At 48.7% G+C, this 57,671-nt stretch carries 50 protein-coding genes and 2 tRNA genes (1 of these 52 running past the window's edge); 21 read left to right on the forward strand and 31 right to left on the reverse strand.

The window, feature by feature from the left end:
• The first annotated feature begins 83 nt into the window (after positions 1 to 83).
• The 10 genes from ACO9K6_RS18000 to ACO9K6_RS18045 all read left to right on the forward strand — a co-directional run bounded on the left by ACO9K6_RS18000 (position 84) and on the right by ACO9K6_RS18045 (position 9,499).
• Positions 84 to 160 (forward strand) — tRNA-Pro (locus tag ACO9K6_RS18000).
• 743 nt (positions 161 to 903) lie between these two features.
• On the forward strand, positions 904 to 1,899 hold the full coding sequence (locus tag ACO9K6_RS18005; protein ID WP_424768937.1) for a substrate-binding domain-containing protein: 996 nt from the start codon (positions 904 to 906) through the stop codon (positions 1,897 to 1,899).
• Entirely contained in the window at positions 1,896 to 3,347 is a 1,452-nt protein-coding gene (locus ACO9K6_RS18010) for a sensor histidine kinase (RefSeq protein WP_424768938.1), read from the forward strand. Before ACO9K6_RS18005 ends, ACO9K6_RS18010 begins: the two co-directional genes overlap by 4 nt.
• Positions 3,322 to 4,665: a response regulator gene (locus ACO9K6_RS18015; RefSeq protein WP_424768939.1), complete on the forward strand. Its 1,344-nt coding sequence runs from the start codon at positions 3,322 to 3,324 to the stop codon at positions 4,663 to 4,665. Before ACO9K6_RS18010 ends, ACO9K6_RS18015 begins: the two co-directional genes overlap by 26 nt.
• Positions 4,666 to 4,891: 226 nt before the next feature.
• Positions 4,892 to 6,310, forward strand: a complete 1,419-nt coding sequence (locus ACO9K6_RS18020; protein WP_424768940.1) for a sugar porter family MFS transporter — start codon at positions 4,892 to 4,894, stop codon at positions 6,308 to 6,310.
• A 57-nt stretch (positions 6,311 to 6,367) separates the two neighbouring features.
• On the forward strand, positions 6,368 to 6,574 hold the full coding sequence (locus ACO9K6_RS18025; RefSeq protein WP_424768941.1) for a YrzA family protein: 207 nt from the start codon (positions 6,368 to 6,370) through the stop codon (positions 6,572 to 6,574).
• Between the two features lie 204 nt (positions 6,575 to 6,778).
• Complete coding sequence (locus tag ACO9K6_RS18030) at positions 6,779 to 7,096, forward strand: ArsR/SmtB family transcription factor (RefSeq protein ID WP_424768942.1); 318 nt, start codon at positions 6,779 to 6,781, stop codon at positions 7,094 to 7,096.
• Between the two features lie 33 nt (positions 7,097 to 7,129).
• Positions 7,130 to 8,422: an arsenic transporter gene (locus ACO9K6_RS18035; protein WP_424768943.1), complete on the forward strand. Its 1,293-nt coding sequence runs from the start codon at positions 7,130 to 7,132 to the stop codon at positions 8,420 to 8,422.
• A gap of 25 nt (positions 8,423 to 8,447) precedes the next feature.
• Positions 8,448 to 8,870, forward strand: a complete 423-nt coding sequence (gene arsC, locus ACO9K6_RS18040) for an arsenate reductase (thioredoxin) (RefSeq protein WP_424768944.1) — start codon at positions 8,448 to 8,450, stop codon at positions 8,868 to 8,870.
• 158 nt (positions 8,871 to 9,028) lie between these two features.
• On the forward strand, positions 9,029 to 9,499 hold the full coding sequence (locus tag ACO9K6_RS18045; RefSeq protein ID WP_424768945.1) for a PCYCGC motif-containing (lipo)protein: 471 nt from the start codon (positions 9,029 to 9,031) through the stop codon (positions 9,497 to 9,499).
• A gap of 353 nt (positions 9,500 to 9,852) precedes the next feature.
• Here ACO9K6_RS18045 and ACO9K6_RS18050 read toward each other — a convergent pair whose 3' ends face one another.
• Positions 9,853 to 10,782, reverse strand: coding sequence for a sensor domain-containing diguanylate cyclase (locus tag ACO9K6_RS18050; protein ID WP_424768946.1), 930 nt, complete (start codon positions 10,780 to 10,782; stop codon positions 9,853 to 9,855).
• A 234-nt stretch (positions 10,783 to 11,016) separates the two neighbouring features.
• On the opposite strand from ACO9K6_RS18050, the gene ACO9K6_RS18055 reads away from it, so the two are divergent.
• Positions 11,017 to 11,874, forward strand: a complete 858-nt coding sequence (locus ACO9K6_RS18055; protein WP_424768947.1) for an SDR family oxidoreductase — start codon at positions 11,017 to 11,019, stop codon at positions 11,872 to 11,874.
• Here the strand turns inward: ACO9K6_RS18055 and ACO9K6_RS18060 are convergent.
• Positions 11,842 to 12,795, reverse strand: coding sequence for an LLM class flavin-dependent oxidoreductase (locus ACO9K6_RS18060; protein WP_424768948.1), 954 nt, complete (start codon positions 12,793 to 12,795; stop codon positions 11,842 to 11,844). The two genes, ACO9K6_RS18055 and ACO9K6_RS18060, sit on opposite strands and share 33 nt — an antisense overlap.
• Positions 12,796 to 12,820: 25 nt before the next feature.
• The gene (locus ACO9K6_RS18065) at positions 12,821 to 13,174 is read right to left on the reverse strand and encodes a hypothetical protein (RefSeq protein ID WP_424768949.1); all 354 of its coding nucleotides are present in this window, start codon (positions 13,172 to 13,174) and stop codon (positions 12,821 to 12,823) included.
• A gap of 362 nt (positions 13,175 to 13,536) precedes the next feature.
• Here ACO9K6_RS18065 and ACO9K6_RS18070 point away from each other — a divergent pair, with 362 nt between their 5' ends.
• Complete coding sequence (locus ACO9K6_RS18070; RefSeq protein WP_424768950.1) at positions 13,537 to 13,857, forward strand: cyclic-phosphate processing receiver domain-containing protein; 321 nt, start codon at positions 13,537 to 13,539, stop codon at positions 13,855 to 13,857.
• A 95-nt stretch (positions 13,858 to 13,952) separates the two neighbouring features.
• Here ACO9K6_RS18070 and ACO9K6_RS18075 read toward each other — a convergent pair whose 3' ends face one another.
• The 4 genes from ACO9K6_RS18075 to ACO9K6_RS18090 form a co-directional block, all read right to left on the reverse strand.
• Entirely contained in the window at positions 13,953 to 19,409 is a 5,457-nt protein-coding gene (locus ACO9K6_RS18075) for an immunoglobulin-like domain-containing protein (protein ID WP_424768951.1), read from the reverse strand.
• Positions 19,410 to 19,563: 154 nt separating this feature from the next.
• On the reverse strand, positions 19,564 to 20,670 hold the full coding sequence (locus tag ACO9K6_RS18080) for a response regulator (protein ID WP_424768952.1): 1,107 nt from the start codon (positions 20,668 to 20,670) through the stop codon (positions 19,564 to 19,566).
• Between the two features lie 7 nt (positions 20,671 to 20,677).
• The gene (locus tag ACO9K6_RS18085; RefSeq protein WP_424768953.1) at positions 20,678 to 23,725 is read right to left on the reverse strand and encodes an ATP-binding response regulator; all 3,048 of its coding nucleotides are present in this window, start codon (positions 23,723 to 23,725) and stop codon (positions 20,678 to 20,680) included.
• A gap of 285 nt (positions 23,726 to 24,010) precedes the next feature.
• Positions 24,011 to 27,742 (reverse strand): LAGLIDADG family homing endonuclease, encoded by a 3,732-nt coding sequence (locus ACO9K6_RS18090; RefSeq protein ID WP_424768954.1) that lies wholly within the window; start codon positions 27,740 to 27,742, stop codon positions 24,011 to 24,013.
• A gap of 268 nt (positions 27,743 to 28,010) precedes the next feature.
• Here ACO9K6_RS18090 and ACO9K6_RS18095 point away from each other — a divergent pair, with 268 nt between their 5' ends.
• The 3 genes from ACO9K6_RS18095 (at position 28,011) to ACO9K6_RS18105 (ending at position 31,803) form a co-directional block, all read left to right on the forward strand.
• The gene (locus tag ACO9K6_RS18095; RefSeq protein ID WP_424768955.1) at positions 28,011 to 29,834 is read left to right on the forward strand and encodes a DEAD/DEAH box helicase; all 1,824 of its coding nucleotides are present in this window, start codon (positions 28,011 to 28,013) and stop codon (positions 29,832 to 29,834) included.
• Positions 29,831 to 30,790, forward strand: coding sequence for a YqhG family protein (locus tag ACO9K6_RS18100; RefSeq protein WP_424768956.1), 960 nt, complete (start codon positions 29,831 to 29,833; stop codon positions 30,788 to 30,790). Before ACO9K6_RS18095 ends, ACO9K6_RS18100 begins: the two co-directional genes overlap by 4 nt.
• A 122-nt stretch (positions 30,791 to 30,912) precedes the next feature.
• A complete protein-coding gene (locus tag ACO9K6_RS18105; protein ID WP_424768957.1) occupies positions 30,913 to 31,803 on the forward strand; it encodes a hypothetical protein in 891 nt (296 codons plus the stop codon).
• Here the strand turns inward: ACO9K6_RS18105 and ACO9K6_RS18110 are convergent.
• A complete protein-coding gene (locus tag ACO9K6_RS18110; protein WP_424768958.1) occupies positions 31,794 to 31,991 on the reverse strand; it encodes a YqzE family protein in 198 nt (65 codons plus the stop codon). The two genes, ACO9K6_RS18105 and ACO9K6_RS18110, sit on opposite strands and share 10 nt — an antisense overlap.
• A gap of 135 nt (positions 31,992 to 32,126) precedes the next feature.
• Between ACO9K6_RS18110 and ACO9K6_RS18115 the strand changes: the two genes are divergently transcribed.
• Positions 32,127 to 32,831, forward strand: a complete 705-nt coding sequence (locus ACO9K6_RS18115; RefSeq protein ID WP_424768959.1) for an N-acetylmuramoyl-L-alanine amidase family protein — start codon at positions 32,127 to 32,129, stop codon at positions 32,829 to 32,831.
• On the opposite strand, the gene ACO9K6_RS18120 is transcribed toward ACO9K6_RS18115, so the two are convergent.
• On the reverse strand, positions 32,796 to 33,692 hold the full coding sequence (locus ACO9K6_RS18120; RefSeq protein WP_424768998.1) for a divergent polysaccharide deacetylase family protein: 897 nt from the start codon (positions 33,690 to 33,692) through the stop codon (positions 32,796 to 32,798). The genes ACO9K6_RS18115 and ACO9K6_RS18120 overlap by 36 nt on opposite strands.
• Positions 33,693 to 33,835: 143 nt before the next feature.
• Between ACO9K6_RS18120 and ACO9K6_RS18125 the strand changes: the two genes are divergently transcribed.
• Positions 33,836 to 33,922, forward strand: a tRNA-Leu gene (locus ACO9K6_RS18125).
• A 155-nt stretch (positions 33,923 to 34,077) separates the two neighbouring features.
• Here the strand turns inward: ACO9K6_RS18125 and ACO9K6_RS18130 are convergent.
• The 4 genes from ACO9K6_RS18130 to ACO9K6_RS18145 all read right to left on the reverse strand — a co-directional run bounded on the left by ACO9K6_RS18130 (position 34,078) and on the right by ACO9K6_RS18145 (position 35,863).
• The gene (locus ACO9K6_RS18130; protein ID WP_424768960.1) at positions 34,078 to 34,506 is read right to left on the reverse strand and encodes a TFIIB-type zinc ribbon-containing protein; all 429 of its coding nucleotides are present in this window, start codon (positions 34,504 to 34,506) and stop codon (positions 34,078 to 34,080) included.
• 49 nt (positions 34,507 to 34,555) lie between these two features.
• Positions 34,556 to 34,780 (reverse strand): hypothetical protein, encoded by a 225-nt coding sequence (locus tag ACO9K6_RS18135; protein WP_424768999.1) that lies wholly within the window; start codon positions 34,778 to 34,780, stop codon positions 34,556 to 34,558.
• 110 nt (positions 34,781 to 34,890) lie between these two features.
• Positions 34,891 to 35,211 (reverse strand): hypothetical protein, encoded by a 321-nt coding sequence (locus ACO9K6_RS18140; RefSeq protein WP_424768961.1) that lies wholly within the window; start codon positions 35,209 to 35,211, stop codon positions 34,891 to 34,893.
• 82 nt (positions 35,212 to 35,293) lie between these two features.
• Positions 35,294 to 35,863, reverse strand: coding sequence for a xanthine phosphoribosyltransferase (locus ACO9K6_RS18145; protein WP_424768962.1), 570 nt, complete (start codon positions 35,861 to 35,863; stop codon positions 35,294 to 35,296).
• Positions 35,864 to 36,097: 234 nt separating this feature from the next.
• Between ACO9K6_RS18145 and ACO9K6_RS18150 the strand changes: the two genes are divergently transcribed.
• A complete protein-coding gene (locus tag ACO9K6_RS18150; protein WP_424768963.1) occupies positions 36,098 to 36,811 on the forward strand; it encodes a hypothetical protein in 714 nt (237 codons plus the stop codon).
• 14 nt (positions 36,812 to 36,825) lie between these two features.
• Here the strand turns inward: ACO9K6_RS18150 and ACO9K6_RS18155 are convergent, their stop codons facing one another.
• Positions 36,826 to 38,115, reverse strand: a complete 1,290-nt coding sequence (locus tag ACO9K6_RS18155) for an ArsB/NhaD family transporter (protein WP_424768964.1) — start codon at positions 38,113 to 38,115, stop codon at positions 36,826 to 36,828.
• Between the two features lie 129 nt (positions 38,116 to 38,244).
• Here ACO9K6_RS18155 and ACO9K6_RS18160 point away from each other — a divergent pair, with 129 nt between their 5' ends.
• Positions 38,245 to 39,285 (forward strand): YkvI family membrane protein, encoded by a 1,041-nt coding sequence (locus tag ACO9K6_RS18160; RefSeq protein ID WP_424768965.1) that lies wholly within the window; start codon positions 38,245 to 38,247, stop codon positions 39,283 to 39,285.
• A 48-nt stretch (positions 39,286 to 39,333) separates the two neighbouring features.
• On the opposite strand, the gene ACO9K6_RS18165 is transcribed toward ACO9K6_RS18160, so the two are convergent.
• From ACO9K6_RS18165 to ACO9K6_RS18175, 3 genes are read right to left on the reverse strand one after another with little or no spacing between them, the layout of a single operon-like run.
• Positions 39,334 to 42,714: an AAA family ATPase gene (locus ACO9K6_RS18165; protein WP_424768966.1), complete on the reverse strand. Its 3,381-nt coding sequence runs from the start codon at positions 42,712 to 42,714 to the stop codon at positions 39,334 to 39,336.
• Positions 42,715 to 42,762: 48 nt separating this feature from the next.
• A complete protein-coding gene (locus ACO9K6_RS18170; protein ID WP_424768967.1) occupies positions 42,763 to 44,046 on the reverse strand; it encodes a metallophosphoesterase family protein in 1,284 nt (427 codons plus the stop codon).
• A 40-nt stretch (positions 44,047 to 44,086) separates the two neighbouring features.
• Positions 44,087 to 45,214 carry a glycosyltransferase family 4 protein gene (locus ACO9K6_RS18175; RefSeq protein ID WP_424768968.1) on the reverse strand — a complete coding sequence of 376 codons (1,128 nt, stop codon included), beginning with the start codon at positions 45,212 to 45,214 and terminating at the stop codon, positions 44,087 to 44,089.
• Between the two features lie 124 nt (positions 45,215 to 45,338).
• Between ACO9K6_RS18175 and ACO9K6_RS18180 the strand changes: the two genes are divergently transcribed.
• Entirely contained in the window at positions 45,339 to 46,511 is a 1,173-nt protein-coding gene (locus ACO9K6_RS18180) for a GGDEF domain-containing protein (protein ID WP_424768969.1), read from the forward strand.
• 110 nt (positions 46,512 to 46,621) lie between these two features.
• On the opposite strand, the gene ACO9K6_RS18185 is transcribed toward ACO9K6_RS18180, so the two are convergent.
• The 8 genes from ACO9K6_RS18185 to nrdI all read right to left on the reverse strand — a co-directional run bounded on the left by ACO9K6_RS18185 (position 46,622) and on the right by nrdI (position 53,439).
• The gene (locus ACO9K6_RS18185) at positions 46,622 to 47,413 is read right to left on the reverse strand and encodes a PhzF family phenazine biosynthesis protein (protein WP_424768970.1); all 792 of its coding nucleotides are present in this window, start codon (positions 47,411 to 47,413) and stop codon (positions 46,622 to 46,624) included.
• On the reverse strand, positions 47,413 to 47,892 hold the full coding sequence (locus ACO9K6_RS18190; RefSeq protein WP_424768971.1) for a hypothetical protein: 480 nt from the start codon (positions 47,890 to 47,892) through the stop codon (positions 47,413 to 47,415). The genes ACO9K6_RS18185 and ACO9K6_RS18190 overlap by 1 nt, the downstream gene beginning before the upstream one ends.
• A gap of 86 nt (positions 47,893 to 47,978) precedes the next feature.
• On the reverse strand, positions 47,979 to 48,434 hold the full coding sequence (locus ACO9K6_RS18195) for a GyrI-like domain-containing protein (RefSeq protein WP_424768972.1): 456 nt from the start codon (positions 48,432 to 48,434) through the stop codon (positions 47,979 to 47,981).
• A gap of 84 nt (positions 48,435 to 48,518) precedes the next feature.
• Positions 48,519 to 49,427: an HPr(Ser) kinase/phosphatase gene (gene hprK / locus ACO9K6_RS18200; RefSeq protein WP_424768973.1), complete on the reverse strand. Its 909-nt coding sequence runs from the start codon at positions 49,425 to 49,427 to the stop codon at positions 48,519 to 48,521.
• A gap of 128 nt (positions 49,428 to 49,555) precedes the next feature.
• Positions 49,556 to 49,894, reverse strand: a complete 339-nt coding sequence (locus tag ACO9K6_RS18205) for a hypothetical protein (protein WP_424768974.1) — start codon at positions 49,892 to 49,894, stop codon at positions 49,556 to 49,558.
• A 111-nt stretch (positions 49,895 to 50,005) separates the two neighbouring features.
• Entirely contained in the window at positions 50,006 to 50,962 is a 957-nt protein-coding gene (gene nrdF / locus ACO9K6_RS18210; protein WP_424768975.1) for a class 1b ribonucleoside-diphosphate reductase subunit beta, read from the reverse strand.
• A gap of 46 nt (positions 50,963 to 51,008) precedes the next feature.
• Positions 51,009 to 53,093: a class 1b ribonucleoside-diphosphate reductase subunit alpha gene (gene nrdE / locus ACO9K6_RS18215; RefSeq protein ID WP_424768976.1), complete on the reverse strand. Its 2,085-nt coding sequence runs from the start codon at positions 53,091 to 53,093 to the stop codon at positions 51,009 to 51,011.
• Entirely contained in the window at positions 53,080 to 53,439 is a 360-nt protein-coding gene (gene nrdI, locus ACO9K6_RS18220; protein ID WP_424768977.1) for a class Ib ribonucleoside-diphosphate reductase assembly flavoprotein NrdI, read from the reverse strand. The genes nrdE and nrdI overlap by 14 nt, the downstream gene beginning before the upstream one ends.
• Before the next feature lie 287 nt (positions 53,440 to 53,726).
• Here nrdI and ACO9K6_RS18225 point away from each other — a divergent pair, with 287 nt between their 5' ends.
• Complete coding sequence (locus tag ACO9K6_RS18225) at positions 53,727 to 53,948, forward strand: hypothetical protein (protein ID WP_424768978.1); 222 nt, start codon at positions 53,727 to 53,729, stop codon at positions 53,946 to 53,948.
• A 190-nt stretch (positions 53,949 to 54,138) separates the two neighbouring features.
• Here the strand turns inward: ACO9K6_RS18225 and ACO9K6_RS18230 are convergent, their stop codons facing one another.
• The 6 genes in view from ACO9K6_RS18230 to yhbY are tightly spaced (at most 23 nt apart) and all read right to left on the reverse strand, a layout consistent with a single transcriptional unit that may run on beyond the window.
• Positions 54,139 to 54,906, reverse strand: coding sequence for a class I SAM-dependent DNA methyltransferase (locus ACO9K6_RS18230; protein ID WP_424768979.1), 768 nt, complete (start codon positions 54,904 to 54,906; stop codon positions 54,139 to 54,141).
• A complete protein-coding gene (locus tag ACO9K6_RS18235; protein WP_424768980.1) occupies positions 54,903 to 55,862 on the reverse strand; it encodes a CvfB family protein in 960 nt (319 codons plus the stop codon). Before ACO9K6_RS18235 ends, ACO9K6_RS18230 begins: the two co-directional genes overlap by 4 nt.
• Positions 55,859 to 56,206 (reverse strand): ribosome silencing factor, encoded by a 348-nt coding sequence (rsfS, locus tag ACO9K6_RS18240; RefSeq protein WP_424768981.1) that lies wholly within the window; start codon positions 56,204 to 56,206, stop codon positions 55,859 to 55,861. The genes ACO9K6_RS18235 and rsfS overlap by 4 nt, the downstream gene beginning before the upstream one ends.
• A 21-nt stretch (positions 56,207 to 56,227) precedes the next feature.
• Entirely contained in the window at positions 56,228 to 56,782 is a 555-nt protein-coding gene (gene yqeK / locus ACO9K6_RS18245; RefSeq protein WP_424768982.1) for a bis(5'-nucleosyl)-tetraphosphatase (symmetrical) YqeK, read from the reverse strand.
• Positions 56,760 to 57,362 (reverse strand): nicotinate-nucleotide adenylyltransferase, encoded by a 603-nt coding sequence (gene nadD, locus ACO9K6_RS18250; RefSeq protein WP_424768983.1) that lies wholly within the window; start codon positions 57,360 to 57,362, stop codon positions 56,760 to 56,762. Before nadD ends, yqeK begins: the two co-directional genes overlap by 23 nt.
• 23 nt (positions 57,363 to 57,385) lie before the next feature.
• Positions 57,386 to 57,671, reverse strand: the 3' portion of a protein-coding gene (gene yhbY, locus ACO9K6_RS18255) for a ribosome assembly RNA-binding protein YhbY (protein ID WP_424768984.1). Its footprint extends 20 nt past the window's final position; 286 of the gene's 306 nt are visible here — the last part of the coding sequence; its start codon lies beyond the right edge, outside the window; it ends in the stop codon at positions 57,386 to 57,388.

Genomic DNA, 57,671 nt, shown 5'->3' on the forward strand with positions numbered 1-57,671 from the left:
GTTGTAGCTCAACTGGTAGAGCAACTGACTTGTAATCAGTAGGTTGGGGGTTCAAGTCCTCTCGACGGCACCACTTTCTTTCACGGGACGTAGCTCAGCTTGGTAGAGCACCTGGTTTGGGACCAGGGGGTCGCATGTTCAAATCGTGTCGTCCCGACCATCGTGAAATGCAATGCAGTACTCATACATACGAGAAAGAAGCTTGAGCAATCAAGCTTCTTTTTGTTTATATTTGCTGTGCGCTTACGATGCCGCTGACATTAATGGCATCCAGCCTTATCGAAAGAATATAAAACGCCTCTCAGCAGTAAGCCAAGAAGCGTGTTTTGTTTTCTATTCTCATGAATCTATAACGGAAAACAAAGAATGCTACTGATCCGGTTCATCCCATTTTTTTGAATAAGCCTTCTTTGTCACCCACAAGGTCATCCACGTGAGGAGAACGACAATAATTGCAGAAAATATCCATACACTTGCTGGAACGTCCATTGCTATCTGCCTCCCTTCATTATCTTTTTTTATTTTACAACATAATTTTCGCTTATTTTCATCAAAACGGTTAACAAATTCGTAACATTTTTAGTTGTCAATGAAAATATCAAGTAGACTGGCCGGCAATCGGCATATCATGAGCGATGGCGTTATGTACTATTATGTGCAGATCGCTATCGTATTACAAAGCATCAATAAGCAGAAAACAGGTCTCAAATGATGGATAATCAGCCAATCTAAATAACAGATAAATGCTGTTCAAAAGGGCTTCAACTCAGAATCAGCTAATGCGCCGTGCATGAAAGAAATGTCTTGCTCCCCTCTTCCCCATACTAATGTGGCAACCGCTTTTGATTCCTTATCGCTTCTTGTATAATTAGCATTTATACAGTAAATCCAAGGAGCACACACATGTCCTATCGCAAATGGAATATAGCCATTATCATCCTTTTTATCATATTTGCATACTTGCTGCTAAGCTTCATCATCTCAACGCTGCGCGTTCAAGGTCTGCTGCAGCCTGATCTTGCAGAGTACATTAAGCAGGCTCCCATCCGTCATGTCGTGCTGATCTCCCAAGAGCTTGATAATCCTTATTGGCGGGCAATCGAGCTCGGAGCAAGGGAGGCCGCAGACAGCTATGAAATTCAGCTTGAATATGACGGACCCTTTCGAATTAATCCCGATGAGCAAATCAGGCTGCTGGAAAAAGCAATTGCCGCTAAAGCTGATGCCATCATTCTGCAGGGCATTAATGACCCTCGCTATCGGGTGCTAATCCATGAAGCGGTCAGCCAAGGAATACCGGTCGTCACAGTGGATACGGATGAGCCCGACAGCGATCGCCTGACTTACGTAGGCACAAACAATTTAGAAGCCGGCAAGCAAATGGGCGAGCTTATAGCTGAAGCAGCGGACTATCAAGGCCAATTAGCCGTCCTAATCGGCAATGAGGACGCGCCGAATCAGCTGTTGCGGCTTAATGGCCTCCGATCTGTCATAGCGCGCTACCCGAACCTTACGATCGTTGATGTGCGTTCATCCAATATTTCACGTCTGCAGGCTGCCGGACAAGCAGAAGATATTCTCATTCACTTTCCTCAGGTGAAATACATGGCGGGGCTCAGCGCCTTGGATGGCGTCGGCATACTGGAGGCTGCGGAGAGATCCGGGGCGAATAAGCTTCGTATATTTGCATTTGACGATCTAGAGGATACACTGGAGGGCATTCGTGAAGGCAAGCTCGAAGCGACAATTATTCAGCAGCCGCATGAAATGGGCTATCAGGCAATGCTGCAGCTGCAGCATTATTTTCAAGGGAACGTACTCCCTGCGCAGCATTACACCGCTGCGACAATCATGAAACAAAGCACGATTAGTATTGGGACTGGAGAAGATGCCCAATGACGATTCGAACGAAGCTGCTTATCTTTATCCCCCTTCTTGTCTTGCTCGTCAACTCGGTTACGTTCTTTCTTTTTCAGAGCGGCAAAACAGTACAGCAGAGCTATTACGGCATGTTTGACCGCATTATGACCTATGGCCAAGCCGCTCAAGCGGTTGATGATAATTTGCAAATGCTGTACATCTATTTAATTAATCCCGAAGAGAGCCAAAACATTGCTTTATTATCCGCACAAGAAGCTTTGCGAAAGCAGCAAGCAGAGCTTGCCAAGGATGACGACCCTTTCCTCCCGGCAGCGTCATTCATCAGCTATTCCAAAATGATCGATTCGTTTTTGGAGCAGGAACACGCAGCACACGAAGCAATGACTCAGGAGGACTATCGCGCTGCGAATCGTCATTATGCCGAGGCTGAGAAAACTGCCGCCTTCATTCAGGAGGAAGGACAGCAGATCGTTGACAGAGGCTTAAGCTACTACCAACCGATATATGCGCAAATGCAATCCGAAAATGAACGAATGAATTCACTCGCAATCGCTTTATTTATCGTAACAACCTTGCTTAGCGTATTAATCGCCGTGTGGATTTCGCGCAGCGTGACCGGTCCCGTGAGCCTGCTTGTCGCACGGGCCAAGCAAATTTCCAAGGGGAATTTGCGCCATGATCCACCCTCTTCACACTCAAGCGATGAGCTTGGCGTATTATCTGGCGCATTCGAGCAAATGTCGAGTGATTTAGCGCTGTTTATCGAGAAGGACAAGCAGAGCCTTGAGAAGGACCGGCTGGTTAAGGCATTGGAGCTGCAGGCGCTGCAAAGCCAGATTAATCCACATTTTCTGTTTAACACGTTAAACTCTCTCTCGAAGCTGGCGCTGCTGGAGGGTGCGGAGCAGACAAGCGATCTGATTGTATCCATGTCTAATCTATTGCGGTACAACCTGCGAAATCTGGATCAGCCTGTCACGCTCCGCGAGGAGATCCAGCACGTCAAAGAATATTTTATTATTCAGCAGGCTCGCTTCCGTGACCGAATCAAGCTTGAGCTTTTCATTGATCCTGCCGCACTTGTAAAGCCAATACCCGCTTTGACGCTGCAGCCGCTTGTAGAAAATGCCTTCATTCATGGGATTGAACAAATGGAGATCGGCGCCGTCATTAAGCTGACTATTGCGCAGGAGCAAGCAGGCATTCGGATCTCCGTCTCGGACAATGGGCGCGGGATGAGCGAAGCGACCCGACAGGCGCTGCTGCAGCTGCAGTCAGGTACTGACTATAAACAATCAACAGGACTAGGAACGAAAAATGTATTCAAGCGGCTTTATTTATTTTACGGAATGGATGATCTCATAAGCATTGAAAGTGAGCTAGGTAAAGGAACGACCGTCACGATCCTCATTCCAGACATAAAGGAAGGTGAATTCAACGATGTACCGACTGTTAATCGCGGATGACGAGCCGCTTGAGCGTGAAGGGCTGGAATGGATTATTCAGCGCATGCTGCCCGGTCAATTCCAAATCATACATGCCGAGAATGGACGAATGGCAATCGAGCGAGCTGAGGAGCATCGTCCGCATATTGTAATGATGGATGTGAATATGCCTGGAATACAAGGCTTGGAGGCCATTAAGGAATTAAGAGATAAACTCCCGGATACGAAATTCGTGCTCGTAACCGCTTATGATTATTTTGCATACGCCAAGGAAGCCCTCTCGCTCGGAGTAAAGGAATATCTCGTTAAGCCAGCTAAGCGCGAGCAGATCGTCCATACATTAGAGCAGCTTATTCAAGAGCTTAACGAGGAAAAAAGAAAACGCTCCGATGAGCTCGAGCTTAAACAAAAGGTTTCACAGCTGCTGCCGCTCGCGGAGAACGAGCTCGCCATGATGCTTATGGTCGATCCCATTACAAGCACTGATATTATACAGCTCTCTGACTGGCTCAGCTTCCCGCTTGATCACGGCTGCGCGATTGTGATCGCTTTTTCTGATACCGCCAAAAAACAAGATAAACATAAATTATATGACAGGATCCGCAGCCTGACCAAAGCTTATGAAGCAACGAGCATTACCAGCTCTTTAATAGACCGTCATGTCGCCGTATTCTGGAGAAGTGCGTCAAGGCTTACGGATCAGAAGTCGAAAGCAGAGATAGATGCATACGCTGAAGAGCTTCGTACTATAGCAAATCGGCAGCTTGAGGCAAGCATCTCAATCGGCATCGGAATGATTCACAGCGGTGTCGAGGGCCTGCGCCAATCCTACTTCGAGGCGGTTTTTGCGTCTACCTGCTACGAGCAGCCCGGTAACGTATGTCATTTCGAGGAGCTGAAGCAGAAGCATGCTGATTGCCCTGACGAAACAGGCAAACTGCCGTTAAATATAGAAAGTGTTGACCAAGCCTATGTCCTCTCCGCCATGCGTAGAATTCGCGAGCAGCGTGAGCAGCAAACCGAGAGCGTATTAGACAGGGCGAGAAGCTATATTAACAGCAGATTCACCGAAGACATCTCTCTTGAGGAGGTGGCCGACTCCATTCATCTCAATCCCCATTATTTCAGTAAAGTATTTAAACAGCAGTTAGGAACCACTTTTATAGATTACGTTACCGGCCTAAGAATTGATAAAGCAAAAACATTAATGGCGGTTGGCCATCTGAGCCTGAAGGAGGTATGCTTTGAGGTCGGGTATAATGACCCGAATTATTTTAGCAGGGTGTTCAAAAAGGTCACCGGTGTTACACCATCGGAGTATCGAGAGCAAACGAAATAAACAATTCATCTCCAGTCCATGTTCTGTAAACATGGACTTTTTTGCTGTTCAGAGAACAATATAATGCTAGTTTGTCTTGTTCACCTACCCGCTAAAGATAATTGCAAAATTAGTGCGGGAAGAACACGAATAAGTGAAGGTTATTGCCCTTAGACTAAGGAGCAGCACATGCTATAATGAAAATCGCTAAAAGCAGCATAGGTATTACAGAGAGGAGAAATTAAAATTGGAAGCGACTGCACGCAACAACATTGAACAAGTGAGTATCCGCTTTGTCACGCTTGTTTCTATCGTATCCGCCTTAGGCGGTTTATTATTTGGTTTTGATACGGCTGTCGTATCGGGTGCCATCGGCTTTATGGAGCTGCGATTCGATTTGACCAAATTAGAGGTTGGCTGGGCCGTCTCAAGCTTAATTATCGGCTGTATTGTCGGTGCAGGCTTAGCTGGCCTGATAAGCGATCGGTTCGGTCGCAAAAGAGTGCTAATTGCCGCTGCGATTTTATTTATTATCAGCTCAATCGGCACGGCCATTCCGGAAACCTTCTCCGGCTTCATTGTCGCCCGAATCATTGGAGGAATAGCGATTGGCATTACCTCCACGCTTTGTCCACTGTATAACGCTGAGATTGCGCCAGCGAAGTACCGTGGCAGACTGGTTGCTCTTAATCAGCTCGCTATCGTAACCGGTATATTCCTTACTTATTTCATTAATTTGTGGATCTCAAACTCCGGCAATGAATCGTGGGGTATTGAATCCGCTTGGCGCTGGATGTTTGGAGTCGGCGTTATACCAGGCTTCCTGTTTCTTGTCCTGCTGTTCTTCGTGCCTGAAAGCCCTAGATGGCTGATCAAGCAAGGTCATTCGGCCAAAGCGCTGCCGATCCTGCTCCGCATTCACGGCGAACAGCTCGCTAAGAAAGAAGTCATTGATATTAAGCATTCGTTCGAGCAGGAAACCGGATCGATCCGGCAGCTATTTGGTCCTGGTCTGCGGATCGCCCTGCTGGTCGGTGTCGGACTAGCAATCCTTCAACAGATTACAGGCATTAACGCCGTCATGTATTATGCGCCCGAAATATTTAAAGCAACGGGTGCCGGTACCAATGCGTCACTCGTCCAAACTATACTTGTCGGCTTCATCAATTTTGTGTTTACGATCGTAGCGCTATGGCTTATTGATAAAGTAGGACGAAAAGTGCTGCTGCTCGTCGGATCTGCATCTATGGCGGTCTGCTTGCTCGTCATTGGAATCGCTTTTCAAACCGGGCATGCCGCTGGACCGCTCGTATTAATTTTCATCTTGCTTTATGTCGCATCCTTCGCGATCTCGCTTGGACCGGTCGTATGGGTCATCATGTCTGAGATTTTCCCGAACCGGATTCGCGGCAAGGCAACAGCAATTGCAGCAATGGCGTTATGGGCTGCTGATTATGTTGTTTCACAATCGTTCCCGCCACTGCTTAGCTCTGCAGGTCCTGCAAATACCTTCTGGATTTATGGCAGCATGGCCATTCTAACCTTCTTCTTCACATGGCGGGTCGTGCCTGAAACGAAGGGTAAATCGCTCGAGGAAATCGAAGCGATGTGGCCGCCAGAAAAACAAGATATCGGCAACGTTTCCTCTGAGCCTAAGCCTTTGTAACGGAACGCCAAGCAGAGTATAATAGGGTTATCATACCTTTGCTTAGGAGATTATGAAATGGACTTCCGATTAGACCTAATTGAAACGAAGATTGAATTTTTTGAAGCGTATGACTTGAAGTCGTTGGAGCTCAAAGTCAATCAGCAAATCGAAATGAACAAAGCGCTTATGCTTGACGTATTCAGTGTCAGCCATCAGACAACCTTTAATCCGAAGATGGAAAAAATGCTGTACAGTGCAGTAGTTCATTTTAAAAAGAAATGATAATCTGCAAAAGATAGGGGCTGCGGCTCAAGTAGTTTAAGCTACTTGAACTGCAGCCCCCTTTTTTGTTTTTTTCGGTCCATTATTGTGTGTGCAGGACAGGCTTAGGTGGTATTTGATTTTGATATAGTATAATCAGTTGATTATATTAATATTGACTTATATAATCAACTGATTATACTATAATTCAGAAGGAGTGATGAAATGAGTAAACCCATAGAGGCTTTAGCTGAAACCTTCAAGCTGCTGTCAGACAAAACCCGTCTCACCATTCTGGCTATGCTCAGGGAACGCGAGCTTTGCGTATGCGATATTGTTGGGCTTCTGGAGACAACTCAGCCCAATGTTAGCCAGCATTTACGCAAGCTGAAAAATGGTGGGCTTATCAACGAAACGAAACGAAGACAATGGGTTTATTATTCTCTAAACCTGGAGGACAAACCTTATTTAAACGGCGTACTTGAACAGCTGCCTTCTATGAAGGAGCAGCTAAATCAATTAAAACCTGATTGTTGTAATTAGTAGGTTTGCTCACGCAAAATTTGAGGAGGAACCATGTTAGTCATCGCATCCCTTATTTTTTTGATTACATTAGTATTTGTCATTTGGCAGCCAAAAGGCTTAAATATCGGTTATTCTGCTGTCGGAGGCGCCATTCTAGCTCTTCTATTTGGCGTCGTTAATTTCAATGATGTGTGGGATGTAACCGGGATTGTCTGGAACGCTACCCTTGCTTTTGTCGCAGTTATACTTATTTCATTGATCCTCGATGAGATCGGCTTTTTCGAATGGTCTGCTCTTCATATGGCACGTCTTGCGGGTGGAAACGGCTATCTGTTGTTTATTTATGTCATTCTGCTTGGTGCGGCTGTTGCTGCTCTCTTTGCAAATGACGGTGCGGCGCTTATACTTACGCCGATTGTGCTCGCTATGGTCAGAGCTTTGAAATTCGATGATCGCATGATTCTGCCTTTCATTATGGCAAGCGGGTTTATTTCCGATACGGCTTCCCTGCCTCTTGTGGTCAGCAACCTGGTTAATATCGTTTCCTCCGATTTCTTCGGCATCGGCTTCGCCGAATACGCAAGCCGGATGATCGTTCCGAATTTTTTTGCGGTTGGAGCAAGCCTGCTCGTTTTATTTCTGTTCTTCAGAAGAGGCATAACGAAGCAATATGATCTTAGGCAATTGAAGCAGCCCCATGAAGCAATTAAAGATAAGCGTATGTTCAAGCTTTCCTGGGTTGTATTGGCAGTTCTACTGGTTGCTTATCTTCTGAGTGAGTTCGTAAATATTCCCGTATCAATCGTTGCGGGTGCGGCTGCTATCTCCTTTATCATTGCAGCCCGTAGAAGCTCAGCCATCCAGGCAGGCGCTGTTATCAAGGGCGCTCCTTGGTCCGTGGTCGTATTTTCTATCGGGATGTATGTCGTTGTTTACGGACTTCGCAACGTTGGTCTAACCGACCAGCTTGGCAAGGTGTTTCAATGGACTGCAGATCAAGGCTTATTCATCGCAACGATTGGTACCGGCTTTATCGCGGCGATTCTCTCTTCTATTATGAATAATATGCCAACTGTCATGATTGACGCTTTGGCCATTCAAGGCACAAATACAGAGGGTGTACTGCGAGAAGCGCTTATCTATGCTAACGTCATCGGTTCGGACTTAGGTCCGAAGATTACGCCTATCGGCTCGCTTGCCACCTTGCTCTGGCTTCATGTCTTGTCCAAAAAAGGCGTGAAAATCACTTGGGGCTATTACTTCAAAGTAGGGATCGTGCTAACGGTGCCCGTTCTGTTTATTACTTTAGTCGGCCTCTACTTATGGTTAAGTATTATCCATTAAACAACGATCAAAGGAGATAGGTAAAATGGAAAAGAAATTGGTGTATTTCTTGTGTACAGGTAATTCTTGCAGAAGTCAAATGGCGGATGGGTTTCTGAACGCTCTGGGCTGTGAGCAATATGAAGTAAGAAGCGCAGGCTTAGAAGCGCATGGCTTGAATCCAAGAGCCGTTCAAGTCATGAAAGAAGCTGGCGTGGACATAAGCAGTAACTCTTCGAATGTCATCGATCCTGAGATTTTGAATCGCGCGCATTATGTGATCACGCTTTGCGGTCATGCCGATGAACACTGCCCTGTCATCTCCAATCCGAATGTGGTGAAATGGCACTGGGGCTTTGAAGATCCCGCCAAAGCAATCGGCAGCGAAGAGGAAATTATGGACCAGTTCCGAAATGTTCGTGATGCGATCAAGGCTCGTATCGCGAAATTTGTTGAAGAAGGAAAATAATAGGTCTGATATTAACTTACTAAAATAAAAAACAAATATGCGAAATTCGAATGAGCTAGTTACTTCATTTCAACGATTTTTCGAACATTTCATAATTACTCTAACTCTGTTCAGTTAATATGTTATAGTAATCGCAACAAAAGCAACGAGGTGAATCCGTGAAAACTAAAATTTTAGCGCTATTCCTGGCTGCGGCACTGACACTTTCCGCTTGCGGCGCGAACAAGGAAGATTCTCATGAATCGCATTCCCATGGTGACCTGCAGGAGAAAACAGCATCAGTCGATGTGATGCCTGACTTCTTGGATAGTCAAAATGATAAAATCCGCTTAGTCTATCAAATCGCAGGACAAGCAGCAGACTTACTGCATTGGATGCCATGTTATTGCGGCTGCGGTGAAAGCGCGGGACATCAAAGCAATTTGAACTGCTTTATTAAGGAAATCAACGAGGATGGCTCCGTTGTATGGGACGATCACGGGACTAGGTGCGGTGTATGCCTGGATATTGCAGTTACTGCTGCCAAGCTGAAATCAGAAGGTAAATCGGACAAAGAAATTCGGAATTACATTGATGAGACATACAAAGAAGGCTATGCAGATTCCACGGATACACCAATGCCTGCATAACCCCAGAGCAAAGGGGCTTCCCTACGGTCATTTTGACCTTGGGATAGCCCCTTTTTTTAAGATGGTGTAACCTTTGTCTGTCTTTCAAGATTCAGCTTCAACTGGTTCCGGTATACAAAGTTCGATGAGGGCAATGATGAGGATTAATACTAATCCTCCGATTCCTATATTGCCAAATGGCATACTAACCGAACGTTTTACGGTCGATCGTTTTGCTCAACTTTATCCACTCCTCATTATCGTGATTCTCTTCAGATACAAGCATAATGAGGATTTGTTAAGCCACTGTCACCTTAATCTGGGTATTTTGTAAACAGAGAAATGTTATTCAACCTTTATGGGGAGCTGCAATGTTATACTTCAGCATAAAATTGCGACTTGCCGTTATTTTTCACAAAATACATGGCTTTGTCGGCACGGCTTAATAAACCATTCAAATCCATGCCCTGCGAATAATAAGCGATTCCAATGCTAAGGGATACTTCAATACATGTTTCCCGAACACGAATCGGCTCTTTCATGATGTATATTAATTCTTCGGCCAAGCGCTCAACTTCATTTGTATCCTTATAATCCGGTATTAGCAAAATAAACTCATCACCGCCAAGGCGAGTAACCGCTGCTTTTTGACACACCTGCTTCTTCAGTCTGTGAGCAACCTCTTTCAGGATCAGATCCCCTATTTCATGACCATGCCGATCATTGACACTCTTAAAATCATCAATATCAATGAACAGCAGACCTAAATGCTCCTTGTTTTCTTCCTCCCAGGACGAGAAAAGCTTTGTCAAATAGTTGCGATTATACGTATTTGTTAAATGATCCATAAGCACGGCATTTTCTAATTCGGCCACATAGGAGAGGAAAGTAGCCATTGCTTCTAAAAGTCCTAATTCCTTCTCGCTAAAGTTATAGGGCTTTGGATCCAAAGCGCATATCGTGCCATAGCTTTTGTTTTCCTTTGATGTAATCGGAATACCAATGAAGGAGCATGGACCTAGCTGTTGCGTAACCTTCAAATCGCTAGTCATTGTATTTGTAGCTGTATTATCGATGAATAATGGTGCGGGGACGTCCTTATTCAGGACGAGACTGCAGTACGTTTCGGCAAACGGAGCAGTCCCTTCCGTAAGTAATACCTCCGAGCGATTAAATACCTTTAAAATATGGTTATGAACGCCATCATTTTTAGCTATGAACAATGTATTTGTACCGATAAAATTACGCATGACGTTAAGAACATAATCAGATGCTTCAACTAACGTTTGTGTCTCTTTGTTCATACACGTACACAACCTTTCTATCGGATATGCAGGACTTGGAACCTATCTTGCGAAAAGTATGACTCTAACAAAAAAAAAAAGATCATACCTAACTACTATAATACCAAATCTATTTGTCGAAAGATAGAATTCGCCTTGGTTACCGGTATATTGATGACCGCGGAGCGCATATCCTGTATTGTCATATTCGCCCTCAGCATTTCTTTTTATATTTGTCCAAAGGAGACGGAGTGGATGGGACCTTTTGCCGATGATTTATTGAAGGATAAGGTTGTTCTGGTTACGGGAGGGGCAACTGGACTCGGACGCGCTATGGGAGAGAAATTTATGGAGTTAGGAGCTAGACTGGCTATTGCAGGCCGCCGGGAGGAGGTGTTGAAGGACGCAGCCGAACACTTGAGCCGAGATAGCCGCCAAGTGTTCTACAAAAGCTGCGACGTACGAGAGCCCGCACAGGTCCAAGCTCTTATGGAGGAGGTTGAAGCTCATTTTGGAAAAATAGATGTCCTTGTGAATAACGCTTCAGGAAATTTCATCAGCCCGACCGAACTCCTTTCACACAGAGCGGTTGATGCGGTCTTGAATATCGTTCTGCACGGCACCTTTTATACAACTTTGGAGCTAGGGAAGCGATGGATCGAGCAAGGCCGGCGCGGGACGATGCTTAACATCGTCACCACTTACGCCTCTACCGGCTCGGGCTATGTCGTACCTTCCGCGGCAGCCAAAGCAGGCGTGTTAGCCTTGACAAGGTCCCTCGCCGTAGAATGGGCCCGTTACGGCATCCGCCAGGTTGCCATTGCGCCAGGTCCATTTCCTACTGAAGGGGCATGGTCTCGCTTATCTCCCACACCTGAACTGGAAGAGCAAATGATAAACCGGGTTCCGGTCAAGAGGGTCGGCAATAAAGAAGAGCTTGCTAATCTGGCAGCCTATTTAATCTCTGATTATGCTGGCTATATTAACGGCGAGGTCGTCACCATCGACGGTGGAGAATGGCTGCAAGGCGCCGGCCAATTTAACAGTCTCACAGCTGTTGCTGAAGAACAATGGGAGCAGTTAGCTCAATTGACCCGCAAGGGCAAGGGATAGCAGCTCAAAAGAGCGCAGCCGTTTCTCGTAATCCGGAATCATGGTTACAAGCATCACTTCCTCCACATCATATTGAAGAGATAGCTTCTCCAGCCTGGATAAAATATCTTTCGGAGCTCCAATCAGCAGCTTTCGATCCATTGGAGCAGCCTTCTCGTTCGCACCACCCTCGCTTTGGAATAAAGCAGTGCCGGAGGCTGCAAGCTGCTCAGCCTCTTCAGCGGACTCGGCGCATATGACGCCAACCGTGACGATTACCTTTGGAACAGCGCAATGGCTTGAGGGCGTGAAGGCTTTCCGGTAGCTTTGTACGACCTCCACCCCATCCGTGTCACTCATAAACTGGCCGAATACGTAGCCCATGCCATATTCAGCCGCGTAAGCAGCGCTTCTGCTGTTTGTTCCTAGCAGCCACAGCTCAGGCGGCACCTTGGGCGAGGGGCGGGCGTTTATCGCTTGTCCTTCGAACTCATAAGTCCCCTCCATCAGCTCGGTCAAGCCTTTGAGTGATTCCGGCAGCCGCCTTACATTCTCAAGAAAATTACCGCTTAAAGCCATGCTCACTTGAGCCGAACCGCCTGGTGCCCGGCCCAAACCCAAGTCAATGCGACCCGGATATAAACTGGCCAGCAGGTTAAAGCTCTCCGCTACCTTTAGCGGTTTATAATGGGGAAGAAGCAGCGCGCCGGAGCCGATGCGAATATGTTTCGTTCTCGCTCCAATATGGGAAAGCAGCACCTCCGGCGAGGTGCAGGCAAGTCCCTGCATATCATGATGCTCGGCCACCCAATAACGGTTATACCCCAGCCTTTCGGCTGATTGGGCTAGCTTCACCGCTTGTTCCAAAGCATCGGCGGCATCTGCATTGCCGAATACCGGAACAAGATCCAATACGCTAAGCTTCAACGAATGAGCAGTCATGCTTCCACCTGCTTTCGGTCCTGCTTCACGACTGCGTCACTCTTCCCAAGCGCGGATTTCGATAAAACTCGATCATATCGATGAAGGTAACCTTGAAGTAACGCTCGACCTCCTGCAAATCATACATCCGGCCATGCCCATCGTCTTTAACTGCGAAAACAACATCATGACGAAGTACATCCGTAATCATTTTGCCGATAAACTGGTTCTCGAATTCGGCAAATTTCTTCTTGAACTCCTCGCTAAATTGTAAAACATCAACGTAAGATCGCTCAACCATGGCGTTTACCAGTGTCAATTCCTTCTCATCTTTGCGAACAGCAGTATAGTAATTGCCTCGATCGTCCTTAATGAGGTCCGTAATTAATTCAATATTCATGGGTCAATTTTCCTTTCTTCTTGTCATATGTAGTATCATCCCCAAAAAGAGAGCCCTCAAATCTGTATCGCTCGGTTTTTTGCTGCTCAATCATCATCACTAAATAATTTTGAACCTATTTAACAACCCGGGCATCCGAGGAAACAAATACCTCTTTATCCTCTTCCATTCTTAGATAAGTAATCCTGTCCACGTTGTATTTGCTCCATAATAATCATCCATTCGCTCGTTGTAGGCTGAGGTTCTAACTATTCTATCATACGAAAGATAGATTATCAGCTTCCTATTTCTCGAGCGCCCACGCCTTCTCCGCAGCGGACTCATACGCTAAGGATAGGTATTCAATGGGGAGGAGGACGCTGGTGAACGTTTTCCTGGATGACAAGAGGCGCTGCCCTTCCGTTTATATGCCGGCGAGAAGCGCCGACGAATGTATCCGGTTGATCAAATCCGGAAGCATCGATACACTTTCTCTCGACTATAATCTTGGCCGCGGGAATCCGACCGGATATACAGTAGTCGAATACATGACGGACCACCGAACATACCCCCGGCGGATTATTATTCACAGTGCAAGTCCGTCTGGCAGAGCGCGCATGTACCGGCATTTGAAGAAGCATAAACCCAGCGGCGTCCAGCTGCTGATCCGTCCGCGTCCGTCCGCGCGCGGTGCAGCAAAATAAAAAAACGGAGCCTGCACATGCGCGCGGCTCCGTTTTTCCGTTCATCCGCTAGTGAGGAATGAACATAACTTTTTTTTCAGATACATAAGCAATTACTAATTAGAGAGCGCTTCTCCTTGCTCTTGAATAACATAATGATGATCCGTTGAAGCCTCTTCAATGTGGCCGTATGCCCAATGTTTTGCACTGACGTCTGTCCACGATGGCGTTGTTACACCTGTTAATGGTCCCCGGTTCAACAGACGATTGAATAACGTTACCGTTTCAGCGCGGGTGGTATTCGCTTTTGGACGGAACGTTCCATCCGTATAGCCGGTAATCAGGCCTGCTTGATTCGCAGCATTGATAGCATCGCGCGCCCAGCTGGTCGAAATGTCCAAGAAGCGATCAGCTCCATTACCTTCAACCTGCTTAAGACGAGCTGCAAGACTTGCCATTTCTTCCCGAGTAATCGGTTGTTTCGGCCGGAACGTACCGTCTGGGTATCCGTTCATCATATCCGCTTTCGTCACGGCGGCGATTTCATCCGCGCTCCAATTGGTGCTGCTTACATCCGTATACGCGATTTCCGAACCGGTTAGATCCGCATCAGCAAGCTGATAGATCCGGAACAGGATAGCGGCTACTTCCTCACGGGTCACATTCCGTTCAGGCATAAACACGCCGCCCGGATAACCTTCAATATACTTCATATGTTGACCTGCCGCTGTAGTAACTGTAAACGACACGCTTTCCGACTGCTTGGATTCCACGCCGTTAACGACGGCCGTAACCGTCAAGATATAGGTTTTGCCTGCAGCAAGTCCCATTACATTATAACTGGAATCTTTTACATTGGAGGCATGAAGAACACCATCAACGTAAATATTATACGATGTCGCTCCCGGTACCGGATTCCATTTCAATGTGACACCGCTTTGATCTGCCTGTTCGGCAGTTACTCCAACGGGACTAGCCGGCTGCTGCGGAGTAACGACAGATGATCGGTTATTCTCTTTAAATTGGATAATCTGAAATCTACTGAACTTTTCGATCTCAATTTCAATGCCTGTCGGCTCACCGGCTTGGTTAAATACGATATCGCCTGCAAGCAGCGCTTTCGTACCGTCGCTATGCTCAATAAATACACGCAGGCTGTTTAAGAAATCGTCACGGCTTTGAGCCGTATCGGAAGGCACTTCAATATCCTTTAACGGGAATACTACCTTCGTCTTGAACCCTTTATAATTCGTTTCAATCTTCCTCGGGTGGCTTAAGACAACAATTTCCTTACCCGCTGCAGCTTGATGTACGAGCGGATTCACATGAACTTGGGTCAATGCTTGTCTCTGTTCCGTCTCTGTCATGACAGGTATGATCCGGAAGTAAAGATCGTACCCCTGCTCGCTCAGCTCGGCAAGTACACTGCTTTGTAAACGAATGGATGCCTCTTCGGTTGCAATTTCAAGGTTTGCATTCCGTCCTGCCATCGTCGATACCGATGAACCCGGAATTTCGAATGCCATTTCATCCGATTTATCGTTTACAGGCTGATCCATTAAAATGGTTACAATGCGGTTACGGTCATCAGGATCCGTTGGATTGATTCTCTCGGTTAAAGAATTGATTTGAGCGTCATCCATAATGATGGCATCCACTTTTCGGCCGTCATCCAGTGTCGTTCTTAAAACATTCACGAGCTCCTCTTTAAAGGAAGGAGATTCCGTATTACCTGTATTTACAGCAGATGTACGGTTGGTTTGTCTTGTACTCGATGCTGCTTTGTTCACGCTTTTGTTTTTAACAACAAGCAGGAAGCTTTTGGACACCGAAGCGTCTCCAACCGTAAGGGTTGCCGTTAAGATAACAGTAGCATCCTGTGTTTGCGGACGATTGACGTCGGCGTTTAATTTTCCGCTTACATCCAAGCCGCCAAAATCTACGACATTTTCATTATTGGAGGACCAGGCAATGGCTGCGCCGTAATCGCCAGTTTGCAGCAGAAGAAAGTTGGTCGTAATGCTTTCCCATGTATCGTCCGCCCCGAAACTAAATGCATTAGCGATCGTTAAATTTCTGGCCGCAGCCTTGACTGCTTCTGAATTCGACATCTCTTTCAAGTTTACGACGAACACCTTAGTAATTCTCTCCAACGGATTAGCAGGATTTTTTAATATTGCGGTAAGGGTAATCATCTGATCGCCTTGACCGGGACCCGGACGCATGACTTTTCCTGTTAACGGATCAATCATTCCTTCCGGTGTGGCGCTCCATTCAATATCAGAGCCGCTCTCGCCCTTTCTCGGCAAAAATACATTTTTCGTTACATGATTGGCGTCATCACCGGAGCCGAAAATAACTTCCAGCTGGTCGGCATCGTTTCTTAAATTAAAAGTGCTGGTACCTTTTACAAGCAGATAAAAATCTTTATCGCGGAAAAATCCGTCCATCGAAAGCCGTGCCGTCAGCCGTACTTTCGTATCGCCGGCTTTGCGGTTCACAACGCCGGCAGCGCTAACCACATCCGTATAATTGCTTGTCCATACAATATTCGTGCCGTTCGCGCCTGCTGCGGGCAGCGTTACATGCTGCGTAACGGAATCCGCATGATCGCCTTCCGCATACCCGATGGCGAGGAGATCCGCATCTTCCGCCAGCCATGTTTTTGCATCCGCCGGCAGAGCTTTGATTGTCAGTACATATAGTTTCGTTTGAACAACGTCGCCTCTTTTGATCGTTGCCGTTAAGTTAACCGTTTGATCTCTGTCTGCGTGCGTCGGCCTGTTTACCGTACCTGTTGCGCTAATGACATCTTCATTGCTGGATGTCCAGGTAATTTCGGTATCGTTCTCTCCTGCTTGAGGAAGGTTCAATGCTGTTCTTACGGCATTAGGACGTTCATTTAATTCTCTAATGACATCCCAGGTCAAAGACGACTTGTCTTCATTTACGGCTTGCTCATCCGTATCGATCATTTTCTTTACAGTGACTACAAACTCTTTTTCTACTGTAACGTCACCGCTTGCAATGGTCGCTTTCAAGGTGATCGTTTTGTCGCCTTCCTCGTATGCCGGTCTCGTTACGATTCCCGCTGTGCTGATCACAGCTTCGTTGCTGGAAGTCCAGACAATCGCACTGCCGTATCTGCCGGCCGTAATGAGGTCAAGCTCTGTTTTTACCTCATTTGGAATCAGATTGGCTTTTCTTATAAGCTCCCATGTCAGAAGGTCTTTATCCAGTGCAGCTAATGTTGAATCTTTTGGCGTGTCCAAATTAAAGTTATTTGACGTCATCGAAGCTTCCGCTCCGTCTACAATACTATGATCTGCAGTAATCGACGCAAACGCGGAAGACATATCTTTCTTTGTAGCTTTGCCCACAAAGGATACCTTCAGCTCGGTCGCACTTATTCGTACAACCGAAATCTCCAATCCCTCCGGCAAGTTGTTTACAACGATTCCGCCGGCTACATCTTCTTTAAATGTACCGTTCTTTAAAGAAACGGTTAAGGTCTCAGAAATGCTGCCATCTTCGTTATCGCCAATCACATCCGGAGATACCTCGATAATCGGCAGCGGCTCCTGGAAAAGAATCGCAAACGTATTGGATTCGATTCCTTCCGTCAACCCTTCCGTGAGAGGAGAAATAATTTGATTACCCGCGACACTTACTTGTGCGTCATATACACTCTCCGTCACACTATGGCCCGGTACATTTCCGGCGATGGAGATAGTGATTTGCGTACTGCTGGTCCGTTCCACACTTCCAACGCTTAATCCTGAAGGGAAACCGATCAGATTCACATCGCTTGCGCTAATGCTTTCTCCGAAGATGCCATTTACCAGATTCATGATCAGCTTGTCCGACACACTTCCATCATTCAGGTCAGATTCGAACAAAACAGGCGTCTGTACCGTTAGAAGCGGCTCCGCTTCCTCAAAATTGATTTTGAACGTATTGGTCGTTAACGGTGCATGGCTGCCTGCAATTTTTTTGGAATTGATGGTAACAGTTGTATTAAAAACATCATTCAAACTGTTTGCAGTTCCCGTAAAATCAATTTTGATTTGGGAGTCCGACACTCTAGTAACCGTTGTGTCCAAGCCTTCAGGCAAATGGTTGACAAACACATCGGCAGCGGCAATGTCAGCGGCAAACTTGCCGTTGGTTAACGTAATATTCAAGGAATCCGTAATAACCCCGGAGCCGTATACGCTTTCGGACACAACACCGTTGTCAGCAACTATGCGGGCCGGATCGATAAACGTGATATTAAACGTTTCGCTGGTGAGTCCTTTCGCCGCATCCACCAGATTTTCCTTCCCAATCGAAACGGAAGCATTTTTCACCGAAAATTCACGGTTATGCCTGACGGCGTTGCCTGTGAAACTAATTTCAATTTCCGTACTGCTTTTTCTAACAAAATCAAAATCCAATCCTGGAGGAAGATTGTTGATTCGAATACCTGTTTTATCAAGCTCTTCTTTAAACTCGGCACCGCTGATTACAACCTTCTGTTTTCCGGTTAACGATCCGTCATTGTTAGACGATTCTACGATTTCTGTAGCGCTTCCGCCTTCGCCGATGATAATCTCGGCTTCTACCTCGGAAAAATCACGCTCATCCAAGCTGGTAAAGTAGACAAAGCTTTTACTTTGAGAGGGAGCCAATTTTGCGGAATCCCATGTCAATGTAATGCCAATATCATCTTGTATTGTATTTCCTTTTGCGCTTGGTGTGTCGTAAGCTGCCGCTTCATACGGATCTGTATTGATAAAGCCAAATACCGATGCGACAGCCCGCGGATCGCTGGAATAAAAGAAAAAAGGAATTCTTGAATTGAACGCTTTATACATCGGATCATTGTTATCGAAGGTTTCTGCCTTCACTACCGCTCTGCCGTCTTCGGCTACCGTGTGAGTAACGGTGTTCGCAGTACTGTAGGAGCCTCCCTGAAAGACCGAATTATCCGGATCAAGGCTTCGCATAAAACGGGCGCTTTCATAGGTTTGATCAGACAAGTTTTTGATCGTAACTTCATTCCGGTAATACTTGTCATTGACCTTAAAGCTGATGACCTGAGTGATCTCCATCTTACCCGCCCACGTCGAGACGACTGTTGCCTTCAGGAGGCCATTCTCCAGGTCAGAGTTATTCGTAAGCGTAGTAGGCATTTGCTTTGTGTTCATGAGGGATGAATTGGATTGGGCAAAGGTGCTGCCTCCAACCTTGTAGCCAACAGCAAAACGCTCTTCCGGCGTTCCGGGCAAATAATAATCGACAGGCTTATCAAGACCTTGCCCATAGCCATCGTGGTCGGCACTCATGCCTACACCCGGATTTTTATCCGTCCCCCGGAAATTGGCCGGTTTTGCGCCTTTAGTGCCGAAATCACCCCAGTTGCTGATTCCTAGCTCGATATAATTGCCGCCCAGGAACAGTTCCGTTCCTCCCTCGCCGCCAAATACAGCCCGGGCACCGCCTATAGCCGATGCCTGCGTAGTTGCCGGAAGGACTGGAAAAAGAGAAACAATCATGGCCACAATAACTAACAACGATAAGCTTCTTTTCATTTTTCTCATGTCTCCGCTTCTAAACATAGTAGTTAACATTTACGTTCTACCATTCTAGTGCAGGACGCTGAACAAATTCTGAACATTTTCAACAAATTTCGACATAAACATAAAAACTACCCTTATAATAACAGGTAGTTTTGTTCAATCTGAACTATACAACATAGCTGTGAATGAGTTCCTCTGTTTCTTTTTCAGGCGTTTCACCCATCTCTGACCAAAGCTGCTCTTTCAGTCTAAGGTAAACCTCGACCGCTTGTCTTTCTGCACCCAATTGAAGGTAAAAGCTTATCAATTCCCTGGAATATCGCTCCTCGAACGGATCCATTTCAATCAATTTATCCATCATGTCTTTAAAATAATCCGGCCTGGCCAACCTATTGTCATGCCGGAACGCTGCCCCTTCCAGTAATCGTTTAAACTTTTCCTTTATTTTTTCCTTATGCGGAATCGACCAATGATAATCCTCTCCGTCAAGGTAGTCGTTCCGATATAAATCAAGCAGCTTAACGAAGCTTTCTCTGTTTGGTTTAAAGAAATTTATTGCCTCTAGCAGTGATTCCACATCGCTTGTCTGATCGATACGAATGCAATAGCGCTCATCCTGATAGACAATCGGATTATCATTCCCTTGTATTTTCAATTCTTTCCGCAGTTTATAAATGCTCGTGTGCAGCAGAATCGATGCCTTCTGCAACGATTCCTGCGGCCATAAATCTTCAATGATTTGGCTTCTGTGCATCGGGGCTGCATGGTGCAGCAAATATGCGCACAGCTCCTTCACCTTTCTTGTCCGCCACTTCAATGGCTGACCCTGAGCGTCATACAGATCAAAATGGCCCATAAAACGCGCTCTAAACCCGCCGTTATAAGGAACAGAAGAAGTGTATGTCCTCCTTCTTTTCAATATCATCTCGATCGTCCTTCTTAATCTGTCTTGTTCAACAGGCTTTAAAATATAATCAAGAGCGTGGACATTAAAAGCATCCAGCGCATACTGGTTATACGCGGTGACAAAAACGATATCCGCATTCATGTCGTACTGGGTTAAGCGTTCGGCAATCTCAATGCCGTTTGCATTCGGCATTTCGATGTCCAGAAAAATAATGTCCGGATTCAAGTCTTTAATCTGTTCCATACTGGCATTGGGATTCGTAAATTTTCCCGCAATCTGAACCCCGCCGATATCCAGCAATAGTTTTTCCAGCAGGCTGATCGCCAGCACCTCATCATCTATTAAGACAGCTCTCAGAATAATCACTCACTCTTCAATTTGGATTATAGTATGGCATTGTAATCGTAATCGTTGTGCCCTTATCCGGTGCACTCTTCACCAGGAAGGATGCTTCCGGGTGCTGATGAATCCGCTTGGAGATGTTTAACAGCCCAACGCTTCCAAGATCGTGACTGGAAAATATTTGATGCACTTGCTCCTTGGACATACCCGCCCCGTTATCTTCAATTTCAAATACGGCCATTTTTCCAGCTCGTTGAATAGTCAGCTTCACCTTGCCGTTATTGCCTTTCTTAATCACGCCATGCCGTATCGCGTTCTCCACAATCGGCTGCAATAGCAGCGTAGGGATCAGGCAGTTGATGCCGGTCTCCTTCTCCAGCTCAAAGGTGAATTGCTCCGGATAACGCGCTTTTTCAATTTCAACGTACGTATGAACCAGGAAGAGCTCCTTCTCCAGCGTCACGAGCCGATTCGTATTGCTGAAATCGAAGTTTCCTCTTAAAAAGGCTGCGAAACTCGTAATCATGCTTCTTGTTTTATCAATATCCATATAGCTTAATGATAGAATGGAATTTAACACATTATATAGAAAGTGAGGCTTAATCTGCGCTTGTAAAAACGCCACCTCCATCGATACCGCTCTTCGCGCCGATTGTTTCAGCATAATCAAATTGCTGATTCTAGCTTTCAATTCAAGCGAATCGAACGGTTTATGCAAAAAATCGTTGGCGCCGGATTGGAAGGCTGCTACCATGTCCGCCGGCAATATAGCCGCTGTCAGCATGAGAACAGGCAGCTCCGGCAAAGTATAGGTTTCTCTTATTTTTTGGCAGGTCTCATAGCCTGACATTCCCGGCATCATAATATCAAGAAGAATTAAGTCCACATCGGCATGTTCGGTCAGCTGCTTCAGCACATCCACCCCATTGTTCACTCCGATGATATAATAACCCTCCGGTTCCAGCGTTTCGATCAGAACTTTAAGATTCGTATCGTCATCGTCCGCTATAATCACTTTTTTTCCTTCCGGATCTCCCGCTATAACAGGAAAGTCAGAATAGCCTGTCTGTTCATGGGCAGCTCCATAATGGATGTTTTCGCCCATATGCTCCACTTTTTCTCCCGCTGGCACAGAAGGAATCCGGAAGATAAAGGCAGATCCCTTGTCCGGCTCGGATTCGGCCCAAATTTCTCCGCCCTGCAGCTCGACCAGATGCTTGGAAATACTTAGTCCCAGACCAATGCCTTGCTTATTTTGCTCCAAGGTGCCTGACTGCCGGTAAGGATCAAAAATAGATTCAAGCTTATCTCTCTCAATCCCATAGCCCGAATCTTTTACGGAAACCGTGATGAAGCCGTTTTTCTCATAAGCTGTAATTTCAATAATACCCTGTTCCGTATGCTTAATCGCGTTATCGATCAAGTTATATAATATTTGCCGCAGCCGGTTTTCATCCGCTCTCACATAAGGCAGATCGCGCGAAACCCCATTTTTGATCTCAATCTTTTTTTGCAGCATGTACGAAAATACTTCTGTGACCATATATGTATTGGTAAAAAGATCGACATTTTTGATTTCGATACTCAACTCACCGTATTTCAGCTTTGAGAGGTCCAAGATATCATTGACCAGTGCGGATAACCGCTTGGCGATGTCGACAACCCAATTTACTTTCTCGATCTGCTTTTTTGTGAGAGAGCCGCTGTCCGAACGGCTAAGCATGGATTGTAAAATCGCAATCATCCCGTGGAGCGGCGTACGAAATTCATGCGACGTTTTGGCCAGAAATTCATCCTTGAACTGGTCCGCCCGAATCAGGAGTTCGGAAAGCTCCTTATTTTTATTGAATGTATCTGCAAACCGATGTGCCATAAATAAAGAAAGCATAAGCAGATAAATATACGGCACAAATGGAGGAAGCGCATTAATGTTGAGATTGGCGATCAGATTTAAAGTTCCCGTTAGAAAATACAAGATCATAGTAAAGGTGCCTAGCATTAGGTACACGCTGCCGGTCGTGCGGTTCAGGATTGCCCTGACTTGAATAAATAGAATTGTCAGGATGATCATTATCAAGTAGATAAAGCAAACGACTTCCAACATGGAGTTTATACGTATAGGCAGGAACATCGAACACACGAGCAGGATGCCGGCTATCGTTAAGCCTTTCACTGCCTTTTGGGCGGAAACCGGCTTTAAGGAAAAGTGAAAATATAACAGCAAAAAAAGCCCGATCAGCAGAGTTGATATGCCTTGAAGCCTTAAGAACAAACCATACGGCATAGCCTGAAGCATCAGGTGCAATATTTTTTCACCGTGAGTCGCGGAATAGCAGACCATTGCAAAGCAAAAAAGCGAAAAAAACAATAAATGGATATCCCTGCGAAGATGCGCGTAAAATCCGAGAAAGTATAGTCCCATGATCATGAGGGAAGCGATCATAATAAAATCATAGGCCATCGCTTTCTCTCGAAACCGGTTGATGCTGTCCGCATCCCCCAAATAGATAGACGCAACGATGCCTCCGCCGGAAGCATAATCGAAATTGGCTGCATGCACAACCAATTCCAGCTGATCATCTCCGTTATGAAAATAGGCAACATAGGGCGTATTGTGCGGTATATAAGAAGAACGGTCGCGCTTTGGCATCCCGCTATGTCCAATCAGCTCTCCGTTCGCATAGATTGCGTTGGACATGCGGATATTTGTCGTTTTAATGCCCCAAACTTGATTATTGTCCGGCAGCTTTATGCGCAATCGATAGCTGGCACTCGTGTAAAGAGGGACCTTTTGTCCTTCAAGCTTGTACTTTGACCACAGCGAAGGAACAGGCACATAGATCTTCCCCTCCCCTTCCCTATTGAAATATGCTGTATCCACCAAAAAGCCGGGCACAAACTCCCACTCGCCGTCTAATGCGATCGGGTCTTTCCCCGCAAAATGATAACCGCTTAAGTCAAGTAATCCTTGATTGGCCTTGGGAGTCTTTTCTTTTTTCTCGGTTAGTACGGATACCCCTCCCCACAGCAGAACGGGAATCAGCAGAATGCTAAATATAAATTCCAGTTTAATTTTCATAGCATTACCCCGTTGTTCGACAAACTTCTACTTTTTTATACAAGATTACCACAAAAAATTAGAAAGAAGCACCATTATTCGTAAAAAGCGAACAAGGTAGCATTCATTAGAGGCAGAACGGCGACAACTCGCATGCGGCAGAAACGTTTTCTAATCAGTTTGGGACGTGACACCCGATTCATTCTAATTAATCCTGCCAATCAGGTGAAAAAAAAGGCCGCCGGTTATGCCGGCAGCCTCGTCCTGATTGTTTATGAGCTACTATGAAAACTTCCATTTTAACACTTAGTTGCACTTGCTATAGCCGCACTGACTACACTGCTTACAGCCCTCAATATTAATCAATGCAGCGGCGCCGCAAGACGGGCAAAGATCCTTGGAGCTTAAGTCGTTAATAAGCTTTCCGTCAACCGGCTGTTCGAACATAGCGTATTGCGCATAGCCACTAGTAGCCGTTAAAGCATTAACCGCATGCTGCTCCCCTTCCCTTCCAATATGAAGCTCCAGCGACTTAGCCACTGCATCGGCAATGGACTCCACCCGATTCACGCCGAAACCTATTGCTCCGCTTCCGCCGATGCCCTTCAAGTGCTTGATCAGCAGCTTCACTTTGCTGCCGTGGTCGCCATAACGAAGAAAAAGCGAGCAGACCCTCCCAAGCGCCTCGGCCATCGCGAAAACATCCGAGCCTGCTTTGCCGACATTCAGGAAAATCTCGGCCGGCGTGCCGTTCAAATCATTAATTGTGATATAGGCCATACCGAACGGCGTATTCACCTTATATGTCGCGCCTCTTAGCACTTGCGGCCTACGCTTGTATTGCTTGTCAACCACCTGATCGGCATGAACGGCGGGAATGGCCGACTCAACCGGTTCGGAATCAAACCCGACATAATCCTCAACCTGCGAAGCCGTGTTTCCTGCATCCACAGTCTCACCGCCGGCTTCATTGCTTTCTTCCTTCTTTGTCGACAACACCTGCTCATCCCGACTGCCGTCCCGATAGATCGTTACGCCCTTGCAGCCTAGCTCGAACGCTAGCTCATACAGCCGCTCGGTTTCTTCCACGGTAAAATCAGCGGGACAATTCGCCGTCTTCGAAATTGAGCTGTCAACCCACTGCTGAATCGCGGCCTGCACCCGGATATGATCCTCCGCTGACAAGCTCATGGCGGTCACGAAATATTCCGGCAGCTCCGCGCCTGGATGCGCATCCTTCCATTCCTTCGCAATTGGCACGTACTGCGTATCGAAGCCTAGCCTGCTTTGACGGTAATATTCGAAAGCAAAATACGGCTCAATCCCGGTGGAGGTGCCAACCATGGTTCCCGTGCTGCCGGTCGGCGCCTGCGTAAGAACCGTCACATTCCGCATGCCATTTTCTACAACAGCCTCTCCAATTTCCGGAAACCCGGCTATCATGTGCTTCATAAAACCGCTTTGAACAAATTTATCGGCATCAAACGCCGGGAACGAGCCTTTCTCTGAGGCGATCTCCGTCGAGGCCAAATAAGCCTCACGGGCCATAAAGCCGTACAGCTTATCCAGAAAAGCCAGCGACTCCGGGCTTCCATATCGAATGCGGAGCTTGATCATCAGCTCGGCAAGCCCCATCGTGCCAAGTCCGATCCGGCGTTCCAGCATTTGGTTCCGCTCATTCTCCTCGAAGTGATACGGCGTCTTATCGATGACATTATCCAGAAAACGAACCGACCAGCGCGTCACCTTGGCAAGCTCATCCCAATCGACATCATGCTTTGAAGAGTCATAGAACTTAGACAGATTAACGGCGGACAAATTACAGACGCCCCAGCCGGGAAGGCCCTGTTCTCCGCAGTTATGAACAACCATGCCGTTAGCTATTAACGAATGAGTGACTGGCTCTGTCACATCATATACTTGCACGAATTCATCAACCGATACGGAAACCACTTTAGCTATAAACTTCTCATTTTTACTTGATTTATGTGAAATTCTTTCAAGAGCTTCTTGTTTTCTTAGTAAATATTTAAATCCGATTTCCTCTTTAAATGTATGAATATTGTTACCTGACAATATCAATTCGTAAAAAGGTCTAGATTCGCAAGAACGATGCTCCCCATTATGATTTAGAGAAGAAAGAGCTTGTTGCTGTCTCTTATTTCTTTTACAGATGTGACCGTGTATTCCAAAGTTCAATAATAAAAGCTGAACATCCTGCAGTAATTTTAAGGATGATGCTGCAAGGCGTACCGAACGATGCATAACATCATTTTCATATACAGTTCCATCAGCACTGAACAATGCCTGTAGATAAGCAGCAACTGTTTCCTTAGCTGCTGTAAAGATACAAGCAGGAACTTCCTTATCGTAGGCAGGTACAGCTTTCACACCTAGGTCCATTAACTTCTCACGAAATGCCCTCCGCCACCAATATATCTGGCTAGTTCCATTTTTCCTCGTGAACAGCTTTGCTTCTGCACCGCTTAAGTTTTTCCCTGCTTGGATTATATGCGGAATGATTTCAGAATCGTCTTGGCCGAAAACCATACCAATATCACCGCGACTGGAAAGCCATCCGTCACCGGTTAACCAACCTAAAAACATTCCCCATTGCTCGCCTAGCTGATCCCGTTCAACAAACAAGCCTTTACCAGATTGAATATAAACGACGTCTTTTGGCTTAAGCTGCTGCGCCTCCCTCCAGCCTTCTGCGGTATAAATCCGATGCTCAGGTGTAACTTTGAGCTCCATTCCGTTATTTAACTCAATTTTGAGCGTTTGCTTTAATCCGGTTGGAAATACCGATCCGGAACGTATACTTGTTCCCGTAACTTCATAGGAATGGCCGCCAGCGACCTTGGCTTGCTGTACCAATCGTTCATCTGTAACTACGTTAAAGGACTGGTTTCCAACTTTCTTATACAAATCCTCTATTCTAATCAGTCCGAATTGTGTAGATATACGCGTATCTGGATGAAAACAAGGATTCGTACTAATAATCGGATTAAAATACCAGCTGTTCGACATTTGGTTGTAGTATTCCATGAACACGACACCAGGTTCAGCGGATTTCCATGCCGATTTAATTACGGTATGCCATATGTCTCTCGCGCGAACGGTTTTGTAATAAATAACTTTTTTACCAAGCCGCCGCCACTCCTCGAGGTCTCCTGTCCACAGCTCGTTATAGCCCTCTTCCTTCGTATCAGGGAAAACTAACTCCCAGTCCAGGTCCTCCTTCACCGCCTGCATGAAGGCATTGCTCACGCAAACGGATAGGTTCGCGTTCGTGACCTGTCCCATCGTCTGTTTCACCGTAATAAACTCCATGACATCGGGATGCCAGTCGTTAATCATCAGCATTAGTGCACCTCTTCGGCTGCCACCCTGCTCAATCAAGCCCGTTGTATAGCTGAACAAGCCTCCCCAAGACACCGCGCCGCTGGAGGAGCCGTTCACGCCGGCAACAATGGAGCGTCTCGGTCGAAGCGAGGACAGATTCATACCGACACCGCCGCCGCGAGCCATAATTTCCGTCATTTCCGCGAGCGTCTTCATAATGCCTCCTCTGCTGTCCTTCGGTGATGGGATCACATAGCAGTTAAATAACGTCAGCTCCTCGCTCGCGCCCGCACCCGCCGCAATCCGTCCCCCGGGAACAAGCTTCCAGTCGTCCAAAATGTATCTGAATTTCTGCTCCCAATCCTTCTGCGTCTCTGCGCCGCTCTCCACAGACGCCATCGCTCCCGCCAATCGGTCCCACATCTCCTCGGGTGTTTTCTCAATCGTAAGCGAAAGCTTATCCACACTCGAATCGATAAGATCGCCGCTGCTAAGCCGCACCTGCACAGCATTACCCTCGCGGGCTATGACTTCTCCGACCTCTTTTGCCGGAAACTTCGGATCATCCTTCGTCAGAACAAGGACGACATCACCAACCTTTGTCCCGCTTGTATCCGCATTTTTCCAAGCATACCGATCCAAAAAGATTTTTTCGCTTAGTCCCTCGAGTCGTTTCCCGCGCGTAGTCTCCATCGTCTTTCATTCCTCCTTCATTTGTTTGAAGCTTCCCTGTACTACACCTATCTACCACAATATATTGTGTTTTGAATCGATTATAGCATACTATATATCGTTATCCATCCTGCTTAATGGCTAAATAGAACTGCCCATTCTCTGTAGTCTGTCTCGCTCACTCTTTGGCTTGTCAGCTCTCTTTTTTGGGCAGCTTCTTATTATTATTGAACGATAAGGAAATACTGATTACTACTTATCCCTTATACTGCGGAAGGAGCAGCATCCGATGTCAAATCCCAATACGCCGCAGGCTGGCTTAGCAGACGCTAACACATCCATAACGGTACGAAAGCTTCATCCTCTTGTAGATTTGCAGTGTGACCGCACCTGGTTCGACGAGCTTCAAAACCGCTTGACACACAATGGTCCATGGGATAATTGGACCTTATATCAGCTTACTATGGAGGCTGAGCAGGCAAAACGAATCGAAAGCTTCGAGCAATTACTATGCCTCCGCTCGCTGCCATCGTTTGAGCCGATGCCTCATCAAATCAGCACTGCACGAAAGGTCGTCCATGAAATGGGCGGGCGCGCTATTCTTGCGGATGAGGTCGGGCTCGGCAAAACGATAGAGGCCGGCCTTGTGCTTAAGGAATATATCGTTCGCGGCTTAGCCAAACGCGTGCTTATCCTCGTGCCTGCGTCTCTCGTGCTGCAATGGGTTCGGGAGCTGAATCAGAAGTTTGGCATCTCAGCCATCGCCCAGAAGAAGGAGCATACGTGGGGCTACGACGTTGTTGTCGCTTCAATCGACACTGCCAAGCGTGATCCGCACCGCGAGCTTGTGCTCAGCACCGATTATGACTTGATCATTATCGACGAAGCCCACAAGCTGAAAAATAAGAAAACGACGAACTACCAGTTCGCTAATTTGCTGCGCAAAAAATATTGTTTACTGCTTACCGCAACCCCTATACAAAATGATCTTGATGAGCTCTATAATTTGATCACCCTGCTCAAGCCCGGCCAGCTTGGCGGACAAAGCGATTTCGCGGCTAACTTCGTCGTTGATAAGCGTTTGCCAAAAAATGAAGACCAGCTGCAGGAGGCGCTCTCAACCGTTATGATCCGCAATCGGCGCGGGGATGGCGGCATTCATTTTACAAAGCGTTTTGTCAAAAATGTTCCGCTATCTCTTTCTGAAGACGAAAAGGCGCTGTACGATGCGGTCACCGGCTTCGTGAAGGAGCGTTATGAGGAAAGCGGCGGCGATATGACGAGCATGCTCTCGCTCGTTACGCTGCAGCGCGAGGTGTGCAGCAGCCGGGATGCCGTGTTCTTAACGCTCGTTAATTTGTTTAAGAAGACAGCGGAAGACTCGCCGATTCGTCCAAAAATATGGGAGCTTGTCGAGAAGATCAAAAACATCAAAGCAAATACGAAAGCCGAGAAAGCGATGGAGCTTGTCAAGTCATTCAACGACAAGGTTATCATTTTCACAGAATACCGGGCTACGCAGGAATATTTGCTGCAGTTTTTCCGTGCGCAAAATATGGTCGCCGTCCCCTATCGCGGCGGGATGAACCGAGGCAAGAAGGATTGGATGATGGATCTATTTCGCGGCCGCGCTCAGGTACTTATCGCAACAGAAGCGGGCGGCGAAGGCATCAACCTTCAGTTTTGCCACCATATGATCAATTTCGATTTGCCCTGGAATCCGATGAGAGTCGAGCAAAGGATCGGTCGCGTCCATCGTCTTGGCCAAAAGGAGGACGTGAAAATTTATAATTTGTGCACGCTTGGCACGATCGAAGAGCATATCGTCAACCTGCTGCATGAGAAAATCAATCTTTTTGAGCTTGTGATTGGCGAGCTGGATCATATTTTGGAGAAGTTCGAGAAGGGCGATGGCTCATTGGAGCAGAAACTCGCCAAAGTACTGCTGGAAGCGGGCAATGACTCGGCTTTGAAAGAGCAGCTGAACCAGCTGGGCTCCTCGCTCAGCCGCATTCGCGATGAGGTCCAGACCGGGCATAATCCATACGCACCCGCTCCTGATCTGGTTGTTAATTTGGATACGCTTGGAGAAACCGTGGAGGTGAAACCTTGAACGAGAAGCAGGTCCACAAATTCGTAAACCGTTACCTGGAAGCGACCGAATGCGCAATTTTAGAAAAATCACCTTCACATTTCACCGTTAAGCTCTCCCCGCATGCAGACCGCGAGCTGACGAATCGTCCCTATTATTGGAGCTTCGTCGATCGGGTGGGCGCCGAGCCGGAGACGATGACCTTTCTGTTCGTTACGGACAAGCAGAAATACGACGCTGTCGAAGAGAGCAAAGCCGCACAGAAGGCGGCCGAGCTGCAAGACCCGGCCCTTACCGCACAGGATAATGCGGCGAATGCGGCACTGGGCCGTTCGCTAGGCTTTATACATGGCAGCCTAGCTGCGCCTGCTCGCGTGCCTCGCGAGGATTTATATTTTGGCGCGCGCAAGCTGGACCAGCTCTTCGATGCGGCGAAGGCGAAGGGCAGCTTCGTCTATTTATTTCAGGAGCCGGACAAACGCAATAGCAATCCCTTCAGCTCCACACCTTATACCGCATGGATCGGCATTAATATGCGCGTTGAGTTTGCATGCGATCGAAAACGGGAAGAAATTCATTGCTTTGGCGTGTCCCTCGCCACAGGTCAATGCGTGGAGCATTTTTACGATCGGCTGCTTGATCACAAGCTTACGCCGCGGCTTCCTCCCAACATACATGTGACCAAGAACGGGATCTCCTTCAATAAAGCGCTTGGGATCGTCGAGCAGGCGCTAGAGCGCAAGCTGCGCAGCTATGATTACAGCTGGGCGGCGGACGCTTCCGCTAGGCTGGAGGAGGAGCTGGAGAGAATCAGCAGCTATTACACTCCTCTTCTCAATCATGCGCTTGCGGAGAATAAACCGGTGATCGAGGAGCAGTTCAAGCAGCGGCAAGAGGAAATTCGTTGGCAATACCAGCCGCGCGTGACGGCATCCGCCATTAACTGCGGTATCTTTCATCTGGAAGGAATCGATTGACAAACATTAGACCTATTTCCAAGCCATACGTCAAAAAAAGGCGGTTCCCGGGCTGTGCCGCATGACAGGATGCTACAGCCTTCTTATAACTTGTCCCTTACAATGAAATGGAGGTGAATTTGATGAGAAAATTATTCGTAAAAATAACGGCTGCGTGCTTACTAGCCGCCATTGCGCTTTATGCCGGGGCATTGCAAGCACGGCAGCCCATAGCTGCTGCGCCCGCATCTGTCACACAGCCGCTTCAACAGCAAGTCCGGCATTGGGTGGACGAGCTTGCAGAGCAGCCTCATTTCACGGAATGGAAGCGGGCGTCCCTGCATATATCTCCCATTGGACCAGGAACGCACAGCTGGCTTGTACTTGTAAAACATAATAATGATACGATCGGCTACTTGGTTGTCAATGCCATCGAGCAAGGGGGTTACCAGCTAGGCGAGTACGGCACAGGCAACCATCCAATATTCGATCAGCAAACCTTATCGCGTTCAATCAAGCAGCTCGAGCTGATGCAGCCAGCTGAGCAGATCGAAGCGCTTTACGTACACCCTCTGCTCGCCGCATGGAAAGTAACAGTTAAGCAAGAAATATTTTATACAGACGCTGCAAGCGGAGAGCTGCTCCCTGTTCAGCCTGCCGACTGGCTTGCACAAGCCTCTGTTTCATTAAATCATCCCGATAAAGAGCAGGCTCCAGCAACCGCCAATTTGCTTAAGCACGTTACTTTATCCTCATTTGATCGTTTTGCGAAGCTGCCTTGGTTAACGAAGGAGCCGCTCCATGTGAATACCAGCTCTTACTCATCATTATTTAAAAGCTTGAACAACAAAGAACAGCTCCGCTATGCCGCTGAGCTGTTCGATGGCCAAATGCTGTATGTGTGGTCCGTCGTAGGCTACAATAAATGGGATAATGATCATCTTTACCTTGCGCTTGAGGAAGGATTAGATGGTACAGAACGCCGCTATATTCCCCTTCAGCTGCTGCTCGAGCTGGGACATTTTTACCGATGACGCTGCTCCATTCGACCACGCCACCATAACATCAAGCTCATCGGCCCCCAGCCGAACCACCGCGTCAGCCAAGGCTCTCTTCGTGCTTTGGCTGACGTTTTTATTTGCTTTCGTTCTTCCTTAGGGGTCTCCAAATAAGTTAAAAATTGCTCAGCCATATATTTCACATATTCGTCGCTCTTCGCCATGCTCTCACCCCTCTCCTTTTCATTATTGCTGATGCTATAAGCTTTCCCCGGCCGCTTCAAAAGTAAACATGCATGAGTTTCCCTCCAAACAGCCACGCTAAACCTAAATCACATGGATCTGGAGGCACACTTATTATGCTTCGTAAAATGATACTTGGCTTTATCGCGTTATGGATGGCAGGTGCCGCCAATGCAGCTGCGTCGGACAGTGCTTGGCCGATGCTGCCTGCAGCCTCTAAACAGGATTGGGTATTGCCCTCTACAGTAGTCATTATTGATGTTGGTCATGGCGGCGTGGATGGCGGCGCTTCAGCAGCTGATGTGCTGGAGAAGGATATTAACTTGGCTGTAGCCCGCAAGCTTTATTTGCTGCTTCGCAGCCAAGGAATCGATGCCGTCATGAATCGGACGGGCGATTACGCATTAAGCAATGACAATCGCTGGCATATTAGCCGCTCCAGACACCGCAAGGATTTATCGCAGCGAAGACAGCTTACCGAGGAAATCGAGAGCGAGCTGCTCGTTAGTCTTCATGTCAATTGGTCCAAAAAAAGCTCCCAGCGCGGTCCGCTTGTCCTCCATCAGAACCGCGGGGAGAGCGCATTGCTTGCCTTCTCCATTCAAGATGCGCTAAATCGCCTGCAAAATACTGCTTACCTTCCTCGCGAAGGAAATCCGTTTTATTTGCTCAAGCGTGTTAAGCAGCCTGCCGTCATTGTTGAAATGGGCTTTATAAGCAGCGATGCTGATCGCGCCATGTTAACCGATCCGCATCGTCAACAGCAGATTGCTGCTGCCATTGCATCAGGAATTAGGCAATATAAGTGGGTCGTTCATTGATTCTGGCATGAGCTCTGTCAGCTTTACGAATTGCGCGCTTTGCTGCATTACAGGAATAGACTGCTGAAGGACCGAGGCTGTCTTCTTCCCGGGTGGTCCAACATGTCCGATCGTAATGCAGCTGGTGTGCGATTCCAAATGCTTGCGAAGCACTCCGATTTGCTTGGAAATATGCTCCACCGTATAGACATCATCAAGAAACACATTATTAGACACAATCGGGACGTTAAGCTCTGCCGCAATTTTTGGCACTACCGTCTTGAAAGTCGTTCTACTGTCGAGGAAAAACAAGCCGCGCTCCTTACACACGCCAAGCACGATCCGCATCATCCTTTCATCCGCCGTAACCTTGGAGCCCATATGATTATTCATACCGATCGCATGAGGCACGTCATCAATGGCAGCCTCGACCCGCTTGCGAATTTCGGCATCGCTAAGGTCCGTCGTCAGCGCTCCAGGTCCAAGCCAGCTCTTCCGTCCTTTATTAGGCTCCATAGGCATGTGTACGATGACGTCATGTCCGAGCCGGTGCGCCTCCTCCGCATCCTGCTTCGTCGTCGGCATGAACGGCATAATCGCCGCCGTGATATGGATCGGCAGCTTCATCATCTCCGCCGTGCCGCTCATCCCGTTGCCAAAATCATCGATAACGATTGCGATGGTACGCTGCTTCTGTTGTTCTTCCGCAGCCGCAAGCTGTTGGGCTGGCTGAGCGCTTACCGTTCCATTGCCGGTTATGCTGCCTGTGCAAAGTACTGCGAGCATGAACAGCATTACTTTCAGAATCTTTCTGTCTCGAAGCTGCTTTACGATCACCTGATCGCCCTGTTCGTTCTTTCTATTGTCATCCTCATACTGCATACGCATAACTGCACACACCTCTCACTTTTTTACACTCATTGTTTGTGTTGAGCGTGCAAACTATGCTAAAAATATTTTATCAAGAAATAACTTGACTATGCGGGATGTCACATGATAAGATATTTTCTGTTGACACGTTATATGCGGTCGTGGCGGAATTGGCAGACGCGCTAGATTCAGGTTCTAGTGGTGTAACAGCCGTGGAGGTTCGAGTCCTCTCGACCGCACCAAATGTCACAGACCCCAGCTCATGAGCTGGGGTCTTTGTTCTTTTATACGATCTTTTATGTTAATTCAATGAGTAGCCGTATGGTGTTATTGTACTCACTAATACTGTAGAGCACAAAAAGGCCGTCCCTAAAGGACAGCCCATTCCTGCAATCTCTTAGTCAAATAAATCTCCGAAAACGTCAAGCACGGTTTTCTTCTTCTTGTAAGGGCGGCCATATTTGTCATAGCCATGTTTATTATGACCATAGCCTTGATTGCCATAGCCTTGCTGGCCTTGGCCTTGTCCCGATCCGTACACGGGTGGAGGTGTTGTGCCGTAACCAGGACCTCCCTGAGGAGCACCAAAGCTGCCCGGCTGCTGATTTCCATACCCTCCCTGCTGACTATTGCCATAAGGAGCGCCGCCTGCCGGCGGCTGCTGATAGCTGCCAAGCTGCTGCTGCATATCCCGAACACCCTGCATCAGCTTATCCAATTCTCCACGGTCCAGCCATACCCCTTTGCAATCTGGACAAACATCAATGAGGACATCGTCCTTCAACACCTCACGCATACGCACATCTTCACATACTGGACATTTCATTTCGCTGCACTCCTTTGTGATCATTTTATGAAATAAAGCTATTTTAGATTTATGTAGCATCCTCAATCGGGCTTGGGCGTTCTTCTGAGGCTGGCACGTAAGTATACTTCCGGCTCACCTTCACCACACGTCGATTCGGACGTCTAATCACGACCGTCGAATCGTCCCATGCAACAACGATACCGAGAACATCATTTTGTTCCATACCGTCCCGCACAACTCTCACCGTCTCACCGCTAATTCGGAATTGATCCAATTGTTCTTCATTAACCATATCGTTGCCTCCTGCCGCCATTTCTTTCGCTGCGTTACTATTGAAAAACCCCAATGATTGCTTGCGCAATGCATTGAGGTCCATTTCAATTCCCATTACCATTCATTCCGTTAGCCGGCATGCTCTTTCGCATCGTTGGTTTCATACCACTCATCCAAAACGCGCGAGGACATGACTCTCTTGCCGATATATTCGCTCTGACGGTCAGTAAATTGCTCCCGCCATTCAATAGATAACTCGTCGCACAGCTTCACAATCGTGAGCAGCTCAGACCAGGCTACATAGCGTTTGTACCAGAAAAACTGCGGATGCTCAATCATATAAGGATATAAATCATCAAATTCGGTGTGCTTGCAATCTAGCGCACGTTCAAAATGAATCTTCGCGTCACCCAATTTTGAATACATAAACTCTGCAGACATTTCCCCCATAACGTGTGCCTCCCCTCGATCATCTCTGTATTATTATAAGCGATAAAGATGGATGGGAAAAGACCATTTGTGCTGGAACATCTTACTCAAATTTAATTTCGCCATCATCAAGCGACGAAATACGTACGAGCGGCTCCACCCGAATGCCCTGCTCCCTAAGCGTTCTTCCGCCTGCCTGGAATGACTTCTCAACCACGATTCCGAAGCCGACAAGCGTCGCGCCCGAACGCTCAATAATTTTGATTAGTCCGCGTGCGGCATCGCCATTAGCGATAATATCATCAATAAATAGTACCCGGTCCTCTTGCGCTAGAAACTGCTTGGAAACCATAATATCAGTAACGATTCCTTTTGTAAAAGAAGGCACTCTCTCGACATAGGCGTCTGGGTCCGCGATCAGCGTTTTTTTGCGTCGAGCAAATACAAGAGGCACTCCCAGCACGTAGGCTGTCGCAAAGGCCGCTGGTATGCCTGAGGATTCAACCGTAATAACCTTCGTTATTTTCTCTTCTGCGAAGCGTCTTGCGAACTCCTGTCCCATTTCCATCGTCAATGCAGGGTCGACCTGGTGGTTAAGCAAAGCATCAATTCGAAGTACATCACTCGACAATACCGATGCTTCCGCCAATATGCGTTGTTTTAAGCTTTCCATCTTCCATAACCTCCACCAAAATCCTTTTCGTTAACGTACCATAGGTAAGGCAATAAGTGCAACCATATTGCTAAGTTCAATAGAGATCAGTACTGATTAGGAGCAGTACTTAGCAAAAATTTCAAATCCATGAAAAAAAGGAGAAACTTTCCCCTTCGTTGACACGTCATATTATAGAGAGTTTATATATAATGTCATTTACTTTTATATATACATTTTAAAGGAGTGCTGCTCATGAACCAGATACGCAAAAAAACTGCCAAAACTGCTCTGTTTGCGGCAACCGCCGCGCTTGCCCTGCTGCTTGCCGGCTGCCAGAGCGCGCCTGCTGCAGATCCTCTCAAAAGCCAGGACCCGAATAACACAAGCCCTAATCAAGTGGGGAAAGAGCCGGACACTCCCCAGAAAACCTATTCTGATGAGCAAGATCAAGAAGGGTCAACGGATGAGCTGCTTGTAAATGGTGCGGATACGGAAAGCGATACGAATGCCGAAACCTCGGCCATCCGCGGTACGGATGATTCGAAGGCTGATGTAAAGATCGAAAGCGAGGATACGGTGTGGTCCTCAGTTAAGCCCATACTGCAAGGCATTGCAATCGGTGACAGCGCTTTGAAGGTATCTGAGCTTCACGGCAGCGAGATCGACAGCTACACGCTGGAGGAAGAATCCGATCGTATTCAAGTGCTTGAATATGATGGTTTTGCTATCGGCATCAATAACATGAAAACCGTTCAATATGTTGAAGTCTATGGCACTGGCATTTCTGCAGGACTTAGCGGCTTACAAATCGGCGACAAGCCCGATACGGCATTGAAATTGCTTGGCAAGCCTGAGAAGCAAACCGCTTATCTGCTAACGTACGAAGCCCAGGGCGCACTCCTTAAGATTGATTTGGACCCGACTCATCTTGAAATCGTCTCCATTAAGCTGCTTTCTCTCCATTAAAACCGCTGCTGCTCCTAAGACCAGTCCAGAAGCCACAGCCCCATCAGGGCAAGCAGCAATATCGGAAACGTAAACAGCAGCCCGTATTTCGTATATTCACGCCAGCTAATCGTAATCCCGCCCTGCCTTACTAACTGAATCCAGAGCAGCGTGGCGAGCGACCCAATCGGCGTAAGCTTTGCCCCAACAGAAGTGCCTAACAAGCTCGCATACGGCAAATAAGATGGACCGTCTATCTGTTCAATCGCGAGCGATGAGATCAGTACTGCAGGCAAGTTATTAATGGCTGCAGCCAGCAGCGCGAATAAAAAACCGGATCCGATGATGCCTGTGAATTCGTTCTTATCCGCCGCAAGAGCAATGACCGATGGAAACCATGCTGTCGCTCCATGAACATGCAGGCTGTATACAATCAGATTCATCGACAAAGCGAATACGATGATCAGCCATGGCGCACGCAGAATGGTCTGCTTGAAGGACGCGTTCCCCGCTGAGGCGGCCGCGAGCCATTGCACCGCTGCGCAGCCGAGCGCAACCGCAGCCACTGGAATGCCGACGCTTTCCGATCCGAGATAACCAATCATCATCAGTACGATAATGAACCAAGACAGCCTAAACAATGGTTTGTTGCGAATAGCCGACGCAGGCTCCGGGAATAATTCCGGCGCAAGCGCTCGGCTTTCTTCTCGTTTGATTGGTTTTAGGAACATAGCTGTCGTCACAGCAATCGTTGCCCCAATCGCCAGTAATCCTGGCAGAACCATTCGCGATGCATACTCCCCAAATGAAATATCAAAGAAATCCGCCGTCAAAATATTCGTTAAATTACTCATCATCAGCGGCGCACTTGCCGTATCCGCCATGAAGCCGACACCGAGCAGGAAGATCAGCCTTCCGCCGCGGGACAGCTTTAACAAGGCTGTCACCTCCAGCACGATAGGCACCATAATCAGAATGGTTCCGTCATTATTGAAAAATACTGTAATCAGAGCTGCGAGCAGCGATAATCCGATAAACAGCATAAGCTGACGATGATGAAAGCGATGGACAAGATGAAGCGCGGCCCATCTGAAGAAGCCATTTTGATCAAGCAAGGATGTAAAGATCATGATACCGATTAACGAGAAGGTCGCATTCCAGACAAACCCCCAAATATATGCCGCGTCCTCAGGCTTGAGAAGCTGTGCGGCAAACAGAAGCGCAGCACCTGCCAACGCAATATAAGCTTCATTTATACCCTTCGGCTTTGTAAGAATGAGTGCCAGTGCCGTGAAGAATACGGCAATCGTGATGAGCATAGACATGACCTGAACTCCTATCTAAATTTCACTTTCAAAATATTGGGTACCTATTCCGCATAAAAAGTCATGCCTGTCCCGTTTTGGACATACCTTCTTAATAGAGAAGAGTGAGCGAACGGAGGACGGTAGACGATGTGGAAACGTACTGGGAAGGTGCTGCAGATCGCTTCAACCTACATGGGAACTATTGTAGGTGCAGGCTTTGCAACCGGTCAAGAAATATTGCAATTTTTCACCCGCTTCGGGTATTGGGGCACGGTAACGATTGCCGTGTCCACCTTTTTGTTCATCTGGCTCGGAACAAAAATGATGCTGATCGCAAGTGAAATTCGCGCCAAATCATACGAGGATTTAAACAAAGCGCTGTTTGGCGAAAAATATGGTCGCTGGATCAGCCACTTTATGCTGGTTGTGCTGCTCGGCGTAACGGCTGTGATGCTTGCGGGCGCGGGAACTATCTTCTATGAGCACTGGAACATCTCCTATCAATCCGGACTGCTCATCACCATAGCGGCCTGCTACTTCTTGCTCCGCAAAGGCATGAGCGCTATTCTAATGGTCAATGCGATCGTCGTTCCGATCATGCTGCTGTTCACCGTGCTTATTATTTTGAATACGTTCCAAACGCCCGGGGCTGATAAATTCATTACCTTGACAACCGATCATTCCATATTTGCGGCATGGGCAGCCCCTTTTCTCTATACCGCGTTCAATTTATCGATGTCGCAAGCTGTGCTCGTCCCGCTTGGCGCTGAAATTCGCGACCGCAAGACGATCATAGCCGGGTCCTGGGTAGGCGGTATCGGCGTGGGCTTCATGCTGATGGCCGGACATATCGCCTTGTCCGTGCATATGCCCGGTATTCAGCAGTTCGCAATTCCGATGGGCGGGATTGCCCGTCAGCTTGGATACAGCGTGCAGTTTATTTATATTTTTATTATTTTTGCAGAAATTTTCACGACGCTCATAGCCGATATTTACGGGCTGACGCTTCAGCTTCACGAACGGCTCAAATGGTCCCGCAGCCTCATTGTTCTAATCATTCTTGCGATTTGCTATGTGGCCAGCCAAATCGGCTTCGGCATGCTGCTCTCGACGCTATACCCGCTGTTCGGACTAGTTAGCTTCGGATGGCTTATTCTTATTATTCGGAAAAAGGTTGCCCCGGGTTAAATAGCAGTGAGAATTAGAAGCTGCAAGTGTATAAAGACGCAATACATCTTACATTTGAACAAGCAAGGCGTCCTTGCAATGCTCCAGCATGGCATCTCGAATATGCTCGTGACAGGTCATCACAATGATTTGTCTGTCACCGGCAAGCTCCGCAACCATGCTTGTGACCGCATGCAGCCGCTGCCGGTCAAAGTTTACGAACACATCATCCAACAAGAGTGGAAGCCTGACTGATTGCGAAGCCTCCTCCGCGAGTGCAAGCCTCATTGCCAGATAAACCTGCTCTGCCGTGCCGCGGCTAAGCAGGCTGCTGTCAATTAAACGGTGATCGGATGCTTCCAAGCGGATCGACGGCTCGCCTGGCGTCGCCAGCACGCGAATATACTTACCGCCCGTAAGCTTGGCGATATATCGTGAAGCATTCCGCAGCACAACCGGCTGGCGCTCCTCCTCGTAGATCCGTTTCGTGCTGCGAATTAACGCCGCACTGATCGATAACACGGCATAACGCTCCGCATCCGCAGACAGCTGTGCAATGGTCATCTCCTTCTGGCTGAGCAGCTCCTGCTGCTCCTCCTCCTTCAGCAGATGCTCCATCCCCTGCCTCAAGCTTCCTCGCCGCTCCAGCTGCTCCTGTCTCCGCTCTTCCAGCTGCAGCAGCTCAGCCTGCGCTGCAGCTTGCAGCTCCGCAAGCTGCTCTTCGTCATTCGTCTTGAACAGCTCAGCAAGCTCAGCTATACGTCCCAGAGATAGACCGGCCGTTATTTCCAGCTCCAGCCTGTTCAGCTCCATATCAAGCTCGAAAGCTAGCTGACGATGCGTAAGCGCCGTCTCATATTGAAGCTCGTTCTGGATGCCAGCTGCGTCCATTTGCGCTGCCATTGATGCATGCAGCTCCTGCAGACGCGTCTCCGAGGCGTCCAGAGCCAGCTGCAGCTCAGCGCGGCGAGCCTCCATGCCCCGCGCCTCCTGCAGGGCTGCTGCGTGCCGTCGTATCTCAGCATGCAGCAGTCGCAGAGCGAGTACGGGATCAGCCGCGAGCAGACGCTCCGCTTCCTCGAATCCCTCGCACAGCGCAGCCGCTTGCGATGTGAAAGCGGCCACCTGCTTGCGCGCGGCGGCTTGCTTCGCCGTCAGCCGGTCGTACTGGCGCAGCCGCTGCAAAGCTTGCTCGGCAAGCTCGAATGCTTCGAGCGCCGCTGAAGGCGACATCGCCTCCGGCAGTGCGCGAGCTGCAAGCCAGCCGGCCCATTGCCGGGCGGAGGCTTGTCTGGTCTGTGCCGCGGCGGCAACGGCCTCGCTGCGCTCATGGGCGAGTGCGCGCAGTCGCTCGTGGCGCCGTGCGAGCTCGCTGCGGTTGTCACTGAGGCGCTCGCCGTGTTGAAGCGCCTCAAGGCGTGCTTCAACAGCTGCGAGCAGCTGCGTGCGGGCTTGCCCCGCTGCGAGCAGATGCTCGGGCGAGCTGTGATGCTTCGCAGCCAGTAGCGATGCTGCGGCCTCCGATGGCTCGCGCACGATCGCCTCTAATGCCTGATGCACTCGCTGCTCGCGCTCCTCCAGCTCCGCGTCTTGCTGCACGCTGCCCGAAGCCGCTGAGCCTCGGGATCGCCCGCGTAGGCGGCTGCCTCCGCTCACCTTCGTATCCCTCTCTCCAGCGACCAATCCGCCTGCTCCACGTCTTGCATCCGTTTGCATTCCATCACCGCCCCGGCTTCGCCATATCGCGGCCACCGCTAGTGCCAGCGCCGCTATCGCCAGCGCCAGCGCAGCAAGCCCGGCTCCGCCGGCTGCTTCGCCTGCGGCAGCCCCGCTAAGCGCAGCCGCGCCCAGCGCCAGCGCAGCTCCCGCCGCGCCTGCCGCTGCAGCCCACAGCGGGCCTGCTCCGCCCCGGCCCGCAGCTGCCGCGCCGCGGCCAGCCGCCTCGCTTCCGCTCGCGGCTCCGGCGGCGCCGGCAACGCGCGCCCGCTCGATCTCCCACTCGCGGAGCGCCGTATCCAGGGCGTTCCACGCCCCCTTCAGCGCAGTCCGCGCCCCCGGCAAAATCTCAAACCCCGCATCGCCATGCTCGCGGCGTATTGCCTCGCGTTCGATCGCGGACTCCGCATCGGCAAGCGCTTCCGCCGCTTCACGCTCCTGCTGCTTAATCGCCTCCAGCTCGGCGGCGAGCCGTTCCTCCGTCCGCGAATGCTCCAGCTCCTGCTGCCTTGCGCTTCTCACATAATCACGGTCCGCCACTGTCACATGAAATTCACGAAGCTGCCGCTCCGTCCATTCCGGCGCAATGCTGCTTACCAGCCTTGCAATCGCATCATCCTGCTCGCGAAGCTCATTGTCTTGCTCCATACTGTCATGCTTCAGCTGCCTGATCGTTTCGGCCGATTGCAGCAGAGCCTCCGTTTCATCCGAAATTTGGATGAAACGTTCTTCATAGCTTACTGCTTCCAGCTGAAGCTCAAGCAGCAACAGCTTCTGCCGGCTCTTCTCGGCATCCTCCCGGCATTCGGACCGCAGCCTAACGAGCTCTTCCCAGCTTTTTACCGCTTCTATCGGCAAAGCAGAGGCATAGGCGACTGCCTGACGCTCCCGATCCAGCTGCTCCTTTCGCAGCCACAGCGACCTGACAGTGCAAGCCTTATGGAGCAGCTGCTGCTGTGCCTTCTTGATGGGAAGCTCCTGCTCCAAGTGATGCAAGGAATGCTCCAGCTCCTCCAGCTGCCGCATTAGTTCATTATAAGCAGCTATCGCATCTGTCCGCTTCCGCAAAGCAGCATCAAGCTGCTCAAGTGTTTTCAGCTGCTGATTCATCTGCTGATTGCTTCCGCGCGGCTTAAACAAAACATCCATTTCCTGCATTAACCGTTTCTCCGCAGCCGCAACCGACTTCCCGCTATCCCAACCGGCTTGGTACAAATAACGGCCTAGCTCATCGCCTGACAATGCTCCGATTTCCTGCAGCTCTGTCAGCGTAACGGCAAATAGCTGCCGATACAGCCGATCGCTGATGCCGCCTAGAAAGCGGCGTTCCCATTCCGGCTGAAGCAGCACAGCCTCATCCGCTAACGCACCATTCTCTTGACCTAACCCGCGACCGCGTTCCGTTCCTCTTCCGTAAGCTTCCTCATCGCTTCCGATCCTGCGCAGCTTGAGCTTCCCTGCTCTATCCGCCGCATATCGCTCAAGCACATAAGACTGGCCTGTGCTGTCCGCAAAAAACATTCGGCCTCCATGCTTGCCGCCATTAACCGGCTCTTGGCGCTCTATAAATTGCGTACGCTTAGCGAACCCATAAAGCATGGTCCGGATGAAGCTGAACATCGTGCTTTTGCCTGCCTCATTCGGACCATAAACGACAATCACGGGCGCATCGAGATCCAATTGCCGACCGACCAGCTGCCCAAATCCATCCACTTCAGCTCTCAAAAGCCTCACGTCTCATCGCCTCCCGTAACTTTGCTGAGCAAGCCCGCTTCTTCAGCATTAACTCTCCATGTCGGTCTCATGGATTAACCCCAGTGTCAGCTCGCGCGCTTGCTCCAGCCAGCGCACGGGGAGCTCGTTCAGCTCATCCCGCATAAGTCTGCCAAGCTTCGCATGTGCGGCGATCGGACCAACTGCCGCACTCGCGAAATCACGCCAAGCTGCATCGTCCAGCCCCAGTCGCTCGCTTAGCCGCGCAAGCTCGCCTGCAAAGCTGTTTTCTGCCGTCAGCTCCTGCCAATGAATCATTGCACTCGTATTCACCTCTAGACGATGTACATAAATCCACGTCTCTCCCTCAAGCTGCAGCACCTCCTGCAGCTGTTCAAGGAGCGTTTTTACAACAGCCTTATCCGACAACGATTGATGAAGCGGTCCTCTCCCAATCAGCTCAAAACGAAGCATAATCGAACGTCCGTCAGCCTCTGCGGCATAACGCTCGCTCACCTCAATCATTTGCTGCAGCAGCGCCTGCTCCGTTTCAGCCTTATCGATTTCCAGCTTATGGTCCAGCCAGCGCACCGCATCAAGCGGAACAAACGTGAGCTCCACGGCCCGTGCCGCGGTGACATCGACGATATAGCAGCCTTTTGCCCCCGTTTCACGCGGGTTCCTGCCTTGGGTATTGCCGGCGTATACGACATGTGGGTACTCATGCAGCACTCTGCGGCTATGGATATGTCCGAGCGCCCAATAATCAAAGCCTTTAGCTCCAGCAAGCTCAACCAGCGTGCAAGGCGCATAAGGATCGTGAGAGCCATCACCGTCTACATTGGCATGAAGAAGCGCGATATGGAACGGTCCCTCCGGCTGAATGCGATAGGACGCCGCCCAATTTTCTGTTACCGTTCGCCTGCCATAGGATCGGCCATAAACAAAAGCAGCCAGCTCACCGCTTCTGCGATAAGCCGGCCGATGCGCCATCTGCTCCGCTCCAAAAACATGAACGTTCGCTGGCAGTTTTAAATCAGCTCGCGTGCCGTTTAGTGGATCATGATTGCCATGTATAACAAATACGGCTATGCGCTGCTCCTCCAGCCGCTCCCACTCCCGCACAAGCTGAAGCTGAGCTTTGAGAGAGCGGTCCGCCTCATCGAACAGATCGCCGGACAGCACAACAAAATCAACCTGCTCGCGTATCGCTGTCTCCGTCAATTGACGCAAAGCTGAGATCGTTGCCGCCATCAGCTGCTCCCTCACCTGCTCAGGAGCCTTCGCCAATCCGCGAAACGGACTATCCAAATGCAGGTCTGCCGCATGGATAAATCGAAAGGGCGCCGTCATTTTTCTCTCTCCTAACCCTACCTGGATTTAGTCATTCTAATTACTCAGGCTTCATCTGAAGGTACACCTTCTTAAGCTGCGAAATGACGCGCTGCAGCGAATAAACCTTCTTCGCTTTCTCAGAGCCCGATCTCGCCAGGTTATACCGGAACACCGGATCGGTCACAACCTTCTCCAGCGCGGCGGCCAGAGCGATCGGGTCCTCCGGCGGGACAAGCAGTCCGTTAATGCCGTCATCGATTTGCTCTGCGATTCCGCCTACATTCGTACCGACCAACGCCAGCAAGCATAAGGCGGCTTCCGCAAATACCGATCCGAAAGCCTCCGCCCGCGATGGAAGCACGAATACATCGAAGAACGGCATAAATTCCTCCGGGTGCAGCATATAGCCATAAAAAATAATGTCATCGTACAAATCAAGCTCGACTGCGAGCGCCTCAAGCTCCTCGCGAATCGGACCGTCCCCTATGATATGAAGCACAAATGGATGGCCTTGCTTTTTTAGCTCTGCGCATGCTTTCAGCAGAATATCGAGCCCCTTCGCCGGCACGAGCCTGCATACTGTAATAAACTGCGTGACTGCGTTCTCATGCGGCATTGGCTTGAAGCGCTTCTCGTCAAAGCCGTTCGGAATAACCTTAATGCGCTCAGGATGCTTCACATATGCGCCGATATAGGACCGGAACGATTCCGAAACCGTAAGCAGCAGATCTGCCTTCGCTTCGAGCTCTCCATAAATACGTGTCAGAAACTGATGCTCTTGCCCGCCCTCTTTTATTTTCCCGTTCAAAATCAGCTCCCGTTCGTAGCTCGAGTGAATCGTAACCATGAGCGGCGTATCCGGGTATAGCTCCTTCATAGCAAGCGCGGCGATCGGATGATGCGCATGAATAATATCGTACCGTTTTTTGAGTCTCAGCTTTGTCCACCAGATATAGTCCCGGTAGGTTTGTAAATACTTGTCTATCATTGCGTTTCCAATATATTCACTAGAATCGAAGGTCTCGAATACGACCTCCTCCTGTCCCTTGCTCCTGACGCGCTTAGGCAGCGAGAACAGCTCCATTTGCCAGCCTAGCTTAATAAATCGATCTTGAATGTATGGGACCATCGAGGATACCCCACCCGGCTGCTCCGGAGGAAAAAATAATGCTTGTAAAATATTCATTCGGTCCATCCCTTCAACGTAATACATAAGCAAAAGCTATTCGTCTACCGTAAAACATGATATATTAGAACATATGTTTCTGTAAAGCTGCAGAACGTAATCCTAATGCAACGGTGGTTCATTCATGACAATTACGCAATGGCTTGCGGGACCTAACGGCCAGCTATTCTCTTCATCGGCTGTAATCGTCATCCTTATCATGATGCTCATGATGTCGGTCCGGCTGTATGTCAGCTATCGCAACAAACAGATTTATCGCTTACTCATTACGACGATATCGCTTATGCTCGTTAAGCAAGGACTGCTTGCCGCTCTTTCGGTTCCAGGGCTGACAAACTCCCCGTGGCTTTATTTATCCTTAACCGTGTTGCAAATCGTCTCTTTTATCATTATAAACTTTGTTTTCATGAAATTATATACTCATCGGACCGCTCAGCTAAAAGTCGTTCCTTTCCTATTCATGATTTTGACGGCATTCGTTATCGCAGGCATACAATGGGCTGCCGCACCGTTTGCCGAAGAGACTGCGCGGAGTGTCGGTAGCTTAACGTTTCCTGTACTGGATTTCTACGGATTAATCGTCATTTTCATGATCCTGCTGGGAACGAAAGGTGCCGAAATGAATTCCAAATATTATATGAGCCTTGTCGTCTTTTTCACAAATGACCTAGCCCGGCTTGCAGACGTTTATGCTTTTCACGGCTCGCTGCCGTGGCTTGTGCTGCTGCAATACGTATTGCCGATTGTTTATTTCACGCTGCTTTTTATTCTACTCTTTGAATGGGTCATCGAGCGATTAATATCCACCTATCAATCCTCTATCGCAGATGGGCTGACCGGACTCTATAACCGTCGTCATTTTGCGATGAAGGCAGAGCAGCTGCTAAGCAGCAATAAGCCGATGGCCGTCATATTTTGCGATATTGACAATTTCAAGCGAATAAATGATACCCATGGACATAACAAAGCGGATGTCTTGCTGAAGCAGGTGGCGGACATTATCAAAGAGGAGTCAAGCAGCATTGGCTCTGCGGGTCGCTATGGCGGGGAAGAGCTGCTTGCTTGCATAAGCACGGAGGGTGTGAAGCCTGAGCTTGTTGCCGAATCGATTCGGCGGCGGGTCGAGCAGGAGACGATGGTCACCATTAGTGTCGGCTACAGCACCTCAAAGGAAAGCAGCACTGTGCAGGAAATGATTAATCAAGCCGACGAAGCGATGTACCATTCGAAGACGACAGGCAAAAACAAAGTTACAAAGTTTAAGCTGCCAACCGCTTTGAAGAAATCCTTGCAGTAGAATCCAAGCGAGCAGCAGGGAGCTGTCCTCTCGGGTGAGGGTATCATTGCATAAAAAAAACGCCTGGCGAGCCTATCCATCTGCTCGCCAGGCGTTTCTCTCCAATATGCCTACTGCGTCAGTACACCATGAACTACGGTCACGGCTTGTCCAGAAAGATAGACGCGATCACCCTCCGGCTTCACTTTGACAATGCCGCCTCGCTTTGAAGCTTGATAGCCTACAAGCTCGGTTTTGCGAAGACGCTTCGCCCAATATGGCGCCAACGCGCAATGCGCCGAGCCTGTAACAGGGTCCTCGTCAATGCCAACCGCCGGGAAAAAGGCGCGTGACAGGAAGTCATATTCCGTATCGGCCGAACGACAGGTCACAATGACTCCTCGGCCTCCCAGCCGTGCCAGCATCGAAAAGTCCGGACGCAGCGTGCGAAGCGTCTCCTCGCTGTCCACTTCGACAAGGTAATCCATCCGATTGCGTCCGGTATACCTCGGAATCAGTCCTAAGCTCTGCACCAGCTCCTCGGGCGCGACGGCCGCTTCAGGCGCTTCATCCGGAAAATCCATCGTAATCCAGTCACCTGCAGCCGAGGCGGTCAGAAGACCGCTGCGCGTCATGAAGCGTGCTGTCTCACTTTTGTCCAGTCGGCCCGTTTCCCACAATATATGAGCAGCGGCCAGCGTGGCATGCCCGCATAGGTCAACCTCCGCCTCCGGCGTAAACCAGCGCAAAGCATAGCCGTCCTTTGACGGCACAACAAACGCAGTTTCAGACAAATTCATTTCCGAAGCTACTTGCTGAAGCCAGCCCTCAGGCTGTGACTCCTCTAGCAAACATACCGCCGCGGGATTGCCTTTGAAGCGTTTATTCGTAAATGCATCTACCATATATAACGGATAACTCATTACACCGCTGCTCCTCTCTTTAACCACCATTTTCCGAATCGTGCCAATACGAAACCATATACAAGATGTCCGGCTATCCACCATAGCAAGGCCTCAATATCCGTAACAGATGGGGTACGCTCCGACAGCTGCGTAAGCGGGATCCATGTACAGCATGTAATTGCTGCGCTTAATCCCATGCTGAGCCCCATAGGAGATCTCCATAACGACAAAAGGATGAGGTACAGGATGCCTATCGGCAATGCCACTGCCAGATGCAGCGTAAATTCTACCCACTCCGGCATTTGCGCTGGCAGCCATTTTATAAAATCCACATTCAACAGCAGAACATATACGGCTTTGCCGCTCCAATGCTCCAGCAGCTTCATCGTGACTCCAAGCACGATTCCGCTTATCCCCCCTGCAGTTATACCGGCAGCAAGAAGCCTAAGCCATTCGCCGCGCGACAGCTGCTGAGCTTTCATATTCTCAACTCCCATAGGACTTCTCCTTGTCGCTAACCTTGCAATGCCCATGCCAAAGAAAAAAACTCCTTGCGGAGTTTGTTCATGCATGGTGAAATCAATCATTTATCCTTAAGCGGAATAAGGAGCTCAACCGGCTCTTCCTCCAAATGATGCTCATCAATATAAAATAATTCTAGTGATACCGCATTCTCATGCTTCTCTAGCCCCATCTCGTTCATCCAGGCATGAAGCTGCTCGTAGCCTTCCCCGATTCGCTTGTTCGAGCAGGCCGCCATCGCGTAGCGATGCGCCGGAATCGTAAATTGCACCATGCCGGGAGGAAGCTCCTCCAAATGCTGCACCTCGTAGCAAGCCAAGTAGGTTGCGAATACTTCATTCCCGAAATACGGGCTGTAAAGCACCGGAGATTTGACAGCATCGTCCAGCTCATGCTTCCGTGTCATAAACTCGGTTTGCAGCCGAATCGCTTCGTCTGGAAAGGTTGAATATGGGCCGCAATAGCTTATTCCAGCCAAATGGAGAGCAGGCTTTGTTACGATTGAGCAGTTTTCCACGCGATTTCCTCCTTCGAGTCTATCAGGACTTGTACGCTAGGATGAGCTTACTGCCCATAGTGTACCATGTTTCCAATTCGTTTGCTACTCAAACTCCAGTCGCTTGATGAACTCCTCCGCTGCGCTGTAGCCCTGCTGCTTTAAATACCAATTGTTTGCTGCTGCTTCAATAAGGCCGGCTACATCTCTGCCCGGCTGAAGCTGAATTTCAATATGCGGGATTTTCACATCCATATATTCCGTGAACTTCTGCTCAAGCTCCAGCTCATTGTTAAGCTCGTTGTCCCGCCACTTGGTCAGCTCGATATCAAGCACGATGCGTGTTTCGTCCTGGAATGCTTTTCTCCCGTATAGGCGTACGACATTGACAAGCCCAACGCTTCGCAGAGCAAGAAATTCCTTTGTTTTCTCATTATGGCTGCCGAGGAGCGTTTGAGCGCTCAGCTTCTTCAGCACGACAATGTCGTCCGCGACGAGCCGATGGCCGCGTCTGATCAGCGTATGCGCGGTTTCGCTTTTGCCAATGCCCGATTTGCCGCGCAGCAGAATGCCTATTCCCGATACGTTCAAGCAGACGCCGTGAACCGAAATTTCAGGCGCCAGCGTTTTGAGCAGATAAGCATCCAGCATACCTAGAAAGGGCGCGGTAAGCACCTTCGTACGCAGCAGCGGAATGCCTTCCTGGTCGCAATATTTGGTCAAATATTTCAACCCTTCCTGATCGGCTGTGACCACAAAGCAGGGCGGGTGATATTTTACAATATTTCCGATATGATGATTGCGCTCCGCTTCCGTCAACGTATGCAAATAGTTAATCTCTTTCTTGCCAAGCACCTGCACATGCTCCTGCGGAAAAAAGTCAAAATAGCCGACAAATTCAAGCCCTGGACGATATGCGCGCGCTTTGCTGATTTTCCGGTCCAGCTTGTCCGCTCCCGCCAGCACCTCCAATGAAAACTTCTCTGCCAGCTCTCGCACTTCAATTGATTTCATTGTGCTGCTTCCCTCCCGTTCTTTGTCGAGTTTTGATTATGGGTATGACGTATTATTCCACATTTCAAGGCGATTCCCTGCCGTTGTAACCAATTCGACAAATGAATGTTCGCAATTATTCATATTGCTCAAGACCCCGTCGAACGATAATGACGAACTCCGATCCCCCACACGAGCAAGCAGGGAACGAGAAATACGATGCCAGCGAGCGGAGCAAGTATAAAAAGGCCTGTAAAAATAAACATCCCGCTTGTCACCATCAATAGAAGGGTAATCGCTTTAGGTATGCTCCATTCCACGGGAAGCTGAATGACAATTCCTAGCACCGCTTCATTCTGAGGGATATGGCCGGAATATACGCGAAACGGGAAATCCGCCGTGTACCGAAACGGCAGTACGACTACAATGTTCTGCAGCCATGTCGGCATCAGCGGCACCGGAATAACCATCCATAATATACGTGTCAATTATTTTTTCGTGGTTATCTTCTTCTACACTTGCCACCCATCAAAAAAGCCCTCACCCTGCCAAGGAGGCAGTGATGAGAGCGAAATGCTGTATTTCGATATGGATTTCACTTAAAAATTAAATACGAAGTCATCATCGTTCAACGGCTCGACATGGATTGTGCGTACATAGCCGTTTCCTTTTTTGGAGAAGAAATCATGCTGCTTCGTGTGCGTGCTGATTCCGTTGAATACGATCGGGTTAACCGGCTCTTCTGGGAAGTGCGGCTCCAAACCAAGGTTCATAAGCGCTTTGTTCGCGTTATAACGGACATAAGCATTCACTTCCTCTGTCAAGCCCAACGGCGTATAGAGGTGATCAGTATAAATAAGCTCGTTCTCATACAGCTCGTTAAGAAGCGCGTACACCTCGATTTGAAGCTGCTGCTGCTCCTCGCTGCTGAACGTTTGGAACAGCTCCTGCGCAAGCACGCCGACGTAAAGGCCATGAATGCTTTCGTCGCGAAGGATAAGGTCGATGATTTCGCCGCTGCTCGTCATTTTCCCTTGTCCAGCCAGGTAGAGCGGATAGAAGAAGCCGCTGTAGAACAGGTAGCTTTCCAGGAAAACGGAAGCCGCCATAGCCTTGTACAGCTCTTTCGGACCTGTAATGTTGCTGTACCACGAAGAAATCAAGCTTGCTTTTTTCTGCAGCTGCTCGTTCTGCTCAACCCATTTGAAAATATCGTCAATCTCTTCGCCGGATGCAAGTGTCGTGAAGATACTGCTGTACGACTTTGCATGGATTTGCTCCATCATCGACATAAACGAAAGCACCGCTTTGCGCTGCAGTCCGTCCACATGCTCCAAAATTTTCGGCATGCCGATGCCGCCTTGAATCGTATCGAGGAGCGTCAGGCCGCCGAGCACGTTTTTGTATAGCAAACGCTCAGCGTCCGTCATCTCCATCCAATCCATTTTATCGTCAGACAAAGGAATTTCTTCATCTGTCCAAAATTGCATTACGTTTTGCTGCCAGAACGTTAGTGTAAAATCGTCGTCCGGGCGGTTCCAGTTCACTGCTTTCATGAGGTGAGCTCCTTTTTTGCTACTTAATGATTCTTATCCGTAAAGCTTACACGGCGCAGCTTGTGCATTCCTCAACGGAAAGCCGCTTTGTTCTTGTGTAATAAAGCGATTTGAGTCCTTTTTGCGCCGCGTACACGTAGAAGCGCGCTAGCTCACGAGTGGAGACATTGCTATTTACATGCAGCACTGATGAAATACCTTGATCGACGTGCTGCTGAATTTCGGCAATAAGGTCAATCAGCTTGAACTGATCAATGTTGTACGCCGATTTATAATAGAAATAGTTATCTTGTGACAAGTAAGGCATCGGATAATACGTCGTCGAGTTCGCGTAGGTACGCGTCTCAATATGCTCAACGATCGGCATTACGCTTGAAGTTGCATTTTGAATATACGAAATACTTTGTGTCGGTGCAATGGCAAGACGGTACGCGTGGTACAAGCCATGCTTCTGCACCTTCTCCTTCAATGCTGCCCAATCCTCAGGCGATGGAATTTCCATGCCTTCGAACAATTGTTTCACACGGTCAGTCTTTGGACGGAAGTCATTTTCGACGTAACGAGTGAAGTAAGTGCCCTTCGCATACTCGGAACGGTCGAAGTCCTTGAACGTAATGCCACGCTCTTTGGCAATTTCCATGCTTTGCTCAAGCGAATAGTAGTTCATCATCATAAAGAATACGCCGGCAAAATCCTTCGCTTCTTCGCTTTCGTAAGCAATTTTATTCTTCGCTAAGTAGCCATTCAGGTTCATAGCGCCGAGACCGACGGAGTGCAGCTCTTCATTCGCTTTGCGTACGCCTGGAGCGTTGTCGATATTGGACAAATCGCTGACAGTCGTCAATGCTTCGATACCAACATGAACGGATTCTTTCACTTTCTTTTTCTCCATCACATTCACGATGTTAAGCGAAGCCAAGTTACAGCTAATATCACGTCTGATCACGTCATCGAAGCCGTAATCTTTAATTTCTGACGTCTCCTGAAGCTGGAAGATCTCCGTGCATAGATTGGACATTTTGACCGAGCCGATATCCTTCAAAGCATGAACGCTGTTCGCGTTCGACTTGTTCATAATGTATGGGTAGCCGGATTCAAGCTGAATCGAGGCGATTTTTGTCAGCATGTCGCGTGCGTTCATGACTAGTTTCTTTGTTACTTTCTCATTAGCCAGCAATTCCTCATACATCTCGTCCATATCCATGTCATCAAGATGCTGGTCATAGGCTTTCTGAACGGAATGTGGTCCGAATACGTAAAGAGGCTTGTTCTGAGCAGCAAGCTCGTAAAATTTATTAGGAATAATAAGTCCGATCGATAGCGTTTTGATCCGTGACTTCTCATCGGCGTTAATTTTTTTACAATCCAGGAATTCAATAATGTCCCAACCAAAAATGTTGTAGTAGCCCGCGCCGGAGCCTTTGCGCTGACCCATTTGATCCGCATAGGAGAATGCATCCTCCATTAGCTTAAGCACCGGCATAATGCCCTTCGCCGCGCCTTCTACGCCTTTGATCGGCTCTCCGCGTCCGCGAAGCTTCGACAGGTTGACGGCAACGCCCCCGCCGATTTTGGAAAGCTGCATGCATGTACCTAGCACGTAGTTAATCGAGTTCAGTGAATCATCCATCTCCAGCAGGAAGCAGGATACCATTTCGCCGCGGCGACTTTTGCCTGCGTTCAGAAATGTTGGCGTCGCTGGCTGCAGACGTTGATCAATCATCGCTTCAGCAATCCGGAGCGCTTTTGCCGCATCGCCCTCGCCAAGCTGCAGCGCGACGATCGCTACACGATCCGAGTACTGCTCTAGATATTGCGCTTTGTTGTTTGTCTTCATCGCATAGTCCTTATAGAACTTCGATGCCGCCATATAGGATTGAAACTCAAAGCTGCTGTTAGCGGTCAGTGTGAATACAGCCTCAACCTGCTCAAATGTATATTTTTCGTATACATTATCGTAATAATCGTTCTCGATTAAGTAGTCTAACTTCTCACGAAGCGAATTGAACTTCATACTCTTCTCGTTTACTTCTTCCATAAAAGCGGCAACTGCCTCTTTATCTTTATCCAGCTGATAAAATCCGTCAGCTCCGCGCTGCATTAATTCGTTGTTCAATTCAATATGCTTCAATGGTTCGCACCCTTTCGACAAAATGTTGCGTATCCTGACTTGTGCCAGATAATTCAAACTTCAAAATCACAGGAACATCGTACATTTGGGAGATCGTATCAGCGCTCTTCGCAAATCCTGTGCCCCAGTTGCGGTTGCCGCTTGCGGACACGCCGCGAAGCAATCCTGCATTTGTTTTCAGAAACGAAGTTACCTTCTCCGGCACTTGTCCGAAGCCCGTCGTATATGTGACTAGCACGAACGGCTCATCAACCTCTTGTTCCTCATCAATAGGCACTGCGCGCATATTCAGTTTGTTAATAAATCGCTTGACATTGCCTGTTTTGGAATCATAGACGACTAACATTGCACGCTCGCTCCCCTATCAAAATTGAGAAATCAAAAAGCGCTACTGACTAGCATTTCCGTCAGCTGCGCTTATTCAAGATTTACCAATGGTAATCATTGAAGGCACCTCTACACATCAATATGTAGTTACTGTCCTTGATTCTACATCAAGATATAGGAGTAGTCAATGAGTAAAATGGAGAATATATGAATCTATGCTTTAGCTTTTTTTTGACGCACTCGACTATTTTAACAGATAAGGATATGATGGGATAGTGACATTTTATTGCTAATTCGGAGGCCTATATGGACGTAAAAACTACTGCTCAGCAAATACGAGAAACGATAGTTAAGTTGTGTGAGGATGCCGGATATACCGCGCCAGAGCTGCTTGCATATGTGGATAAATTAGAGCAGGAGAACATAAAATTATCGCAAACGGTGAAGAAATTAAGACTCGATGCTGTGCGAAAATCCTCTGCTGACGGCGCAATGAACAGCCGCTTGAAGGATGCGCTTCGGGAGTAAAAAAGAAGCGAGACACAGGATTCCGTGATATGCAACTACAAATTTCGCTATCCTGATAGCACTTATCATTCACCTGGAGAGTGCTGATAAAATATTACAATCATTTATAAAAAACGACAAACCAATAAGCGGCTCTGCCAAAAGGTCTGTAACCAACCTGCTGGCGGAGCCGCTTATTCTCTGACTTGCATTATTTAACTGCTGCAAAAAACAATCGCTCCGAGTCGTTGTCCGCTGGCTGCAGCTCGAAATCGGCAAAACGGTCGACCGTGCGGAAGCCGGCGCGGCGCAGCGCCGACTCGATCCAGTCCGGCTCGTACGCGCGCTGTATATGGCATTCCTCAAACCGATTAAACCTGCCATCCTGATCACGTGCAAAAATTGTCAGCTGGTGCTCGATTTCACACCGCTCCTCCTCAAAGTCGCATGTCCATATGTAGGCGACATCCCGCTCATTAAGAACGAATGGCTGCTCCTCTGCATAACGGAAGAACTGCTTCGGCGGGTGTACATCGAACAAGAATGTGCCGCCGTCCTTCAGGCCTGCGTATGTGGCTTGGAAAGCAGCCTCAATGTCCGCTTCCTCCGTCAAGTAATTCAAGCAGTCGCAAAAAGATATAACGGCGTCCACAGGCTCCTGAAGCTCCCATTCACGCATGTCCTGCTGAAGCCACCGGATAGAGCCTATACGAGGCCGGGTAAACTTCTGAGGCGTCTCATCCCACTTGCTCCGCGCTACGGCCAGCATGTCCGAGGATAGATCGATACCGTACACCTGGAAGCCAGAACGGGCAAGCGGAATCGACAGGCTGCCTGTACCGCAGCCAAGATCGACAACCGTTGCCGGCATGCCATAGCGAGACCAGCCCGCCCTTGCAAACCCAAGCCAATCAGCGTATGGCATGTCCTCCATCAATTGATCGTATACGGTTGCGAACTGCCCGTAGGAACGGGTCATAGCTTCTCAGCTCCTTCAGAAGGCGGGACTGCACCTCTTGTCTGCGATGAAGAGCGCTCCGATTGCTCGTCAGCAGATTGCTGCGCCAAGTAGGTCCAGCTTTCTTTCTGCGTCACTAGCCCTTCTTTCATCAGCTTTCCCAGCGCACGTTTGAACGCACCCTTGCTGATGCCAAACTTTTGCTTAATAATGTCAGCATCCGTCTGATCCGAATAAGGCATGCCGCCGCCGGGTCTTTCTTTCATAAAAGCAAGAATCCGATCCGCATCCTCTAATCGTCCGACTTCCTTGCGCTGTGCCATCGACAAGTTTACCCTGCCGTCCTCGCGAATGAAGGTTACGCGCGCACGGACGCGTTCGCCGAGCCGAAGCGGCTTGATTCGTTCGGCGCTGGGTATGAGACCGTATACGCCGAAGCCTACAACTCCCCCATCGATAATGACAAATGAGCCTAGCTGAAGCGTCTTCGATACCCACCCTTCGACCCACTGATTGTTCCAGCTTTCGGGTGCAGGGAATACGAGCTCAGACAGCTCTTCCTCATAAGCAAGCTTAGCGACCAGTCTGCCGATCTTATCATGCTTCATGACCACGAATACCTCATCGCCAGGAAGCGGTCTGTACTCCACGCTTTCTGGAAGCTCCGAGAGCGGGAGGAGCAGTTGTCTGCCTAATCCCATTTCCAGAAAGCAGCCAAGCCGAGGATGGACATCAGCAACCTTCAAGCGGCCAAGCTCATCCAACTGCAGGAACGGCTTCTTCATTGTAGCCGCTAATCGGTCCTCAGAGTCATAAAAAATAAAGGCTTCGACCTCATCATCGATCTTCGGCTTAGAGCCGACCAGCTCGGTATAGTGCATCAGCACATCCGATTCCCCATCACTCAAAAAATAACCGTAGGGCGACACCTCGCGTGCCACCCTTAACGTTTGAGTCGTGCCAGCTACGAAGCTCATGCGAATTCCACAACCTTCGCATCGGACCATAGCCTCTCGATATTATAATAATCACGTTCATCGCGATGGAAAACATGTACGATAACATCGCCTAGATCAATCAATACCCAGCGAGCTGTATCCATGCCTTCTATACCACGGACACGTGTACCGTTTTTCTCCGCTTGCTTGCGGACCTCAGTCGCAATCGCCTGCACCTGCGTATCCGAGTTCCCGCTGCAAATGACAAAATAATCCGCGACCAGTGAGATCTCTTTTAAATTTAGAGCAACGACGCGCACCGCTTTTTTGTCCTCCGCTGCCGCGACCGTTATTTGAAGCAATTCATCCGAATGTACTACCATAGCTCAGCCTCCTGATTTATCCTATTCTAATAGCGCGTTTCGCGCTTCAATCGTTAGCGGAAAAATACGTTTTCCCTTCTCCAATAAGAAGGAGATCGTAGAATTAAAGCCCGCAAGCAATGCCTGATCCAAATGCTGCTCGCTAAGCAGACGTATGTTGTCCACACCCGGAAATTGTCGGCCAGGCTCCATGTAGTCAGCCAAGCATACAATTTTCTCCAGCTTCGTCATGCCTCGCCGGCCCGACGTGTGATAGCGTATAGCATCAAGCACCTCGTAATCCTTCACGCCATATTCATGCTCGGCAATCCAAGCACCAACAGGCGCATGCCACAGCTCTTTATCGTATAACAGCAGCTCGGACGGCAAGCCTTTTTCTCGAATCATTTCAGCCATCCGTTCCGTTGCCCAATACTTGGATACGTCATGCAAAATAGCGGCAAGCTCAGCGCGAGCCGGATCCTCGCCGAACCGCTCAGCTAATATAATCGAGGTGTCCATCACGCCCTGCGTATGAAGCCACCTTCGTTCCGGCATCTCTGCCTTCACCTTGTCAATCATTTGCTCCCGATTCATACAGCTTGTACCTCCTCATATAGGTAAGCACGATATCCGGCACTAGATATTGTACGGATTGCCCCGCATTTACCCGGCTTCTAATGACCGTTGAAGAGATTTCAATTGCCGGCATTGTTATTAAACTGATCCTGTCCTTCAAAAAGCTGGGCAGTTCTTCCAACAATACCGGGTCGGTAGGCCTCTCTAAGCCGATGAAAGTTATATGCTGCGCTAATTCTTCAATTCGATACCACTCGGACAGATCATTTATGCGGTCAGATCCGATAATATAAGCAAATGAAGTATCAGGGGAGCTGCGCTTCAGCTCCAACACGGTATCATACGAATAGCTGACACCGCCGCGCTGTAATTCAATGTCCAACGCACGGAACGCCGGGTTGCTCTCGATCGCTCCGCATACCATTTCAAAGCGCCTCTCTCCACTGGCGCCTGGTTCATTCGCTTTGAGCGGAGGACCATAGGACGGAATGAACCACACCTCCTCCAAACCGCACTGCTCCCGCGCGGCTTCGGCTGCAATCAAATGACCGATATGGATCGGGTCGAAGGTGCCGCCCATGATGCCAACCTTGCCCACACTCTCACTCCTCCATTAATAACCTAATTTCGAGCAGCCTTCGGAAGCTCTATTTGTTTGTTATCCTTGGATTCTTTGTAAAGGACGATCGTTTTGCCAATCACCTGGACGAGCTCTGCGCCCGATGCTGCCGCAACCTCTGCTCCGATTTCCTTCGGATCGTCAAGGCAGTTGTTGAGAACGGATAGCTTAATAAGCTCGCGTGTCTCGATAGCCTCTTCGATATGACGGATCAGGTGATCATTGGTGCCGCCTTTCCCTACCTGGAAGATTGGCGTCAAGTGGTGAGCTAATGATCTTAAATATCTT

This window comes from Paenibacillus praedii (genome assembly GCF_049725345.1).
Lineage (GTDB): Bacteria > Bacillota > Bacilli > Paenibacillales > Paenibacillaceae > Pristimantibacillus.

Excerpts from the sequence above, each read along its gene's own strand:
- ACO9K6_RS18065 (WP_424768949.1), bottom strand. The coding sequence starts at position 13,174 with ATGAATATTGAATTAATTACGGACCTCATTAAGGACGATCGAGGCAAT.
- rsfS (WP_424768981.1), bottom strand. The coding sequence starts at position 56,206 with ATGGTAGTACATTCGGATGAATTGCTTCAAATAACGGTCGCGGCAGCG.
- nrdI (WP_424768977.1), bottom strand. The coding sequence starts at position 53,439 with ATGTTAGTCGTCTATGATTCCAAAACAGGCAATGTCAAGCGATTTATT.
- yqeK (WP_424768982.1), bottom strand. The coding sequence starts at position 56,782 with ATGAATCGGGAGCAAATGATTGACAAGGTGAAGGCAGAGATGCCGGAA.
- ACO9K6_RS18075 (WP_424768951.1), bottom strand. The coding sequence starts at position 19,409 with ATGAAAAGAAGCTTATCGTTGTTAGTTATTGTGGCCATGATTGTTTCT.
- ACO9K6_RS18135 (WP_424768999.1), bottom strand. The coding sequence starts at position 34,780 with ATGGTTAATGAAGAACAATTGGATCAATTCCGAATTAGCGGTGAGACG.
- ACO9K6_RS18180 (WP_424768969.1), top strand. The coding sequence starts at position 45,339 with ATGACAATTACGCAATGGCTTGCGGGACCTAACGGCCAGCTATTCTCT.
- nrdF (WP_424768975.1), bottom strand. The coding sequence starts at position 50,962 with ATGAAAGCAGTGAACTGGAACCGCCCGGACGACGATTTTACACTAACG.
- ACO9K6_RS18005 (WP_424768937.1), top strand. The coding sequence starts at position 904 with ATGTCCTATCGCAAATGGAATATAGCCATTATCATCCTTTTTATCATA.
- ACO9K6_RS18010 (WP_424768938.1), top strand. The coding sequence starts at position 1,896 with ATGACGATTCGAACGAAGCTGCTTATCTTTATCCCCCTTCTTGTCTTG.
- arsC (WP_424768944.1), top strand. The coding sequence starts at position 8,448 with ATGGAAAAGAAATTGGTGTATTTCTTGTGTACAGGTAATTCTTGCAGA.
- ACO9K6_RS18060 (WP_424768948.1), bottom strand. The coding sequence starts at position 12,795 with ATGACTGCTCATTCGTTGAAGCTTAGCGTATTGGATCTTGTTCCGGTA.
- ACO9K6_RS18085 (WP_424768953.1), bottom strand. The coding sequence starts at position 23,725 with ATGAAAATTAAACTGGAATTTATATTTAGCATTCTGCTGATTCCCGTT.
- ACO9K6_RS18150 (WP_424768963.1), top strand. The coding sequence starts at position 36,098 with ATGAACCAGATACGCAAAAAAACTGCCAAAACTGCTCTGTTTGCGGCA.
- ACO9K6_RS18235 (WP_424768980.1), bottom strand. The coding sequence starts at position 55,862 with ATGAGCTTCGTAGCTGGCACGACTCAAACGTTAAGGGTGGCACGCGAG.
- ACO9K6_RS18170 (WP_424768967.1), bottom strand. The coding sequence starts at position 44,046 with ATGACGGCGCCCTTTCGATTTATCCATGCGGCAGACCTGCATTTGGAT.
- ACO9K6_RS18110 (WP_424768958.1), bottom strand. The coding sequence starts at position 31,991 with ATGGCGAAGAGCGACGAATATGTGAAATATATGGCTGAGCAATTTTTA.
- ACO9K6_RS18055 (WP_424768947.1), top strand. The coding sequence starts at position 11,017 with ATGGGACCTTTTGCCGATGATTTATTGAAGGATAAGGTTGTTCTGGTT.
- ACO9K6_RS18230 (WP_424768979.1), bottom strand. The coding sequence starts at position 54,906 with ATGACCCGTTCCTACGGGCAGTTCGCAACCGTATACGATCAATTGATG.
- ACO9K6_RS18015 (WP_424768939.1), top strand. The coding sequence starts at position 3,322 with ATGTACCGACTGTTAATCGCGGATGACGAGCCGCTTGAGCGTGAAGGG.
- ACO9K6_RS18225 (WP_424768978.1), top strand. The coding sequence starts at position 53,727 with ATGGACGTAAAAACTACTGCTCAGCAAATACGAGAAACGATAGTTAAG.
- ACO9K6_RS18190 (WP_424768971.1), bottom strand. The coding sequence starts at position 47,892 with ATGGGAGTTGAGAATATGAAAGCTCAGCAGCTGTCGCGCGGCGAATGG.
- ACO9K6_RS18030 (WP_424768942.1), top strand. The coding sequence starts at position 6,779 with ATGAGTAAACCCATAGAGGCTTTAGCTGAAACCTTCAAGCTGCTGTCA.
- ACO9K6_RS18185 (WP_424768970.1), bottom strand. The coding sequence starts at position 47,413 with ATGAGTTATCCGTTATATATGGTAGATGCATTTACGAATAAACGCTTC.
- ACO9K6_RS18140 (WP_424768961.1), bottom strand. The coding sequence starts at position 35,211 with ATGGGGGAAATGTCTGCAGAGTTTATGTATTCAAAATTGGGTGACGCG.
- hprK (WP_424768973.1), bottom strand. The coding sequence starts at position 49,427 with ATGAAATCAATTGAAGTGCGAGAGCTGGCAGAGAAGTTTTCATTGGAG.
- ACO9K6_RS18155 (WP_424768964.1), bottom strand. The coding sequence starts at position 38,115 with ATGTCTATGCTCATCACGATTGCCGTATTCTTCACGGCACTGGCACTC.
- ACO9K6_RS18105 (WP_424768957.1), top strand. The coding sequence starts at position 30,913 with ATGAGAAAATTATTCGTAAAAATAACGGCTGCGTGCTTACTAGCCGCC.
- ACO9K6_RS18145 (WP_424768962.1), bottom strand. The coding sequence starts at position 35,863 with ATGGAAAGCTTAAAACAACGCATATTGGCGGAAGCATCGGTATTGTCG.
- ACO9K6_RS18115 (WP_424768959.1), top strand. The coding sequence starts at position 32,127 with ATGCTTCGTAAAATGATACTTGGCTTTATCGCGTTATGGATGGCAGGT.
- ACO9K6_RS18120 (WP_424768998.1), bottom strand. The coding sequence starts at position 33,692 with ATGCAGTATGAGGATGACAATAGAAAGAACGAACAGGGCGATCAGGTG.
- ACO9K6_RS18025 (WP_424768941.1), top strand. The coding sequence starts at position 6,368 with ATGGACTTCCGATTAGACCTAATTGAAACGAAGATTGAATTTTTTGAA.
- ACO9K6_RS18130 (WP_424768960.1), bottom strand. The coding sequence starts at position 34,506 with ATGAAATGTCCAGTATGTGAAGATGTGCGTATGCGTGAGGTGTTGAAG.
- ACO9K6_RS18090 (WP_424768954.1), bottom strand. The coding sequence starts at position 27,742 with ATGGAGACTACGCGCGGGAAACGACTCGAGGGACTAAGCGAAAAAATC.
- ACO9K6_RS18095 (WP_424768955.1), top strand. The coding sequence starts at position 28,011 with ATGTCAAATCCCAATACGCCGCAGGCTGGCTTAGCAGACGCTAACACA.
- ACO9K6_RS18050 (WP_424768946.1), bottom strand. The coding sequence starts at position 10,782 with ATGAACAAAGAGACACAAACGTTAGTTGAAGCATCTGATTATGTTCTT.
- ACO9K6_RS18160 (WP_424768965.1), top strand. The coding sequence starts at position 38,245 with ATGTGGAAACGTACTGGGAAGGTGCTGCAGATCGCTTCAACCTACATG.
- ACO9K6_RS18175 (WP_424768968.1), bottom strand. The coding sequence starts at position 45,214 with ATGAATATTTTACAAGCATTATTTTTTCCTCCGGAGCAGCCGGGTGGG.
- ACO9K6_RS18035 (WP_424768943.1), top strand. The coding sequence starts at position 7,130 with ATGTTAGTCATCGCATCCCTTATTTTTTTGATTACATTAGTATTTGTC.